This is a genomic window from Halobaculum sp. D14 (assembly GCF_051195135.1).
Classification (GTDB): domain Archaea; phylum Halobacteriota; class Halobacteria; order Halobacteriales; family Haloferacaceae; genus JBNTKA01.
This window is the reverse complement of the sequence record NZ_JBNTKA010000001.1, coordinates 389,007-444,338: the sequence shown is the minus strand read 5'-3', so window position 1 is coordinate 444,338 and position 55,332 is coordinate 389,007. Positions and strand designations below refer to the sequence as shown.

The following is a 55,332-nucleotide window of genomic DNA, read 5'->3' as shown; positions in this document are numbered from 1 at the left end:
GTCAGGACGAGCAGCCGGTCGTCGGTCCGGACGAGACAGAGCGGCCCGGACGGCGGGTCGCCGAACGACACCCGGTCGTCGTCGGTGACGAACAGCCGGTCGAACGCGCGGTCGCACGCCGGGCAGCCGAGCCCTTCGGGGTTCGCGAGCGTCATCGACCCGGCGTCCTGCCGGAGGAGCTTCAGGTTCGCGCGGTGGTCGTGGACGTCGAAGCCGTCGGAGACGTCGAGGCGGGTCACGGCGCCGGGTTCGTGACGGCGGGAAAAAGCGCTGCCGCTCCGCGCCTCACTCCTGAGAATCCGCGGTCTCGTACTCGTATCTGAGCTGTTCGGCGACGGTGCGGTCGTTGTCGGCGGCGCGCTCGCGGACCGCCTCGGCGGTCGCCGCCGGGTCGTGGCCGGTCTCAGCCATCTCGCGCTGCAGGCTCCGGCTGACGTGCGCCCGCGGGTGGTCTGCGGTGCCGGGCGGCGGCGACTCCACCGTCAGCTCCTCGACGACCGACTCCAGCGTCTCCTCGCCGGACTCGATGCGGTCGCGGAGCTCCGCGAAGAAGCCGTCGTCGCTCCCGTCGTCGCTCTCCTCGTCGCTTCCGCTCATACGTCTGTGACCGGCCGCCACGCCGAAACCGCTTGTGGCGGCGCGGGTCCCGGGACGGGGGCGGTGCGGCGGGGCCGTCGAACGATGCGGGGAGAAGAAACCGGGGTCGCCGCCTCAGACGGGGCGGGCGAACGCGAGGTTGCCGGAGATGTTGTGGACGTAGGCGTTCACGACGTCGCCTTCGCGGGCGCCGGAGACGAAGATGGTGAACTTGCCTTTCTCGGCGACGCCGTCGCCTTTCCGGCCGGTGCCGGTGATTTTGAGTTCGTACGTCTCGCCCTCCTCGATGTCGGGGGTCGCGGCCGAGCGGGACGCCGAGCCGGAGCGCTTCTCGACGGGGCGGAACGCGCCGCAGGCCTGACAGCGGAGCATGTTGACGCCGTCTTCGGTCTTGAGGACGGTGTCGGGGAGGCCGCACTCGGAGCAGGTGACGTACTCGGTGACGTACTCGTCGATGGCGGCCTCGAAGTCGGCGACCGTGAACGAGCCGTTGTAGCGGGCGACGCCGTTTTCGAACTGGCCGTTCGTCCCGAACTCGCGCTGGATGGCGCTGTGGAGGTGGTCGGCGTCGCGGGAGAGCGCGTCCGCGATGGCGTCGAGGTTGGTGAGTCGCGTGAACGCGCCGTCGGTCTGGCCTTCGGGGTCGGGGACCTGGAGGCGGTCGCCGGCTTCCGCGGGGGTCTCCGGCAGGTCGTCGTACGCCCTGTCGAGGGCGTCGTCGTAGCTGAGATTCATTACGTGTTCGAGGCGACTCCGACGTATAGGCGTTCCGAGACAGGGAGTGACGTGACCGCGGCCGCGACGCGCCGCAGTCGTGCGGTTTTCGCCGCGGCTCCGGGCGGCGCCGGTTTCGGCCGCGGCGGGCGCGGGCGCGACCCGTGCGAACGCTCGCCACGGCGCCGTCGGGTAGAAACCCTTTCGTTCGTCAGCGGCCCAGCGAGGCCAATGAGCTACAAGGTCGGCCTCGTCGGGAAGCCCTCGGTGGGGAAGTCCAGTTTCTTCAACGCGGCGACGATGAACGACGTCCCGGAGGGCGCCTACCCGTTCACGACCATCGACCCGAGCATCGGCGAGGCGTACGTCGGCATCGACTGCGCCGCCCCGGAGTTCGACGAGACGTGCGAACCGAACCACGGCTTCTGCGAGGACGGCACCCGGTTCGTCCCGGTGAAACTGGTGGACGTCGCCGGGCTCATCCCCGGCGCCCACGAGGGGAACGGCCTCGGCAACCAGTTCCTCTCCGACCTGAACGAGGCCGACGTCCTCGTGCACGTCGTCGACTTCTCCGGCGAGACCGACATCGAAGGCGAGCCGACCGAGGGCCACGACCCCCGCGACGACATCGACTTCCTCGAAGCCGAACTGGACCAGTGGTACCTCGGCATCCTCGAGAAGGGCATCGAGAAGTTCCAGTCGATGTACCAGGGGCCGAACCCGGGCGACGAAATCACGCTCGAATCCGTGCTCGCCGAGCAGCTCAGCGCGTTCAAGACCAACAAGGACGAAATCAAGCAGGTCGTGCTGTCGCTCGGACTCGAACTCGACCCGGAGCCGTGGGACGACGACGACCGGTTCGCGCTCGCACAGGAGATTCGGAAGCGGACCAAGCCGATGGTGGTCGCGGCGAACAAGATGGACACGGCGGCCGCACAGGAGAACTACGACGAGATCACGTCGGACCCGGAGTACGACCACCTCACGGTCGTGCCGACGAGCGCGCACGCCGAGAAGGCGCTGAAGAAGGCCGCCGAGGGCGGCGTCGTCGACTACACGCAGGGCGACGACGGCTTCGACATCGTCGGCGACGTCTCCGCCGAGCAGGAGCGCGGGCTCGAACAGATACGGGAGTTCGTGGAGGCGTTCGACGGCACCGGCGTCCAGCGGGTCATCGAGGCGGCGCTGTTCGACGAACTCGACGCGAAGGCCGTCTTCCCCGGCAGCGCCAACGGCGACTGGAGCAAGGGGCCGTTCCGCGACTGCTTCGTGCTGCCCGGCTACGCCACCGCCGAGGACTTCGCGTACCACCTGCACTCGGACATCGGCGACGGCTTCCTCCACGGCATCGACTGCCGGACGAACCGGCAGGTCGGCGCCGACACCGAACTGGAACACCGCGACGTCGTCGAAATCGTCACGACGGGCTGAGCCGGCCGCCGGCCGCCGCCGCTACGCTTCGAGCAGCCGTTCGAGTTCCGCGACGGTGAGCGTCTCGCCGCGCTCGTACCGCTCCGGCTCCGCACAGTCCGCCCGTCGCCGGCCGGACTCGCCGCGACGCTCGCCGCGACGCTCGCGACGGCGCTCCCCGCCCGGTCGCGGTTCGCACTCGACGCGCTCGACCGGTTCGTACTCGACCGGCTCGTACTCGACCGGCTCGTACTCGACGCGGCGTTCCGCTCGCGGTTCGACGGGCTCGCAGTCGACCCGGGTTCGCGCCGCGGGAATCCGGGTGACGGGGAGGCGGCGGAGTCGTTCGCGGCGACGCTCCGCCGTGATTTCGTCGAGCTGTTCGACCAGCGCGGTGTCACAGCGGTCGCGTCGCTCGATGAGTTCGACGAGTTCGGCGCGGCTGAGCCGGTCGACGAGCGCCTCGACGAGCAGCGTGCACACCTGTCCGCGTTCCGCCGGCTGCTCGTCCGGGGTCGGCTCGGGCTGCTCGGGCGGGTGGTGCGGCGGCCGGTTCACGACGGTGCCGGCGTTCCCGACGACGACGTCCGGGTAGCCGAGCGCCAGCGCGAGCAGGTCGCTCCCGGTCGGGGTCGGCACCGACGTCCACTCGCCGCCGCTGACGGGGCGCTCGTAGATGGCGCCGTCCGCGAGCACGACGATTCGGCCGCCGTGGACGTCGACGGACCGGAGCGCATTCTGGCCGACGCGGACCGGCGTCCACTCGCCGGAGTCGTCGTAGCGGTACAGGCGGCCGTCGCCGGCGGCGACGTAGACGCCCTCCGGGCCGGCGTAGATGTCGTTGAACGCAAGCTGCACTTCGAGGCTGCCGATGGCGCTCCAGCCGGAGCCGGCGTTCTCGTAGGCGCGACCGGAGGTGTCGACGGCGTAGGCGACCCCGCTCGGTGCGGCCTGGACGGCGCGAATCGTCGCTCCGTCGCCGGGTTTCGGGGTCGCGCCGAACGTCACGTCCGTCCCGGTGACCGAGAACTCGACGACGGCGCCGGAGCCGTTCGCGACGTAGGCGCGCTCCTCGCCGACCGGGCCGGTGACGGTGACGTCGTGCCACTCCGGGCTGGCGTCGCCGTCGTAGGTGTAGTTGTACTTTCGTCGTTCGTCGAGGTCGTACGCGCCGATGGCGCCGGAGGCGCCGACGAACCAGACACGCCGCCCGTCGTCGGTGACGGCGGCGGCCTTCAGGGTGCTGTTGTTGTCGGCGGGGCCGGTGTCGACGACGGCCTCCCAGCCGCCGCCGCGCTTCCCGGCGACGACGCCGCTGGTCCCGACCGCGTACGGGCCGTCGGCGGCGTGAACGACGTCGGTCAGGTCCGCGCTGAACGGGGTGTACACCGGCTTCCACTCGGCGTCCGTCTCGGGGGGCGTCGGCATGGACGGACCGACGGCCGGCACCCGGATAACCGGGGGTGACGTTCCGGATTTCCGGACCGTCCGCGCCGCGCGGAGTCGAGCGCGGCCGACGCATCACTTTTTATCGGTCCGGCCGTTGCCACGGCCGTGCCCTCCAATTCACCGACCGACGACGACGCAGACCCGGACGGCGCCGAAGCCGAGCCGTCGGAGGCCGAAACCGGGCTGTCGGAGGCGGAGGTCGAACGGGTCGCCCGCCGCGTCGCCCGCGAGGAACTGGACGGTCGCGGCCACCCGGTGCTGACGATTCTGGCCGGAATCGCGGTCGGCGTGCTCGTGCTGGTGCCGCTGGCCGGGGTCGTGGTGTCGACGCTGTGGTCCGCAGGCGTCCCGACGTGGGCGCTGGCAATCGCCGCGCTTCTCGCCGCGTCCGCGCTGGTGGCGTACGCGTGGCGGCTCCCGCCGTTCGAGTGACCGCGTCCGCGAGCAGCGCGAGCCGGACAAACCGCGCGAGCCGCACGCCGACCGGCCGCGGTTCGGTAGCCGCCGGTGCGTACGCTTAAGCCCGCAGCGACCCGATTCTCCGGTATGCAGGCCGACGTCCTCGGCGACACCTACGACATCGACGAGTCCGTGCTCGGCGTCTCGGCCGCGGCGCTCCGTCGCCAGCTCCGCGAGTACGAGACCGGCGACCGGCGGACGTTCGACGTCGACGTCGCGTTCCCGGACGGGCTCCTCGGCGACGTGATGCGCGCCATGGCGGCCATCCCGTACGGCGAAACCCGGACGTACGGCGAACTCGCGTCGGAGGTCGGGAGCGCCGCGCAGGCCGTCGGGCAGGCGTGCGGCGCGAACCCGGTGCCGGTGGTCGTGCCGTGTCACCGCGTCGTCGGCGCGTCGTCGCTCGGCGGCTTCTCGGCGCACGGCGGCGTCGACGCGAAGCGCGCGCTGCTCGCGTTCGAGCGCGGCGAGTCGCTCGACGCGTTCTGACGGCGGCCGGGAGAAGCGAATCAGGCAGAACAGGGCGAGGAGCGGCGCAGGAGCAGCGGCGGCAGTCTGCGGTCAGAAGTCGTCGAGTCCGGACTGTTCTGCGGCGGCGAGCACGTCGTCGCAGGTGCTCCACGACCGGCGGGCGCAGTCGGGGAGGTCGCCGTGGGCGGCGACGTAGCCGCTGAGGAACTCGCGGGTCGTCGGGTCGGACGGGTAGCCGCTGCCGACGTCGCCGTCGGCGGCGTACTCGTCGGCGATGGCGGCGACGCGGCGGTCGCGCTCCACCTTCGCGACGACGGACGCGGCGGCGACCACCGGGTACGACTCGTCGGCGCCGTGTTCGCCCGCGACGGCGACGTCGACGCCGCGGTCGGCGACGCCCTCGCGGACGCGGCGCGCGAACCGCGACTCGCTGGTGTCGCCGGCGTCGACGACCGCCTCGTCGCCGTCGGCGGCGACCGCGGCGAGCGCCTCGGCCTGCCCGTCGACGGTCAGCGTGTTCATGTCGGTGTCGGGCGCGTCGATGCGGTCGACCGGAATCACCGCGACGGCGACGTCGACGGCCGGGTCGTCGCGGAGCGCCGCGTCCAGCGCCTCGCGGCGCGCTGCGGAGAGCCGTTTCGAGTCGTCGACGCCGTCCGGGAGCGCGTCGCTCGGGGCGCGGACCGCAGCGGCGACCATCGGCCCGAGCACGGGCCCCTTTCCGGCTTCGTCGGCGCCGAGCACGACCGGCAGGTGGGCGAGCGCGGACTAAGCCGTTGTCATCTCCCGAACGCCGGGACGGGCGGTGGCGGGCTGCTACGAGTCCGGTTCCCAGCCGCCGCGGCCGCGTTCGATGCGGTGGGCCTCCCGGACGAGCGCCGTCTGGTTCCGCGCGAGGTCGGTGACGGTGACGACGCCGACGAGGTCGATGCCGTCGACGACGACCAGTTTCTTGACGTCCTCGGCGCGCATCCGGTTGGCGGCGCGTCGCGTCGTCGCCGACGGCGGAATCGTCACGGGGTCCCGCGTCATCGCCTTCGTGACTGGGATGTCGGCGAACCGGCGCTCCGCGAGGTAGCCGGCCTTCAGCGCGTCGGTCTCCGTCAGAATCCCGGCCGGGTCGTCGCCGCTGGTGACCACGACGCTCCCGATTCCCTCGCGGAGCATCCGTCCGACCGCCGTCTGCACCGACGCGTCGACGTCGACCGTCACCGGGTCGTCGCTCATCACCTCACGGACCTGCATGTCGCGGCGTTCCGTGCCAACACACTTCACGGTTCGGCCGCGCGTATCGCCGATGAGAAGGCCGCTGCGCGCAGGCGCGCTGTCCCCTGCCGGCTACCAGGCGTACGCGTCCCGCGGGTCGACGGCGTCGGCCTCGCGGTCGAAGACGTGTTCGCCGTCGACGACGACGTGCTGAGTGCGGGTGTCGAACCGGTAGAACGGGCCGTCCCAGACGGCGATGTCGGCGTCGCTCCCGGTGGCGAGCGTGCCGACGCGGTGGTCGATACCGAGAATCTCTGCGGGGTTCGTCGTCACGACGTCCAGCGCGGCGTCCTCCGGCAGCCCTTCGCGGACCGCGAGGCCGACGCAGACGTCGAGGTGCTGCTGGGGGACGACCGGCGCGTCCGTCTGGATGGCGACCTGGACGCCGGCCTCGTGGAGGATGCCGGGCGTCTCGAACGTGATGTTCCGGAGTTCGTACTTCGACGCGCTCGAAATCGACGGCCCGACGATGGCCGGCACGTCGCGGTCGACGAACTCGTCTGCGACGACGTGGCCCTCCGTCGCGTGCTCGATGGAGAGGTCGTCGATGCCGAACTCGGCGGCGACGCGGAACACCGTCATGATGTCGTCGGCGCGGTGGGCGTGCACGCGCAGCGGCAGGTCGCCCTCAAGCACCCGCGCGAGGTTCTCGTTGCCGAGGTCGCGCTCGAACGGCTCGCCCTCGTCCTCGGCGCTCCGCTTCCGGTCGAGGTAGTCTTCGGCGGCCATGAACGACTGCCGGAGCGTCGCGGCGACGCCGGGCCGCGTGGACGGCTGGCGCCCCTCGCGTTCGCCGTGGAACCGCTTCGGGTTCTCGCCCATCGCCGCCTTCATGCCGTCCTCGCGGATGAGCATCTCGTCGGCGACGCTGCCGTACGTCTTCATCGAGCAGATGACGCCGCCGATGACGTTCCCGCTCCCCATCCGCGAGGAGACCGCGGTGACGCCGTTCTGGAAGGCGTGTTTCAGTTCCTCGTCGCGCGGGTGGAAGCCGTCGAGCGCGTTCACGTGCGGCGTCGTCGCGCTCGTCCCCTCGTTGAAGTCGCCGTCCTCCGGTTCGCCCCACTCGGCCATGCCGGCGTGGCTGTGCGCGTCGATGAGCCCGGGCGTGACGTGCAGCCCGGACGCGTCGATGACCTCGGCGTCCGCGGGCGCGTCGACATCGCCGACCGCGACGATTTCGCCGCCCTCGACGTGGACGTCGCCCTCGATGGTGCCGCGGTCCGTCTGCGTGTGAACCGTCCCGTTTTCGATGACCAGCGTGGTTCCCATGGGGAGGGTGAGGCGGAAGCCGAGCCAAAGCGTTTCGGTTCGAAACAGGGTCGTCGCGGCGGCGCGGTCGCGGGTGCTGTCGCGGTCACGGTCGACGTGGGTGTCGGCGGCGCGGTCGCGGTCGACGCGGCAGGGAGCGAACGGCGGCGAAAACGGGCCGTCGCGATGGCGCGGCGCCGGCGTTACAGGGCGCCGACGTCGATGGCGCGCATCTGCTCTTTGTACCGGTTCCGCACGGTGACGACCGTCACGTCGGCGGTGTCGGCGATTTCTGACTGGGTCCGCTTCTCGTTGCTCAGCATCGACGCGAGGTAGATGGCGGCGGCGGCGAAGCCGGTCGGCGACTTCCCGGCGTGCAGCCCCTGCTCGGTCGTCTCCTCGACGATGCGGGTGGCGCGCCGCTCGACGTCGTCCGAGAGGTCGAGCTCCGAGCAGAACCGCGGGACGTGCTTCTTCGGGTCGACCGGCTTCAGCTCCAGGTCGAGTTCGCCGGAGATGTAGCGGTACGCCCGCGCGATTTCTCGGCGGCCGACCCGCGCGACGCCGACGAAGTCGTCGAGGCTGCGCGGGATGCCCTCCTGCCGGCAGGAGGCGTACAGCGACGCCGTCGCCATCGCCTCGATGCTGCGCCCGCGGATGAGGTCCTCGTCGAGCGCGCGCCGGTAGATGACCGAGGCGACCTCCCGGACCGACTTCGGGACGCCCTGCGCCGACGACATCCGCTCGATCTCGCTGAGCGCGAGCTGGAGGTTGCGCTCGCCGGAGTCCTGCGTCCGGATGCGCTCTTGCCACGTCCGCAGCCGCTCCATCTGGCTGCGCTTCTCCGAGGAGAGCTGGCGGCCGCTGGAGTCTTTGTTCCGCCAGTCGATGCTCGTCGTCAGCCCCTTGTCGTGCATCGTCTGGGTCATCGGGGAGCCGACGCGGCTCTTCTCGTCGCGCTCGGCGGCGTCGAACGCGCGCCACTCCGGGCCGTGGTCGACGTTGTCCTCGTCGACCACCAGCCCGGTGTCCTCGTGGATGAGTTCGCCGTCCTCGGTGCGGACCAGCTGGTCGTCGTCGACCTCGTCGGGGTCCACCGGTTCTGCGTCCTGTTCGTCTGCGTGCTCGCGCCCGTAGCGAGTCGTCGTCATCGTCCTCCGCGCGAACGAGACGGACGGGGCCGCGTAGCCCGGGGTTCCACAGTCGTGTCCCAGCACCCACTGGGTTCGGCGCGGGGCCCACAGCCCCCGCGCCGCGTGATGATGCATTCCGGCATTCCACGTCGTTCGTGACGGCTACACAGAAAGAGGGTTGGGCCTACAATGTTTGGGTCTCCCCTGCGACCCCGGCCGAGTCACCGGGTTCGCGGCGTCGAGCCGGACGGAGCCGCCGGGGCGCGCCCGCTGTACCGGCCACGGCGAGCCGTGTCACGTCCCCACACGCCAACCGAACGGTTAAGTGTTACCCGGTAAACAGCCCAGGTGACGCGAGTCGACCGATACCCCATGACCACCACCACCGCACTCGGCGCACGCCTCACCGGGGCGAGCGCCGCGTATGGCGGGTGGCGGCCGTGCACCCCGAACGCCGACGCGGGGATGCAGGGGAAGCGGTTCGACGTACCGTCCGTCTCCATCGCCGCGTAAGCGACGACGTGTTCGGGGTGACCCGAACGGAGGCGGACGACGTTTTCCGTGCCCGTTCAGTTCACCCCGGAGCGTCTCGCATGCGCGGCTCCCGTGGCTCCGCCACGACTCCCCGGGAGCCGGCCCGCAGGCGCGTTCGAGTCGCGCCGGGAGCCTATGTCGGTCCAACTCAGCCGACTGGCCGACGCCAGCATGACAGTCGCAGTGTCCCGCGCAGCCCCCGGCGACCTCGCCGAGGGCGTCGAAACGAAACTCGGTCGCCTCGACGGCGTCGACGCCGTCGAGTCGGTCGACCTCCGCGGCATCGAACCCGGTCTGAACGACCTGACGGTGCAGGCGGACGCGACGCTCGCGCTCGCCGGCGACGCCGACGGCGACGCCGACGCGCTCGCCGAGGCGTTCGAGGCGACGTTCGGCGTCAACGACGTCCGCGTCGACGGCGTCAGGCAGCGCCCGCCCGACCCGGGGGACGGCGCCGCCGCCGACGCCGCGTAGCCGCAGCGCCGCAGACACGCCGCCGGCGACGGTTCGGCGAACCGGAACGTCGCCCCCGCTTTTCCGCCGGTGCGGCGTACGGCGAGCCGTGACCCGAACGATTCGCGCACTGGCGCTGTTCCTGCTCGGCACGCTCCTGCTCGCCGCGCTCGCCGGCGTCGCCGCGGTCCGTCGACGGCTCGGCCGCGGCGGCGACGAGTCCACGTCGTACGCGGCGGCGGTGCGTCGGCGACACCGACGACGCCGGCTGCGCGCGAGGAGCCGCGACAGGGCGGCGTCCGGCGCCGACGCGAACGAAAGAGTGTAACGGCGGCCGCGACGATGAACGCGGTATGGACGACATCGACGTGCTCGCCGCGGCCCGGCGGCTGCTCCGCACCGGGCCGCTCTGTGACAACTGCCTCGGCCGCCCGTTCGCCGAGCGCTCGTTCGGCCTCGGGAACGCCGAGCGCGGCCGCGGCCTCCGGGTCGCCGTCGCGCTCGCCGACGACGAGGACTTCTCGGCGGGCGCCCCCGAGGACTGCTGGGTGTGCGAGGGGCGCTGCGCCGAGTTCGACCGGTGGGCCGAACGCGCCGCCGACGCCGCCGACGGCTACGAGACCCGGACGTACCAGGTCGGGACGCGCGTCCCGGCGCTCGCCGAGGAGAACGACGTGCTGCTTCGCGAGGACGCCGGGCTCGACCCGGACGCCGGCGAGCCGCTCCGCAAGGAGTTCAACCGCGAGGTCGGCAAGCGCGTCGGCCGGCTGCTCGACGCCGAGGTCGACTTCGACCGGCCCGAGGTCCAGTTCCTGCTCGACCTCGACGACGACCGCGTCGACGCCACCGTCAACTCCGCGTTCGTCTACGGCCGCTACCGGAAGCTGGAGCGCGACATCCCGCAGACCGAGTGGCCGTGCTCGGACTGCCACGGCACCGGCCGCGCCGGCAGCGAGACCTGCGACACCTGCGACGGCACCGGCTACCTGTACCCCGAGAGCGTCCAGCAGCTCACGGCGCCGGTCGTCGAGGACGTCATGGAGGGCGTCGACTCGGTGTTCCACGGCGCGGGCCGCGAGGACGTCGACGCGCTGATGCTCGGCACCGGCCGGCCGTTCGTCATCGAGGTGGAGGAGCCGCGGCGCCGCAGCGTCGACGCCGAGCGGCTCGAAGCCGACATCAACGCCTTCGCCGACGGGAAGGTCGAAGTCGAGGGGCTGCGCCGCTGCACCCACGACATGGTGGAGCGCGTGAAGCGGCTCGACGCCAGCAAGCGCTACCGCGCGCAGGTCGAGTTCGACGGCGACGTCGACGCGGACGCGCTCGCCGACGCCGCGGAGACCCTGGAGGGCGCGACGGTCGAGCAGTTCACGCCGAACCGCGTCGACCACCGCCGCGCCGCGAAGACGCGGACCCGCGACGTGTACGACGTCGACGCCGAACTCGACGACGACCGGCACGCCACCGTCGAAATCCACGGCGAGGGCGGCCTCTACATCAAGGAGCTGATTTCGGGCGACGAGGGCCGGACGGAGCCGAGCCTCGCGGGCCTGCTCGGCGTCGGCGCCGTCGTCACCGCCCTCGACGTCCTCGCCGTCGAAGGAGAGGACGAGCCGTTCGAGGACGAGGACTTCTTCCTGGACTGACCGCGGACGGAGCGGCGCCCGCAGGAGTCGGCGCGGGCCGGAGCGGTGCCGGCCGAAGTCGGTACCGATCGGAGCGGTGTCGGCAGACGCCCGCGTTCCGGTCGGGGCGCCGCGTCACTCGACGAGAATCGTCGTCGTCGCGGCCGGCTTCTCGGCGGCGGTCGCGACGTAGACGCGGAGGTCGTGTTCGCCGGGGGCGAGCGGCTCCCAGCGTTCGGTGCCGTCGCCGTCGACGTGTTTGACGAGGCCGTCCCACGTCCACGTCACCGTCTTCGGCTCGCGGGCGCGGAACGAGAAGGCGCCGGTGCCGCCGGGGTCGCGGCGCGGTTCGTCGCTCGCCTCCAGGAGGCCGTCGACGGTCCAGCCCCAGCGGCGGCGGGACGCGGTTTCGACCTCGACCGGGACCGGGTAGCGGTTCCGGATGGTGGCGCGGATTTCGACCGGGTCGCCGGGGGCGTAGCTGTCGCGGTCGGTGTCGACGGAGACGGCGAGCGCGCCGCGGACGAGTCGGCGCGGGAGGAGCCGCGAGACGGCGGCGCCGAGGTAGTCGCGGGTGTCGTCGAAGCCGAACCGGTCGGCCTCGTCGGGGGCGTGACGCGGCTGTGGCACGGCGACGGGTAGGCGACGCGCCGCCATTCATCTGTCGCTTGCGCCGGGAGCGGCACGAGGGACGGTCCGAGGCGCTCCCTGCGGTAGAACTAAGTGCGAGTGTAAAGTACACTTTCCTGTAAAGCGCTCTTTACGGAACGGGGCTTTACGTCCACACCATGAACTCGACTGAACACTCCGCGACGAATCGGCCCTCCAGGCGCCGGCGGTACCGCCGGCTGATGTACGGCAGCGTCGGCGTCGGCACGCTCGGCTTCGTCGCCGGGTCGTCCGCCGGCTACCCGGTGGTCGGCGTCGGCGTCTACTGGCTCGGCTTCATCGCGTTCCTCGCGCTCTGTTTCCTGTCGCCCGTCACCGTCTTCGACGAGCGCGACACGCAACTGGAGCGGCGCGCCAGCACCGCGACGCTCACCGCCTCCGCGCTCGTCATGATATTCGCCGGGCCCGGGCTGGTCGTCGCCGACGAAATCGGGCTGTACGCGCTCTCGCCGGTGTTCGAGGGCGCGCTGTACACGGTGTCGCTGCAGGGGCTGCTGTTCGGCGCCGTCTACCTCTGGCTCCGCCACCGGCCATGAACAACGACCTCCGCGAGCGGCGCGACGAGGCCGGCCTGAGCCAGGCGGACCTCGCCGCCGCCGTCGACGTCACGAGACAGACCATCAACGCCATCGAGCGGGAGCGGTACGACCCGTCGCTCGAACTGGCGTTCAAGCTCGCGGCGTACTTCGACTGCCCCGTCGAAGCGCTGTTCGACCCCGACCTCGGCGACGTCGAACGCGGCGGCGGCGTCCCCGACGAACAGACCGAAAACTAGGTCCTCGGCGGCGCCGCCGGCTCAGTAGCCCTGCGCGTTGCCGTCCTTCCGCGGCTCGGTCGCCCCGGACAGCGTGCCGTCCTCGTTTCTGACGATCTGCGCGCCGCCGAACAGCGCCGCCGGCAGCGTCTCCACGTCGTGGCCCTTCCGGACCAGTTTCGCCGCGGCGTGCGAGTCGAAGTGCGGTTCGAGCGCGAGCGCGCCGTCCTCGCGGTAGCGCCACCGCGGCCGGTCGAGCGCCGCCTGCAGCGGCAGGTCGTAGTCGACGACGTTCGAAATTACCTGCAGGTGCCCCTGCGGCTGCATGTAGCCGCCCATGACGCCGAACGCCGCCCAGTCGTCCCGCTCGTCGTCGTCGGGCGCGAAGTCCGCGAGCGCCGGGATGAGCGTGTGGAACGGGCGCTTGCCGGGCGCCAGCGAGTTCGGGTGCTCCGGGTCGAGCGAGAAGCTGGAGCCGCGGTTCTGCAGCGCGATGCCGGTGTCGCCGGCGACCAGCCCGGAGCCGAAACCGGCGAACCGGGAGTTGATGTACGAGACGACGTTCCCCTCGTCGTCGGCGACGCACAGCAGCACCGTGTCGGCGTCCTCGGCGTTCGCGTCGGGGACGCCGAAGGAGACGTCGTGGTTGGCGGTGTCGCCGACCTGCTCGGCGCGCCGCTTCGCCCACCGCTTGCTGCCGAGCGGCGGGTGGTCTTCGAACTCGGGGTCGGTGATGTAGCGGTGGCCGTCGTGGAACGCGAGCTTCATCGCCTCCGCGAAGTAGTGGACGCGCTCGGGCGAGTCCAGGTCGTAGTCGCCGGCGCCGACCTCCTCGGCGACGTTCAGCGCTTCGAGCGCGATGAGCCCCTGGTTGTTCGGCGGGAGTTCGTACACCTCAGCGCCGTTGTACGTCGTCGACACCGGGTCGAGGAACTCCGGTTCGAACGACGCGAGGTCGTCGACGGTGAGGAAGCCGCCGTGCCGCTGCACCTCGTCGGCGATCTGTTCGGCGACGTCGCCCTCGTAGACGACGTCCGCGCCCTCCTCGGCGATGCGCTCCATCGTGTCCGCGAGCCGCGGCAGCGTCACGGTCTGGCCGGTCGACGGCGCCTCGCCGTCGAACAGGAACGCCTCGCGGGCGTTGTCGTCCTCGAACAGCTCCTCGCCGTGCTGCCACTGCGCGGAGACGACCTCGGACACCGGGTAGCCGTCGCGGGCGTACTGAATCGCCGGGCGGAGCAGCTCCGACAGCGACTTCTCGCCGAAGGTCTTCGCCGTCGTCTCCCAGCCGCGGGCGGTGCCGGGGACCGTGACGGCGTGCGCGCCGGTGTCCGGCATCTCCGCGTCGCTCGGGTCGACGCCCTGCTCGTCGGCGACGGCGTCCCGGACGTTCTCGATGGTGGCGTCCTGCGGCGCGGGGCCGCACGACCGCATCGCGCCGACCTCGCCGTCGGCGGTGCGGTACAGCGCGAACACGTCGCCGCCCAGCCCGGTCGACGTCGGCTCGACGACGTTCAGCGCCGCGGCGGTCGCGACGGCGGCGTCGAAGGCGTTTCCGCCGTCCTCCAGCACCGAGATGCCGGCCTGTGAGGCGAGCGGCTGGCTCGTGGCGACGACGCCGCGCTGCCCGTAGACGGTCGAGCGGCGCGACGAGAACTCGTCGAGGTCGGGTTCGGTCATGGCTCCGGGTACGGGCGGCAGCCGTAAAGTCACCACCGAAGACGGCGGGTGCGGCCGACTTCGCGCCGTGTCAGATGTCGGCGGACACCTGTTCGGCGCTCACGACCTCCGGAATGACGACTTCGTCGGCGCCGACGCGGCGCGCGACGGCCTCGATGACCCAGCTCGGCCTACTCACGGCCCCCCTCGCCGGCCCTCGAATCGTGAATCGGACAGACGCCAGGAATAGTTGTTCGTGAGCCAGGTATCGTACAGTTCATGAGCCAACTACGCCATATGTGCGGAGTTAAATATAGATTCGTACGTGATAAACAATCCTGATGGTATGGAGGTGCGGGAGAGCGACGCCGGACGCGGAGCCGGGCGAGCGATCCGAACGAAGGAGCATCGACCCGAACGCGGGGCAGCGGGCCGTCGCTCGGAAGGCGGCTACTCCAGGTCGTCGTACGGCCAGCGGCCGCCGAGTTTGAGTTCCTGTTCGTAGCCGGGGTCGATGGCGTCGCGCATCGCTTCGCGGCTGCGGTGGGGCGTGTCGGCGTCGTCGGCGGCGAGGCGGGCGACGGCTTCGGCGACGAGCGTGGCGACGTCGCGGAGGTCGCGGGAGTCGAGTTTGTCGAGCGTGTCGGCGTGGGTGTGTCCCCAGCCGCGGCCGGACTGCTCGGAGACGGTGGACGCCATCACCGCCGGGACGCCCTCCTGGACGAACGCCCACTGGTCGCCGTGCGGCGAGATGGTGTCGTCGGTGACGAGCGGCGCGTCGAAGTCGGCGGTGACGCCGGCGAACACGCGCTTCACGCTGTCGAAGCCGTTCGTGTGGACGCGGAGGCTGCGCGAGGAGCCGGCGCCGTCGAGGTTGACGACGCAGCGCACGTCGTCGAGGTCGAGCGCGTCGGCGGCGTGGTAGGCGCCCCACAGCCCGATTTCCTCGGAGCCGAACGTGATGAGTCGGACGCGGGTGTCGAGGTCGACGTCGGTGAGCAGCCGGCCGACCTCGGCGACGATGGCGGAGCCGGCGCCGTTGTCGTTGGCGCCTTCGCTGACGTCGTGGGCGTCGACGTGCGCGGTGAGCAGCACCGCCTCGTCGGTGTCCGGGCCGACGTCGGCGACGACGTTCCGCGAGGTCGTCGGCTCGTTCCGGCAGTCGACGGAGACCGTGACTTCACAGCCGGCGTCGGCGTACCGGGCGAGCCGCATGCCGACCTCGCAGGAGACGCCGACAGCGGGGATGTCGCCGGGGCGTTCGTGGTAGCCGACTTCGCCGGTCGGCGGCAGCGACCCGTCGAGGTGGTTCCGGAAGACGAAGGCGTCGGCGCCGCGCGCCGCGGCGTTGACGTACTTCTCCATGCGGTGAATCCAGCGGTCCGCCGACTCCGGGGTGTCGGAGGACGCGAGCACGACGGCGCCGTCGAGGTCGCCGGCGGCGTCGAACTCGGCTTCGGTGCCGTCGCCGACGTCGACGACGCGGCCGGTCGCCTCGCCGGCGGTGCAGCCCGGCAGCGCCAGGACGTCCTGCTGGCCGTCGTGGACGCGGCGGTGCGGCTCGTGGACTTCGAGCGACGAGGAGCCGCGCCACCACCCCGGAATCTCGAACTCCTCGACGTGCGGGTCGCGGCAGCCGGCGTCGTCGAAGGCGTCGCGGACGACGGTTGCGCCGCGCCGTTCGCCCTCCTGGCCCGCCATCCGGTTCCCGACGTCGACCAGTTCGGTGAGCGTCCGCCAGGCGAACCCGCTCGTCTGTGCGTCCCCGACGACCGCGGAGGGTAGTCGCATGCGATGTGCGTCCGCCGCGTCGCTCTTGAGTGTCCGGGTCCCGGCGGAGCAGGGCGCCTACTTCCGGCAGCCACCGCGGGACGCGGCAGAAACGCGGCGTCGCCGCGGGGCGGGCGGCGGACGAGTGGCGGCGCCGCGGCCAGGCGGCGACCCGCCGCCAACGTTTTGTTCCGTGCCAACTAGTACCACACTATGCCGCCTTCAGCCACGCTCACCGACGCCGACCGCCGCGTCCTCGCCTACCTGGCCGCCGACGGCCCGGACTACCCCGCGCTCGTCGCCGGGAACACCGGCCTGCACGTCCCGCTCGTCGAGCGCCGAATCGAGTCGCTCACCGCGCTCGGCTACCTCGAAGCCGTCAGCGGCGAGAGCATCTACCGGACCACCGCCGCCGGCCGCGACGCGCTCGACGGAGAGCGGACCGTCGCGTCGACCGACGAGGGCGGCGGAGCGGACGCGGCCGCGGTCGCTGACGGCGGCAACGTCGACGGCAGCGTTGACGACGCCGTGGACGACGCCGACGGCGGAGACGCCGCGCGGCCGGAGGAGTCGGCGTAGCGACTCAGGCGTCGAGCGCGGTTTCGAAGGCGATTCGGACGGCGTCGGTCTGCAGGTCCAGCGGGAGGCTCGGCGTGACGCTTCCGCCGCGGGCCGCGGCGTCGTCGCCCGCTTTTCTCGCTGCCTGTTCGGGCGTCGCCGGCAGGTGAACGAACCCGGCAGGGACGCCGGTGCCGTCCAGCGCGGCCAGCGTCTCGTACAGCACGTCGTTACAGAGGTGCGTCCCGGCGGTGTTGGAGACGCGCGCCGGGACGCCGGCGTCGAGGCACGCCTCGACGGTTCGGCGCACGGGCAGCGTGGCGAGGTAGCCGTCGCGGCCGTCCGGGTCGATTCGGTCGTCGACCGGGTCGTTGCCGTCGTTGTCCGGCGTTCCCGCCGTGTCCGCGACGTTGACCGCGACGCGCTCGACGGACACCGCCGAGCGGCCCGCGGCGAGGCCCGTCGCGACGACCGCGGACGGGTCGTGTTCGTCGATGAGCGCCCGGACCCGGCCGCCGGCGTCACCGAGAACGACCGGCAGGACGTCGCCGACGACGTCGTTGCCCGAAACCGTCGCGCCGTCGAGTTCGCGGGCGACCGCGCCCGACGGGTTCGTTTCGTGGTCGCCGAACGGCTCGTATCCGGTGCAGAGAATGGTCATACCAGTGCGCAGCGGCCCGGCAGGAAAAGGGTTCGTTCGGCGGAGGTTCGGCGCATCAGTCGTCGGCGGGCGCGGAGTCAGAGTCCGCGCCGACGCCGTCGCCGAGGTTCACGGCGCCGTGTTCGTCGCGGTGGAGGTGGCAGGCGGCGCGGTGTTCGGCGGTCCCGAACTCCGAGTCGACGGTGTACGCCGGCGTCTCCTCCGCGCAGATGCTCTGCTCTGCGAACGACTCCTGCAGCAGGTCCGCGGCGTCCTCCCAGTCGCCCGCGAGCACGTCGTCGACCGCGTCGGCGACGACGCTGCCGGCGTCGCCGTCCGGGTAGCCGTCCGGGAAGAACGCCTCGTCGACGTCGTCGCGGCCCTCGGCCTCGAACGTCCGGCGCTTCACGGCGCGGGTGAACTCGCGGACCGCCGCCCACTCGTCGTCGCTCATGCCGTACTGGTCGGGCTGGATGAGCTTCGGGCAGCGCGTCCGGAACCGGCAGCCGCTCGGCGGCTCGATGGGCGACGGGACGTCGCCTTCGAGGACGCCGCGCGTCCCGGTCGACCGCGGATCCGGCACCGGAATCGAGTCGAGCAGCGCCTCCGTGTACGGGTGCTGCGGGTTCTCGTACAGCTCCTCCGTCTCCGCGAGTTCGACGACGTTGCCGAGGTACATCACGGCGACGCGGTCGGCGATGTGCCGAATCACGGAGAGGTCGTGCGCGATGAACAGGTACGTCAGCCCGAACTCCTCTTGGAGGTCCTGCATCGTGTTCAGCACCTGCGCCTGAATCGACACGTCGAGCGCCGACACCGGCTCGTCACAGACGATGAAGTCCGGGTTGACCGCGAGCGCCCGCGCGAGGTTGATGCGCTGGCGCTGCCCGCCGCTGAACTGGTGCGGGTAGCGGTTGTAGTGCTGCGGGTCGAGCCCGACCTTCTCGAGCAGGTCGCGGGCGCGCTCCTCGCGTTCGCCCTCGTACAGCCCGTGCGCCTTCATCGGCTCCTCGACGATGGGGCCGACTTTCATCCGCGGGTCCAGGCTCGACTGCGGATCCTGGAAGATCATCTGCATGTTCCGGCGCTGCTCGCGGAGGTCAGAGCCGGACAGCTCCGCGAGGTTCTCGCCGTTCACGTAGACGGCGCCGTCGGTCGGGTCGACCAGCCGGAGCACGGTCCGCGCGAGCGTCGACTTCCCGCAGCCCGACTCGCCGACCAGCCCCAGCGTCTCGCCCTCCATGATGTCGAAGGTGACGCCGTCGACGGCTTTCACCGGCGACTTCGGCCACAGCGCGTCGAGCAGGCCGCTCGACTGGCTGAAGTGCTTCGTGAGGTTCTCGATTCTGACGAGCGGTTCGCGGTCCTCGTGTGTCTCACTCATCGGTCTCACCTCCGTCTCCGCCGGCGCGCATCTCGGTCAGCCCGCCGGCGAACGCGCCGGTCGCCTCGGTTTCGAGCGGCTCGCTGTCGTCGTAGCCGACGTCCTCGAACTTGATGCAGGAGACGCGGTGCGGCTCGGCGTCCTCGTCGCTCACGTCGCCGTACGCCGGATGCACCTCGCGGCACATCTCCCGGGCCTCCGGGCACCGCGTGTGGAACCGGCAGCCGCTCGGCGGATTGATGGCCTCCGGCATCACGCCCGTGATCGGGTCGAGCTCCTCGACCGTCTGGTCGGGGCGCGGAATCGACCGGAGCAACGCCTCCGTGTACGGGTGTTTCGTGTCGTAAAACAGGTCGTCGACGTCGGCCTGCTCGATGACCTCGCCCAGGTACATGACGTTGACGCGGTCGCAGATTTCGGCGACGACGCCCATGTCGTGGGTGACCCAGATGAACGACGTGTCGTACTTGTCCTGGAGGTCGTCGACGAGGTCCAGAATCTGGCCCTCGACGGTGACGTCGAGCGCCGTCGTCGGCTCGTCGGCGATGATGAGGCTCGGCTCGCAGGCGAGCGCCATCGCGATGAGGACGCGCTGGCGCATCCCGCCGGAGAACTGGTGTGGGTACTCGTCGTACCGGACCTCCGGCTCCGGGATGCCGACTTCGCGCAGCATGTCGACGGCGATTTCGCGCGCATCCGCCGTCGTGACGTCCCGGTTCAGTTCGATGAACTCGCGGAGCTGATTGCCGACCTTGAACACCGGGTTCAGCGACTCCATCGGGTCCTGGAAGATGATGGCGATCTCCTTGCCGCGGATGTCCTGCCGCATCTCCCGCTGGGTCAGCATCTCGTCGGACGGCTCCAGTTTCCCGTCCGGCGTCTCCTCGATGTCGACGAGCTTCCGGCCCTTGAACGTCACCGTGCCGTCGACGATCTGGCCGGGCTCTTCGACGAGCCGCATGATGGACTGAGCGGCGACGGACTTGCCGGCGCCGGACTCGCCGACGAGCCCGACGAGTTCGCCTTCGTTCACTTCGAAGCTCACGCCGTCGACGGCGCGGACGGTGCCTTCCTCGGTGAAGAACTGCGTCTTCAGGTTCTCGACTTTCAGGAGTGGTTCTTCGGTACTCATCAGTTGTTGATGCGGGGGTCGAGTGCGTCTCTGAGGCCGTCACCGAGGAGGTTGAATCCGACCACGGTCACCAGGATGGCGAGGCCGGGCCAGATACTGAACCACGGGTTCGGCAGCATGTAGTCACGGGAGTTCGACAGCATCTGCCCCCACGACGGCGTCGGCGGCTGCGCACCGTAGCCCAAGAACGACAGGCCGGCGACGATGAGGATGGAGACGCCGACCTGCAGCGTCGCCTGCACCAGCACCGGTGCGAAACTGTTCGGGATGACGTGCCGCATGATGATGTTGCGGTCGCGGACGCCGGCGGCGCGCGCCGCCTCGACGTAGTCCTCCTCGCGGACGGACAGCACGCGCGACCGGATGAGCCGCGCGAACGTCGGGATGTTGGCGACGCCGACGCCGATCATCGCGAACGTCAGGTTGCGGCCGAACGCCACCATGAACACGATGACGAGCACGAGGAACGGGATGGCGTACAGCGTCTCGACGCCGCGCATCAGCGCGTCGTCGAGCAGGCCGCCGTAGTAGCCGGCGATAGACCCGATGAGCATCCCTGCGAGCAGCGCGACGCCGGTGGAGACGACGCCGACCGTGATGGCGATTCGGGTGCCGTAAAACAGCCGGACGAGCACGTCGCGGCCGCGGTGGTCGGTGCCGAGCGGGTGGGCGAACGTCCCCGGGTCGTTCGGGTACAGCTGGTTCGTGACGAACATCGGCGGCCGCAGGATGGGCGCGCCGGTTTCGGCGATTGGGCTCACCCACACCGCCTTCGCGATGGCGTACTGCTCGATGCCGAGGTTCGCGAAGAAGGCGTACTGTGCGAGGAACTCGAAGAGGATGCCGTCGATGAACGCGATGACGGCGACGACGATGGCGACGCCGATGATTGCGAGCCCGGCGAGCGCCGTCGGGTCGCGCCGCACCTGCGTCAGCGTGTAGCGCCACCCGACGCGCGCCTCGGGCTGCTCGTCGGCGGCGTCGTCGTGGTCGTCCGTGTTGGTTGTCGTAGCCATGTGTTACTCTGCCTCGTCGAACGTGACTCGCGGGTCGACGTACGCGTACGAGAGGTCGGTGACGATGACACCGACCACGAACACGAGGCCGAACACCAGCGTCGTCCCGACGACCAGCGCGAAGTCCTGGTTGTTGATCGCGGTAATGATGAGCCGCCCCATCCCGTTGATGGAGAAGACGGTCTCGGTCAGCACCGCGCCGCCGATGGCGCTCGTGAGCTGCAGCCCGAGCAGCGTGATCAGCGGGAGCTGTGCGTTCCGGAACGCGTGTTTCCGGAGGATGGTGGTCTCTTTGACGCCGTACGCCCGTGCCAGCTTCACGTACTCCTCGCCGAGCACCTCCAGCATCGACGAGCGCTCGATGCGGGTGAGCGCCGCCATCTGCAGCGTGCCGAGCGACAGCGTCGGCAACAGCAGGTGCTGTGCGGTTTTGATGAGTACGTCGATGCGGCCGGTGGCGCCCTCGACGGAGGCGACCGGTGCCCACGGCATCACGAGGTTCGTCGCCGGCAGCACGCCGAGCCGGTACGAGAAGATGATGATGAGCATCAGGCCGATCCAGAACGACGGCGTGGACACGCCGAGCAGCGCGACGACGCGCGCGACGTGGTCGGTCGGCTTGTTGCGGCGCTTCGCCGAGATGATGCCGAGCGGGATCGACGTGACGATGGCGAACCCGAAGCTCGACGCCAGCAGCAGCAGCGTGACGGGGAGCCGTTCGGCGATCTTCTGGGTCACGGGGACCTTGTAGTAGAGGCTGCGACCCAGGTCGAGCTGCACTGCGTCGATGAGGTAGTTCAGGAACCGCACCCACACCGGCTTGTCGAGCCCGTACTTGGCGCGGATGGCGGCGGCTTGCGATGCGCTCGGCGACGGCCCGAGCATGATGCTCACCGGGTCACCAGGCATCGCTTCCATCAGGAAGTACGTGATGGCGGCGACGCCGATGAGCACCGGTACCGCCTGGAGTATGCGTCGAATCGTGTACTGTGCGCGTCCCATTGTCTAGGTGTGTTCTCGTTGCGGTCGTAACACCGACTTCGGTATAAGTGAACGGAAAGCGGCCCGTGCGGGCCGTGCGCGTTACTTGTCGACCGACACGTTGTTGTGGCCGGTCGTGATGTGGAACGAGTCCACCGGGTGTGACATGAAGTCGTTGACGTAGTTCTTCACGCCGAAGCTGTTCTTCAGGTTGTACGCCGGGAGGTGCGCGCGGTCTTCGAGGATGGTCGTCACCGCCTCGGTGTACAGCTGCTTCCGCTCCGCGCGGTCGGCGGACTCGCGGGCCTGCACGATCTTCTTGGCAGCCTGCTTGCCGCGCTCGCTGTTGGCGCCGTAGTAGGAGCCGTTGGTGACGCCGAGCGTGTCCTTCGTCCGGCCGAACATGTAGTAGGTGAACGCGTCCGGGTCCGGCGTGCCGGACCAGCCGAGCGTGTACATGTTGTAGTCGGACTCATTACCCGTCTTGTACTTCTCCAAGAACGCGCCCCAGTCCAGCCGCTGGACGGAGACGTTCCGGAAGCCGGCCTCTTTCAGACCGTTCCCAACCGAGATACCGATCTGTTCGCGCTTGTCGTCCGGCGGCACGATGATCTTCCACGAGTAGTCCGTCGGGACGCCGGCCTCGTCGAACAGCGCCTTCGCCTCCTCGATGTTCTTGTCGTGCGGAATCTGCTTCCACTCGTCGATGGGGAAGCCCCACTCCTTCGTGATAGACGCCGGGAACGGGCTGTACTGCCGAATCCCGGTCGGCTCGACGTAGTTCGAAACCGCTTCGTCCATGTTGACGCAGTAGTCGATGGCTTCGCGGACCTTCGGGTCCGACGTCGGGCCTTCCTTGCAGTTGAACGCGAGGTAGAAGTAGCCGATTCCGGGCACTTCGTCGATGCTCGCGTCCTCGATGTTGCGGACCGTCGAGTAGAGCTTCGGCGGAATCTGCTCGATGACGTCGTTCTCGCCGTTCCGGAGCGTCGTGACGCGCGTCGTCGCCTCGGTGACCGGCGTGAAGTGGATCTTCTCGAGGTTCGCCATCGGCTCGCCCCAGTAGTCCTCGTACCGGAGCAGGTCGACGTAGCTCCCCTCCTGCCAGCTGTCGAACTTGAACGGGCCGGAGCCGATCGGCGCGGACGTGTTGAACGCCTTCTTGTTGTTCTCGCGGTACTCCTTCGGGACGATGCGCCCCGCCGCGAGCGTGTTCATGAACGGCCCGTACGGGTATTTCAGGTTGAACGTCAGCGTGTCCTCACCTGAAATCTCGATGGTGTCGATCATGTTGAACGTCGAGGCGTTCTCGGTGTCCTCGGCGACCGGCGCCTCGAAGCTGTACTTGACGTCCTCGGGAGTGACGGGCTCGCCGTTGTGGAACGTGGCGTCCGTCGTCATCGTCACCTCGTAGGTGGTGCCGTCCTCGGAGACGGTCGGCTCACCGGTCGCGAGCTCCGGCACGATGCCGGTGCCAGAGTCGTAGGTGTAGAGGCCTTCGAACATCTGGATCGCGACCTGATCGGACGGCACGTCGTTCAGGATGATCGGGTCGAACTCGATGGGGCTCTTGACCTGCGCGAGGTTGAGCGTGTTGCTGGGGGACGCCCCGGGCTGAGAGGTCGGCGTCGAATCGGTGTTACCGTCACCGGAGCTGTCCGTCGGCGTGCTGTCGCCGCCGCTGGAACAGCCAGCCAGGGCCGTTGCGCCTGCTGCACCCGCCCCTGCAAGGAAGGAGCGGCGGTTCATGCGGTCGAAAACGCGGTTGACGTCGTCGTTTGTCATGGGTGTGTCCCTCTATACTGGGATACCCTGACATGGAAACCTGCTGTATATAAAGGTGCCGTTCGGTGAGACAGGGATTTCATCTTTTCCCCCCGGAATACACAATAGTTTGCCAGCCTACAGGAGAACCGTACAGTTACGACCCTCAATTGACAGGACTGTCCGCTGGTGAACCCGAACGAACAGGGGCGTCCGGGTTCGAAGAAGGGTATGAGACAGTTCGTCGTCTGCGGCCACGACGCGCCGACGACCCCCGACTTCCCGCTCGACGACCTCCCCGGCGCCGCCGGGCGACTCGACCTGCTGTGCCGCTGCGTGAACGCCGGCCTGTTCCTCTCGCACGGCATCCGCGAGGACGCCCGCGTCCACCTCGTGCTCGGCGACGAGTACACGGTCCGGTTCGACGGCGAAACAGCCCGCGGACTCCACCCCGACGAGCGCTCCACCGCGGCGCGGGTCCGCGAGGCGCTCGAACAGCGCGAGGACGCCATCGGCCACATGCCGGCCGACGTCAGCCCCGGCGTCGAACTGTACCGAATGGGGCTCGCCGACACGCTCGACGCGCTCTCCGGAACCGTGGTCCAGCTGCACGAGGACGGCGCCGCCGTCGCCGACGCCGACCCGCCGACGGACCCGGTGTTCGTGCTCTCGGACCACAGCGACTTCACCGACGCCGAGGCGGACCTGCTCGCGGACGCCGCCGACCGCCGCGTCCGGCTCGGCCCCGACGCCATCCACGCCGACCACGCCATCTCGGTCGCGCACAACTACCTCGACACCGACGGCTACACCGACTACGGCGGCCCGACGAACTGACCGCGGCGGCGACCCGTCCGGCCGTGCTCCGCGGACCCCGCGCCGCGAGTCCGTGACCGGCTCGCCGGTGAACTATCGACTTCTCGCCGCTGAACCGCGAAATCCACAGAAACCCGGGAGCGACCTGAACGGAAGACGAAACCGAGAAAATTCGAGGCGGTGTCGGGTCGAGGTCGTCGCACGTCGGCGGCGCGGCCGCGGCCGGCCCGGCGTCAGGCGCGTGCCGTCGAAGCGATGCGGCCGCGTGGCCGGCGGCTCGGCCGGCTTATTCGAGGTCGAACCGGTCGAGCTGCATCACTTTGCTCCACGTGTCGACGAAGTCCTCGACGAGCTTCTCCTCGCCGTCCTCGGCCGCGTAGACGTCGGCGTGGGCGCGGAGGCGAGCGTTCGAGCTGAAGATGAGGTCGAAGCGGGTGGCTTCCCACTCCTGCTCGCCGCTGTCGCGGTCGTAGCCCTCGAAGACCTCCTCGTCCTCGTCGACCGGCTCCCACTCGTACTCCATGTCGAGCAGGTTCACGAAGAAGTCGTTCGTGAGCGTCCCCGGCTGGTCGGTGAGGACGCCGCGGTCGGTGTCCTGGTAGGTCGCGCCGAGCGCGCGCATCCCGCCGACGAGCGCGGTCAGCTCCGTCACCGAGAGGTTCAGGAGCTCCGCCTTGTCGACCAGGCGCTCCTCGAGGGAGTCGTAGAGGTCGTCGAAGTCGCCGTCGCCGAGGTAGTTGCGGAAGCCGTCGGTCTTCGGTTCGAGCACCTCGAACGACTCGACGTCGGTCTGCTCCTGCGTGGCGTCCGTGCGGCCCGGTTCGAACGGCACCTCGACGTCGTAGCCGGCGTCGGCCGCCGCCTGCTCGACGGCCGCGTTGCCGCCGAGCACGACGAGGTCCGCGATGGAGACGCGGACGTCGTCCTCACGCGAACTGTTGAAGTCGTCCTGGATCTCCTCGTAGGTCTCGAGGATGGACGCGAGTTCCACGGGCTCGTTGACGTCCCAGCTCTGCTGTGGCTGGAGGCGGATGCGGGCGCCGTTCGCGCCGCCGCGCTTGTCGCTGTCGCGGTACGTCGACGCCGACGCCCACGCGGTCTTTACGAGCTGGGAGCGAGTGAGCTCCGAGTCGAGGATCGTCTCTTTGAGCTCGTCGACCTCCTCGTCGCCGATGATCTCGTAGTCAGCGTCCGGAATCGGGTCCTGCCAGACGAACGTCTCGTCGGGGACCTCCGGGCCGAGCAGGCGCTCGGGCGGACCCATGTCGCGGTGGATGAGCTTGTACCAGGCTTTCGCGAACGCCGCCTGGAACTCGTCGGGGTTCTCCTGGAAGCGCTCCAGGATCTCCCGGTAGTCGTCGTCGCGCTTGAGGGCGACGTCCGTCGTCAGCATCATCGGCTCCTCGGACTCGTCGAAGTCCTGGGCGTCCGGGGCCTTCTCGATGGTCTCGCGGTCCTCCTCGCTGGCGGGCCGCCACTGCCAGGCGCCGCCGGGGCCTTTGTGCGGCTCCCACTCGTAGTCGAGCAGGTTGTCGAGGTAGCCGGTGTCCCACATCGTCGGCGTTGCGTTCCACGGTCCCTCTATTCCGCTCGTGATCATTCCGGCCTTCTCGAACTCGTGATCCCAGCCGAGGCCCTGCTCCTCGATCGGTGCGGCCTCGGGTTCGGGGCCGACTTCCGTCTCGTCGTCCGCGCCGTGGACCTTCCCGAAGGTGTGGCCGCCGGCGATGAGCGCGACGGTCTCCTCGTCGTCCATCGCCATTCTGTCGAACTCCTCGCGGATGTTCGCCGCGGAGCCCTCGACGTCGGGTTCGCCGTACGGGCCCTCGGGGTTCACGTAGATGAGGCCCATCACGGTGTTCGCGAGCGGGTCCTTGAGGTTGCCCACCTCGCCGTCCTCGAAGCGCTCGGGCGAAGTCGTCTCCCACTCGGTCTCGGGGCCCCACTCGGTGGCCTCGTTGGACTTGTACTCGTCCACGCGGCCGCCGGCGAAGCCGAACGTCTCGAAGCCCATCGACTCCAGCGCGACGTTCCCGGCGAGGACGATGAGGTCGCCCCACGAGAGCTTCCGGCCGTACTTGTGCTTGACCGGCTGGAGCAGGCGGCGGGCCTTGTCGAGGTTGACGTTGTCCGGCCAGCTACTCTCCGGCGGGAGGCGCTGCAGGCCGCCGGACGCGCCGGCGCGGCCGTCGCTGGTGCGGTACGTCCCGGCGCTGTGCCACGCCATCCGGATGAAGAACGGGCCGTAGTGGCCGTAGTCGGCCGGCCACCAGTCCTTCGAGTCCGTCATGACGTCCTCGATGTCGGATTTCACCTCGTCGAGGTCGAGCTTCTGGAACTCCTCGGCGTAGTCGAAGTCCTCGCCGTACGGGTCGAGTTCCGCGGCGTTGTCGTCGAGGATGTCGACGTCCAGCAGGTCCGGCCACCAGTCGGCGGTCCCTCGCGCCATTACCGGGCACCTCCCGAGCCGCCGTCGCTCGCGCCGGTGGACGATACCGCGTCCACCGCGTCCGTCACCGTTCCGTCGTTGGATTCGTCGGCTTGCATTCTGTGACTCCCTGTTTCGTTTTGGCGGACCAAATATCATAAAGGTGCCGATGCAGTTGTGGATTCCGCCCCTTTCATTCCCAGGTAGAAACTCTTTGTTTGTCTTTCGGCAGAATATCTTTTCCTTCTCTCGTGTTCGGTTGTTGGAGCCGACACCGCTCGGACCGCCGTCAGGATTTTCGCCCGATACCGACTCCGCAATCTGCACGCCTCAGTAGCCCCCGGAGGATGTCGGTTCAGCCCGAAGGCGGCCGAATCAGTTCGCGCGCCGCTCGTGAAGAATCTTTATCAGGAGTGACGTTGAATCCCGGACGAAATGTCCCCGACAGTTGACATCGGCGACGCGCTGACCTCCGGCGTCGAACGGCTCGCGACCCGCGGCGGCGCGATACTCGCCGTGCTGTACGTAGCGTACCAGCTCGTGTTCCAGGTGTTCTACCAGTCCGCAGTGGTAGAAGTGTACAGGCGGTACCTCCCCGCGGACGTCGTAGAGCAGTCAGCCGAGTCGCTCCCGTTCGCCCTGGACATCCCGCTCGTCGTCTCCATCGTCGTCGTCCTGCTGGCCATGGTTGGCGGCGTCGCGCTCTCGCTCGTCGCCCTCCGCGCGCTCCACGAGGACATCAACCAGTTCCCGACCGCGACGCACACCCGCCGGCTCGCAGCAGCGACCGGCGTCGGCATCGTCGTCAACATCCTCACTTTCATCGCCGTCTTCGTCGGGCTGATCTTCCTCTTCGTCCCGGGGCTGTACATCGCCATCAGCCTCATGTTCGCGCTGCCGTTCGTCGCCCTCGAAGACGCCGGCATCACCGACTCGCTCAGCCGGAGCTGGGAGCTCGCCACCGGCCACCGCTGGCGGCTGTTCTTCCTCGGCATCATCCTCGCCGTCATCGGCTTCGTCATCGGGCTCGTCCCCGGCATCCTCTCCGTCCTCGCGCCGGCCGTCGGACAGGCGCTCAGCAGCGTCATCTCGGGCGTCACGACGGTGTTCTCGCTCGCCGTCCTCGTCACGGTCTACGAGCAGCTCACCGGCGGCAACGCCGCGACCGCCGACGAGCCCGGAACCGACGCTCCCGGCGCGCTCGGCCCCGACGACCTCGACGCCTGAACCCCCTTTCGGAAGCGTTAAAGGAACGGCTGACCTTCGAACAGGTGCGGGCCGGTGGGGTAGCTTGGTATCCTTCGGCCTTCGGGTGGCCGTAACCGCGATTCAAATTCGCGCCGGCCCACTAACTATCCCAGCCATTTTGGAGTCGAGGAAAATCGCCATATAGCTTGGGGTTCACCGGGTCTCAGTACCGCCAGACGAGTTACAGCACACTAACGCTCCCGGCCACACACCGCGCCGTCACGCGGTTTTCTAGAGCCGAAATTCGCGCTGCGCGTCCGAACAGCTACCACGCTTCTCGCGCCGCGCGCCGCTGACTGGAGAGGCGTCGACGCGCCTCGGAAGTGACCTGGGGCGCCTCCGCGCGCGGAGAAACCTACAGGAAGTATGATAAAGATGTGGAAAATCAGGTCTTCGAGTTACCTGAAGGCATTTACATAATGAAAGTATATTGGGTACTAGATGGTACCGAACGCCTCGCACGGCGAACTTATCTATCTCCCTATCTTCAGGGATGGCCGGAACGAGCGGGAGGTAATGGAGGAGTTCTCAGGTCTGAATCGGTTCGGGGAACTCCGGGAGGGGAAACTCCTCTATCCCCTCCTTGAGCTTACGGACACCGAGGACTTGCAGAACCTCAATACGTACCGACAGGCAGGCGATAAGTTGTTGATCGAACTCCCGGAATACCTCGCCGAACAGGAAAACCACGCCCTCAAGGAGGAAATCGACGCCCTTCTGGAACGCTACGGCGGACAGAACGAGTTCTACCGGGAACATGCTGACGAGATCGACGTTCCCGTGATCTCTGGCCGACCGAACGACGAACTCCTCGACTCCTACGACCAAGCAAAAGAGCGATTCGATGAGGTCGCAGTCCGACTTCTCCTTTCGAAGGGCGGTGAGAACGGAGAACTCGCGGGGGCAAACGAACTCGGTCTCGAAATCGATTCATCCGATTTCGTCATTCTCGACCTCCTCGATACGGCTAATCTGGAGGAAGGTGGGTACAGCTACCTTGACGCACTCTCGGACATCTTTGCGGAGAACCGTGCTGTCGTAGCAAATGCGCTGAACGTGTACGAGGGCGAAGCGTACAACTGGGGCCCGGAGATTGCTGGTGAGTATGGTTTTGACGGTTTCGGTGACTTCGCTGTCGGGGGGCGATACCCACCGATTATTCCGAGCCTCCACGAAGCACAGAAGAAATACCGCCAGTACGGTGTCAGTGATTTCGAAATCAGGGAGTTCGAGGGTGAGACGTACGAGGAGGCCGTACAAGAGCTTGAAGCGTGGGGGCGGTGGCGCCAGAATCACTGTCCCTTCTGTCAGCAACTCGGCTCGCGCGAGCGTGAATGTACCTCACATATGGCGAAGCAGGCTCGCGTGGGCCACTACATCCACTCCGTCTTCGAGAATGACCTCGAGTGGCTGACTGAACAGCGGACATAACTCCTATTGTGAGCCATCCGAGTCATCATCAATCATATCTCCAAATACACTATCTATCTTATTCATAACATATTTCGATTCTTCCTCGGGACTCATTTCCTCGTCGTCATAACGACTTCTATAAATTCCAGAAGAGTTCAGTTTCTCTATCTGCTCGATATCAATATGTCGTTCGATTCGCCACGCAGATGACGGCTCGAAGGATTCACGCCGTAATCCTCAATTCCGACGCTTCCCCTCGATTTCCATAGATACCGGAAAACGATGAAAGGCTAGCGTTTATACCGCTGACAGACTTACTTTTTGATACGATAGGGATGTTAGCAATCGACATTGAGACAGTGCCGGCCGATCCTGATGCAGACGGTACTGATCCCGACTTTCTCGATAGCCTGGAGTTTAGGCTCTTGGGGGTCGGCCTCGGTGTCCGGTCACGCGAAACGGACGGCCGCGAGGTCGAAGTGCTCTTCCGCGAAGACATCGATCCGCACTCGGAAGTCCGCCTCCTCAAGCGTATCTGCGACTGGATTCAACAGTACGACGACGTCGATACCATCATCACGTTCAACGGGACGAGCTTCGACTTCCGGCATCTCCTCGGTCGCGCTGAAATCCTCGCGCAAGAAACCAACGCCGAGCAGCTACCCGCGACAGTCGCCAAGTCCTTGTCGCTGCCGTCGCATCGTGACCTCTTTCACGAGTACCAGCGCCGGCACAGTTCGTGGGCTTCGCTCGAAGACGCGCTCGACGAGTACGGACTCAACGTGCCAGACCCGGTCTACTGGGACGACGAGAAAGTCACGAACGCGCGGATCCCTCAACTCGGCACCGACTACCTCTGTGGCCGAGCCGGCCTATCCTCCGACGTCCCGGTTGACGCGCTCGAGGAAACCCTCCGAGAGTACACACGACGAGATGTCGAGCCCCTGTTCGACCTCGCCGGCGAGATGGAGATCGGACGGCTACAACGAAGGTGGCAACAGAAGGCGCTCAGCGGCGCCGACTGGTAACAGCTCGGATCCCAATAATCTCTGAACGTCGAAAAACCTCGAGGAGCGGTGATGGCCAGTCCGGCCGTTTCCTCGCCTCGAAACCCAACTACACGCACTCTCACCACCGGACAATGATTGAGCTCATCGATCACGCCGGCGTCATCATCGTGCACACGGTCGATCGCGCCGGCCGGGAAGCATGGTACACAGCGAAGCGACATCCAGCTCCACCCAATGGTGGCCGAGTTGAGGACATCCTCATCGACGTCGACGGGACGATGTCGAGGTATACGAAAGACTGCCTCCGGGAGCGCGGTATCGGCGTCGTCGGCCCGCGAGCCGCCCGGCCACAGCGATATGCGCCAGAATACCAGAACCAGGCGACAGCTGACGGGTAAGGTGACTGGCGAGGCGAGCACGCGCGCCCTGTGTTCCGACGGGTCGCGACCTCGGTGCGACCGTAGCGCCGAAGGGACACTCCGAGTGCCATCGTTTCACTCGGCGTGACGCTATTACTCTGAGGTAGCGGACATAGCGAAGTCGGTAAAGGAAAGAGGACGAAACAATATCGCAGTCATTTACGATAGCTGGGGAGCACGGGGTGCAGATATCATATTTTGAAGGTCCCCGTCCTCAGGCAACCTGTGTCCGGAGTACTCGCGCTTCAGCTTTACGTAGGTGTTCAGCGATTGTACTCGGCGCACTGTCCAATTCGACGGCAATGTCTTCCTGACTGGCAGTCCGCGGAATGTCGTAGTATCCCAAGTCCACTGCCGTTTCGACGACTTCGCGCTGGCGATCGGTAAGAAGGGTCTCGACAGCAGCAGTCGTTCCGGGGAGACCGCCCACCGCTTCGATAGTCACGTCAACCGGGACGGAGATGCGTTCAATCGCATCCTGTAGCTCGTCATCAGGACCGAATATCGAGAGCACCACGGTCCCATCAGGGTCGTATTTGATCGGGGGAACGACGACCAGGCCGCCAGAGGTTATTGGCTTGAACATTTCTTGAAGTGAGTCGGTTGTCGCGTCCCGGACGTACACGTAACAGGACCGCTCGTCGATTCGTTCAATGTCGTATCCGACGACCTCAGGGATCTCTTGCATCGCGCTCTCGAGCGCGTCGGCGTCGCCCACGACGTAATGGAGGATTCCCAGTGCGTCACCAGTGTAGTTCCACTGGATTGCCGTCGCTCGCTCGATGAACGGTGCTTCGGTCATCACGCCGTACATCGGGTGGATATCACCCGCCTGTCCATGGGCCGTGATCCGTACCCGAATGTGTTTCATAACCGATGGTACGCGATTTATGTCTTAAACCTACCGAGCCCACTCGGCAGTAACCACTCGGCTCGACGGGACGAATTACCTCCTATGGTTCGAACACTAGTGACCGGTGCAACAGGGACGCTCGGGATGGCACTCCGGTCGCGGCTCAGAGCCGCGGGTCATACTGTCCGGGCGGCGAGTCGTTCGCCTCCCGACGAGACCGACGGTGACCTCGACTGGGTGGAGTTCGACGTAACCGAGGACACTGGTATCGAGACAGCGCTCGAAAGCGTCGAGGTCGTCATTCACGCTGCGACAGCCCCGCAGGGCGACACAGCGGCGGTTGACGTCCAGGGTACAAAACGCCTGCTCGAAGCAGCCGAGGAGGCCGACGTGGAGCATTTCCTCTACCCGTCTATCGTCGGGATCGACGACATCCCTTTCTCTTACTACAATCACAAGCGTACCGCCGAGACGGCAGTCGAGGAAAGTGATGTCCCGGCGACGATCGTCCGTGCGACGCAGTTCCATTCGTTCGTCGCGGAGATGCTCGGCTATGTGGCGAAACTTCCGGTGTGGCCGCTGCCGACAAACATGCAGATTCAGCCCATTGCTGCCGGCGAGGTCGCAGATGTTATCGTGGATCACACGACGCTGTCAGCGAGCGGTCGAGTCGGTCCCATCGGTGGTCCGGAAATTCACTCAGTAGGCGAGCTCGCACGGGCATACCGCGATGCGCGTAGCCTCTGCCGTCCTGTCATCAGGTTTCCCATCCCCGACAAGACTGTGAGAGCGTTTCGAGCTGGTCACGCAACCTGTCCAGATCACTTGGTGGGGACAGTTACGTGGGCCGAGTGGCTCGCCGAACGGCACGCGAACGGAGTCGGCGGAACCGACTCTCGCGCGCAGTCACCAATGTAATCGCCGATGGTACGACAGACACTCCCTCTCGTCGCGGTGGCTGGCCATCTGGTGCTGACAGCGTTACACGGACTGGTTCACGTAGCAATTCCGATCCTCCCGACTGGATGGATAGCGGCCTTCGCCGCGGTCTCGTTATACGGTCTCCCTCTCGTGGGTGCAGCGCTCATTGTGACTGGTCACCACCGGGTCGGAGCAATAGGTTTATTCGGTGCTGGCGTCGCCAGTTTTGTTTTCGAAGGGGCGTTCCACTTCCTGATCAGCAATCCCGACCATATTGCATATGTCGCAGATCATCACGCGTTGTTCAGCTTGACAGCAATTCTGACAACCGTCGGCAATCTCCTCTTGGTTGGAGCAGCCTGGTTTTCAGTCCAGGATACGGGGCAACCTGAGAACGGAATCAGTCCCCTCTCAAGCACAGAGTAGTCGAGGAGAGAGGCGTTGCGCATTCTCGGAAAGAGTGGGTATCGTGCGCTTCTCCTCTGTCAGGCCTATTTCGTTGATCTCAGTTTGAATGGTCAGTCACGCAGACATCCAACCCTTGGACTTCGACTGGACGGACGTCTGGGGCGTCAACTACCGCTTGGCCCTTGTCGAAGGTGACAATCTGGTCTTCGTAGTCAGCCGGAATGCGGATACGCTCGACAACCTCAGGTTGGAGACCGAGGTAGATGCGCGTGTTCGTCTGTTTGAGGATTTCGTCGTCGATATCCTGCGGATTCTGCGTGACCATGTACAGACCGAACTTGTCTTTCCGACCGCGTTTCGCTGCTTGGCGGAAGTTCTGGACGAGGTATTGCTCGCGGGGGCGGTTCGTACTGGAGAGGTACTCGTGGGCCTCGTCGACGCAGAGGAGCAGCGGCGTTCCTTTGATTTGAGGATGATCGACGCCAGTGTCGATTTTGTTCTCGACGATGTGCGTCATCAGCGCTAACAGAACCAACTGTTCCGTTTCGCCGCGAAGGTGGCCAGTCGGAACCACGGTCACTTGCCCGCGGTTGAATATGTCGTTCGTATAATCTTCAAGGCTGGTCGTTCCGTGGTCGAAAACCCGGTCGTAGATCGGGCCAGTCACCCGGCGTTCGACTGCGGAGAGGATGTTGTCGTTCTGAACGAACTGGTCTCCGTGCTGGTAGAACCAGGATTTGAAGTCCTCGTATGTTGGTTCATCGTCACCATCCTCGTCGAATTTGTCGAAGTAGGCGTTCAGGATGTCCCGGAGCGCGTTGAACGTCGGATCTTCAGCTCGTGACGAGAGCAGGAGTTGTGGGCGATCTTCGACGATGGAGAAGGGAATACTGAAGGTTCGAATATTGTCGAGTGTCGGCTGACTGTTCGACGTGACTGGAGCAAACACCTGAAGGTCATCGCCGAGGCCACCAACGGCGATGTCTTTATTCTCGAGTTCTTCGATTTTCTCTTGCGACAGCTCCGGGTTGTCATCGCGCATTTCGACGTACTCGTTTTCGGGGTCGATCACGAACAGGTTCAAATACCGGCTGCGGACGTCATCTTCGATACCGAACTTTTCCTGTTCTTCCGGCGGGATCTCGATTGGGTACTGTTTCGAGACGGCGCATTGGCGGAGGATGTTCTTTGAGAAGTGGGTTTTCCCTTTGCCAGTACTCCCTGCCACGAGGAGATGACGGAAGATAGCGGGCTCTCCTTCATCTTCGGTCCCATCGGTTACGTTTGGATTCGACAGCAGGTACGTTAGAGGCTCGTCGTCATTCGGGATGAGGTCGCCGCTGACGGCCATGTCGCCGATGTAGATGCCGTCACTGGGGATATTGAGGCCGATTCGGAGGACTTCTTCGTCCTCGATCAGATGGACATCTTCCCCGGGTTTCGGCGGTCGATCGACGGTCTGTCTGGTTAGAGCATCTTCGAGGCGATCGTGTTCGACGATGGCGATCGGGTCGAGATGGGAGACGTAGGCGAGGTTCTGCTCGCCGAAGTCACTGTAGCCGCCACCATCCACCCAGTCATTGATTTCGGTGATTGGCCGGTATTCGAGGCGGTCGATCGCGGCGAGCAGGACTTCGTCTTCATTCGGCGCAGTTGTCGCGTCAGGATACGGGATGCAGACGTAGTTGCCGACGCGGAGCCCATCGCGTTCGCGCTGGTCGATATACGCGACGATCTGCATCTCGCTCCGCCCGACGAACAACTGGGAGTCTTTGAGCGCAACGTGTCCGAGACTTTCGTCGACGAGAACAGGGTCTGCCATCGCTTCGTCTCCGGGTTCATCCTCGGTACTGTCTTGGTCACCGTACTTTGCTGCCATATCGTCTGTTGAATCAGTCATCGTGAATCACTCCTGGTCGTTCAGGTCGTTATAGCCGCGGAGCTGGTTGTAGGTGCGAACCGATGTCGCGTGTTGGAGTTCCCGCCGGAGCCGCTGTCGGTTCTCCCGGCTAATTGTGGCGGCTTCATCCGCGGCTTCGATCGCAAAGGGAATACTTCGAGTCGCGGCGATTTCAGCAAGGACTTTCCGTTGAAGTCGCTCGCGGTCGGTTTCGTCTCGAACCATCATCAGCGGGGCTTCGACGCGGACGACGGTGTTTTGAAGCGGGATGCGAGCGTAGAAGAACGCCGTCTGGTATTCGGCGGCATCGCCGCGACGAAATTCGACGCCGTCGAGACCTTCCAAGGGGACGAACGCGCTGTCCGCTTGCGCGGGCGTCATCTGACGTTGGACGAGCCACGTCGTGTAGCTGATGACGGCGCCGTCGTCACCGTACCAGTCGTCGGGATTGTACAGGGCTTCGCTGAAGAACAGGTTATCGTTCCCCCAGCGTAGCGGCGTGTCTACCTCGTCTGGCGCTTTTGCCTCAATCGCGGAGACGACCTGGGTGCTGGTCGGAGATTTGACGACCCCGGCGACGGGGAGGTCGGCTTGGTCCTGGCCTTCGACGACCCGGAGGTAGTTAGTGACGATGTCGTCGATCATGTCCGGCCAGAAGTCCAGCGGTGTCTCTCTGGAGTCCGGGGTTTGTGCGAACATCGTCCAGAGCAGTACCCGACTCGGGTACAGCGGGCCGTCGATGAACAGGGGCCCGTTGATGTCGTCTAGGTGGCGGCGGGCGTGCCGTCCCTCCGCGTACGTTCGTGCAATCCCGGTCACCCAGTCGGCGAGGTCACGCTGGCGAGACGAGATGGTTGGGAACCGGAACACGTCGGCGTCAACGTTGTCGTACTCCGGGCGAAGGTCATCGATATCGAACTCCTCATTGTCGAAGTAGACGACGGTTGTCAGGGTGCTTTCCTTGGCGAGGTCAGCGCGATCTGTCTGGCCACCGATCCCGAGTTTGGCGTTGGCAGCCCCGAGGAGGAGGCCATTGCTGAATTGGAGCGGCTGCGTGGTGCTCGCGTCAACGCCGTAGGTCACCGGCCACGGGTCATCCCAATCTTGGACGTCGTCAACGAGCTCGTGGTTGATCGCTGGCTGTTCAAGCGTTTCAATGTCACCGCCGGGGCGGGCAACGTATTCGAACAGCTCAGTAGCGGGGCGGTCCTCTTCGTCAGCAGCGTCGTCAACACGGCCGTCGATGGAGCTGAAGACATCCCGGAGCGCTCCGAGTGTATTTGGATCAGTCATCGTCCCCGGCGACGCCTCCTGTTCCTGGCCCCCCATGCGTCGGTGTGACCGTACTCGCATCCTCAGCGGGGTCTTTCTCGACGTGGAGCGCGGCGTCGGCGTTCTGGATGAGGCGGTCGTTGTGGCTCACGACGAGAATCTGCGGGACGTTCCATTCGGAGATTGCTTGGATGACGGAGTGGAGCTCGTCGACGTGGTCGTCGTCGAGGAAGCTCGTCGGTTCATCGAGGATGAACGGTGGGAGACGGTCACCTCCGGAGCTGTCGCGCTTAGCCACAAGGCGGTAGACGCCGGCACGCAGCGCGAGGTTGACGACCGTGCTCTCGCCCCCGCTCGTGACTTCGGGCTTCATGTGGGCGCCATCGCTGGTCACGAGGCTGATTGTGTAATCTTGGTCGATGTGAACGCCGGCGTAGCTCTGGTTCTGGTACAGGTCGTTGAAGACCTCGTTCGTGTAGGCGTTCAGCAGTTCGACGTTCTCCTTGCGTAGCTGGGTTTTGACGTCCTCATAGCCCGCGATGATGTCGTTGATATCCTCCACGACGGTGTCGCCCCACTCTTTCTGCTCGGTGAGGGTCTCGACGCGCTCCTCCTGCTGTTCAACCGTGTTGAGCGCCGCCTTCTTGTCCGCGCGTTCCTGCACGAGCCGTTCGTGTTCCTCTTCCGCGGCTTCCTTCTCCTCGACCGCGGTTTCCCGGTAGCCTTCGTACTCGTCAATCTTCGCCTCCAACTCTTCGACATCGATATCCGCGAGCTCGTCGTCTATCTCGTCGATCTCGTCTTCGAGGTCGTCGATGTCCTCGAGAAGCGCGCGCCGCATTTCGCGGGCGTGTTCGATAGTCTGCTCGTACTGGTCGATGTCTCCCGCGAGATCATCGATTGCCTCGTATTTCTCGCAGGCTTCCTCGACGGGCTCTTTGACGTCCTCAAGTTCGTCGATCCGATTCTCGACAGCCTCCAGGTCGTCCTCGAGCTCTTCGACGCGGTCCTGCGCGTCTGCTAGTTCTTCTTGGGCCGCTTCGAATTCCTCTTCAGCCTCCTCTATCGCTGCCTCCTGGTCTTCGAGCTCGCCTTCCAAGCGCTCGATTTCCTCTTGGACATCCTCTAAGTCACTCTCCAGGTCCTGAACGGTTTCCTGCTTTGCCAGCGCGTCGTTGACATCCTCTCGGAGGTCTGAGAGGGTGTCCCGCTGCTCACTCAGCCGCTCGCGTTCCTCGTGTAAGTCCTCGATGTCCGCCTGTGTGTCAGCGAGCGCTTGATCGACGCTTCGGCCGTCGGCTGTGTGGCCGCCCTCATGTTCAGCGCCACAAACCGGGCAGACACCATCGTCGCCGAGGTCGCTCAGTTGTTCTTCTTTCGTCTGGAGGCGCCCAATCTTGTTCCCGAGTTCTTCGCGCTCGTCGGCCAACTCGTCACGGGCGTCTGGAATTTCGTCGTCACGAAGCGTTTCCAACGCGGCATCCTCCGGGACTGGGAGGTCCGCGGCTCGCGCTCGAACCTCGTCAACCGCGGCTTCAGCTTCGGAGTCGGCCTCTGCAAGCTCCACCTCCAACCGTTCTTCTTCCTCGCGCTCTGCTTCCAGATTCTCTTCGAGTCGTTCGTATTCGCGCTCGGCTTCTTCCAAGTCCTCCGCGCGCTCGTCTTTCTCACCCTCCAGTCGTTCGACTTCCTGCTTCGCGTTCCGGAGGTCGGCAGTGATACCTGCTTTTTCCTCCTGCTCGTCGCTCAGCTCTGCTTCGATATCGTCGAGTGCCGCTTCGGCGGCCTCACCCGAGGACAAGTCGTACGCATCAACAGAGTCATCGAGTTCTGAGATCCGCTCGCGCGCCTCCGACTGCTTCCGTTCGGCCGCCTCTTTGTTCTCCTTCGCTCCTTCCAGGTCCTCACCGTGGGACTCGTATTCCCCGCGTTTCTCTTCCAACTCGGCTGCCAGCTCCTCGCGGTCGCCCTTCAGGTCGTCAACCGTCTCGAGTTGCTCGCGCCAGCCCTCTAACTGCTCATCGATATCCTCAATGTCGTCGTCGTACTCTTCGATCTCGGCTGCCTTCTCGTCGATTTGCTCGCTCAGGTCAGCAATCTCCGCTTGGAGGGTGTCTTTCTCCGGGGGGTCGTCGAGCTGGTCACGTGCCTCGGCAAGGCGGTTCTTCGCCTCGTCCCGCGTGTTTTTCGCCTCCCTGCGCGCCTTCACTGCGCGGTCGATCAAATCATCGACGCGACTCAGGCCAAGGAGGCCATCAAGAATCCCTTTCCGGGTGTCTTCGTCAGCGTGAACGAGACGCGCAATATCCCCCTGCTGGACGTAGACGCTGCTGACGAACGATGACGCGTCCATCCCGAGCAGATCCTGGCTAACTGTGTTCTCGACCTTTCGAACACCGGACACCGGTTCGGTTAGTGCGTCCGACCGGAGTTCGCAGGAGTCCGTGCTACCGTCAGCATCGATGACCCACTCGACAGTGTAGTCCCGTCCACCGGCTTCGAATGTGAGTTCGATGCGGCCTGGCTCTTCGTCGTGGCGCACGAAGTCAGCGAGATTGAAATCCGCGCCAATCTCGTGCTTGCCGCTCTGGGGGAAGAGCGCGCCGAATACACTCCGGAATATCGTCGATTTCCCGGCGCCGTTCTTCCCGTAGATGAGCGTCTCGCCGTCCCCGAAGTCGATCGTTTCGTGCGTGTAACTCTGGATGTTCTCGATGGTGAGTTCGCGCAGAAGCATTACGCATCACCCGCCGTTTGCTGGTCCTCCTCGATGTCGTCGAACCGCGCTTCACGCTCCTCTTCGAGGATCTCCTCGACGTCGTTCCGGATGTGCGAATCCTTGGTCGCGTCCGTTGCCCGAACGACCTCCTCGATGCGTGAACTCGTTGGTTGGATGTCTAACTCGCTGATCGTCTCGTCGATGAGTGACTGGATATCCGCGACATCCGTTTCCCCACCTTCGAAGTCGAGATCGACGCTCGCGCGGCGTTTGTCTTGAACGTGGACGACGCCTGCACCCCGGGAGGCAACCAGCTCGTAGACATCGCGCTGGGAAACCGTCGTGTCATCCCCGTGTAGTTCGACGACCACGAGCTGTTCGTCGAGGGTCTCATCGGGGCCGAGTGCTTCCTCAAGGCGCTGCTCGACGAATCCGAGCCCGTCTTGTTCGCCGAATTGCACCGGGACTTGGAGGAAGTCACGTGGTGCTTCGCCCGCCGGAGTGTCGAGTGTGCGTCGACGGATTTCGAGGTCACCGGCTTCGGCCTCGAGCAGCAGGACGCCTCGAGGCGCTGATTCCTTGGTGGAACAGCGCTCAGTCGAACCGGGATAGAACGCCTGCACGCCGTCCACCGTTTCCTCTGTGTAGCCGTGGTAGTCGCCGAGCGCAATCGCCGTCGGAGTGATATTCAGCTGGTCGATGACCTCCTGGAGTTCGTAGTTCGCCTGCTGCGGCGGGACGAGTTCCTCGAAGAGGTGGTGCATACAGACGATAGTCACGTCCGCCGAGGCCGGAGGGTCCTCCAGGTCGAATTCGTAGGTATTCCAGGATGGCGCTCGGATGGCGTCGATACCGTAGAGGGCGACATCGTCGTTCATTAGGGTTGGTGTTTCGTCGAGATGGTGGACGAGGTCGAATCGATCGATGAGGTCGAGCCACTGCTCGTCTAATTTGCGTTCGTGATTTCCGACGATTCCGTAGAAGGGGATGCCGGCGTCGTTCAGTTTGGCGAGCGTGTCGAGACACCGGTTCACATCTGGGACGCCTGGCTGTGGGTCGTCGAATAAGTCGCCGGTGTGGATGACAGCGTCTACTTGTTCGTCGATGGCGAGGTCGATTGCTGCGTCGAAGGCGTCAGCGAAGTCCTCACGACGGGTGTCATCGCCGTATTGGCGTTTCCCGAGGTGAGTGTCGCTAACATGGAGGATACGAGTCATGAATCTTGGTTGGAATAACAAGTAGAAGGGTCATAATGTTGGCTCTATCGGGGTGAAAGTAGTTAGTATCGTCAGTTAGCTTCATATCCGATTTGTAAGCCTAGTCCGAAATCCGGTGGAAGACGCCTACGGAGTGATACCGAGCCACTCCTGGAACCGATCAGGGTTCCGATAGCGGTTGAACGCCCGCGGGGCAAAGCGCAGATGTTGTCTTTCCTCTAATACTGGCATCTGGCTATCATCCGTCAAACGGTGACATATGGAAATTCAAATGCGGAAAACTACGCTGATGAACGCCGTTCCCAGTGAAGTCCCTGTCCAGCTACGTGGTCATGCTACCTGAGAACTGCTAGTAGTTCACCACGCTGAGAAAGTAGATACGAACCGGGTATCTGTCAGGAACTGCGTGCGAGATGTAGGGAGTGTATTCATCACAAGAAGTATACTGACAAACGAGACAGACAGAAGATATACACAATGCTTTAACTTATCGAAAGTCAGTCAGATCATTCTCGTTGAGTTCCCACATCGTAATCTCAGCATTTCGGATCTTCGCGGATCGGGCGTGCTCGTCACTCGTAAGGTCCGTCCAATCAAGCAGCCCGGGAAAAATAAGCGGGATCGAATACGTCGAAATATCACTCCAATTCGGCTCATCGCCAGTGAACTCCTCGGCGACGAGTTCCGCAGTTCCTTGTGCAGAGTGTTCTCCCCGGTAGTTCGGTTCGACGCCGAGTCCGAGTTTATACGGATACGCGACCCAGTGCCAGCGCTGGCCAGCCCCGTGGTGGACCGCAGGTGTCCAAGTGTACACGCCCCCAGGCTCCAATTGCTTCGTATCCAGCGGATGATCCGTCTCCAGATCGCGCCACATCTCGACGGTCCACTCACCGCTCTCCCAGACGCCGCTGCCCCGCCAGTCAGCAGCGCTCCCGAATGGTTCCTGAAGCGGACGACGGGGAATCATCGCCCCCTCCCACTCCGCTACCTCTGGGTCGAACGTGACGGCGTCCTCCAACTCTAGCGCGTATGTGCCTGTTTGCTGGTCCGGGAAGTTTCCCTTCTGGATCTCGTGATAGTCAAGTGCCCCGCCAGTGACGACCTCGGGATCCCACATAAGCTCGGGTCCATCGTCCGGGTCCCAGTCCTGTGTCGTGTAGGTATTCTGCCCCTGATCACTATGTCGGTAGTCGAGAACGTGATGGTCGGTTCCGTATCCTTTCGGGTTGCTGCGGTGGGCCCGCCACATTGGGAGGTCCAGGAACACGCCGTCTCGCTTGAGCTGATCAAGCTCGTGTTGCGATCTGATCTCCCGCCAGTCGTTCTCCCACCACTCACCCTCGCACGCTTGCGGGATGTACTTTCGAATGTCAGTCTTATCGAGCCCCGCCGAGCCGAAATGGTCGTGGGCCTGTACTTCGGATTCCGGTACTTCGCTGGGCATCGACCGCATCCCGGTGTGGACGGTCAACCAGCCGCCGAATTCCTCGAAACCCGTGACTGACCCGTCGTCGAGGAGGAAGCTCACCCGATCCTCGTAGAACCCAGTGTGGTCTGGGTTATCGCCCTCTGCTACCCACGGCGATGGGTTCGCAAATCGCGTCCACTCGCCATCACGGTACACGAGCATGTCGTGGATCCAGCCGCCGGGGTTCGGCTGCTCCCATCGAAAGCGGAAGTAGATCCGGTCCGAGTTGAACGCAATCTGCGTCCGAAGCTGCTTCACGTTCTCCGCGGGCCGCCACTCCCCGTTCATCCCGAATCGCTCCGTCGCCGTTCGACGATGGCTTCCATGTTGGTGAGTGCGGCCTTCGCCTCTTGCCGATTCGCCGCCAGTTCCGTCGTGATTTCATCGGACAGCTCCAGTTCGGTCGCCAACAGCAATAGCCGGTCGAGGACCGTGATCTCGAACCGTTCGTTCAGCATCCCGGTACTCAGAACGTCCAGGTCTCGAAGCGGTGCTGCTGCATCCGTCGAGACGATCTCGTCTTTCTCGGCGAGGATCCCCTCCATGACCGGACTGCCCGCTGCCTCCGGTTCTTCGCCAAGCTCCTCGAAGATCCCCTCGATCCGGTGGATCTGTTCGACGGTGTCCGATTCGTGATCGGTAAACAGCGCCTCAACCTCGTCGCTGACGGCGGCCTCTGCGAGGTCGGCATGGAGGTCGAGAATTTCGAGTTCTGCGTGATAGAGCTTCCGTAGCTCCCGTTCGAACATGTCGGCGCGAGTTGTCGTCGTCATGAGTTAGTCCTCACTAGTGGCGATGGACGCATTCGGTGTTGTCGAGTCTACTCGATGCGAGGGGCCGGGGGTTCGGAGTCTACCGTTACTCATCGTCGAACACCTGTCTGCGGACGTGTTCCTGTACGTCCTGGATATCCACGTGTTCGCTTTCGAGGAGTGCCCGAAGTTCCCGGGGCGACAGCTCTTCTCCTGCTTTCAGGTCCTCCAGAAGCGACGCTTGGGGAAGGTCTACAGCGTCGATGTCGAGTTCGACGTTCTCGACGAGGATTCCGTCTTTCTGCCCCGCCCGATCGAGTGCTTCGGTGAGTACCCACTCTGCGACGGGTTCTGAACTGCCATCGGCACCCATCAGCGAGGTGATTCCCGTGTTGTACAGGAGGAACGCGAGCGCGTCACGGATTCCGTGCGTCAACTCTCGGTCGTCAGTAAGCGATTTCTGCTTCGTCCCGGGCGTCCCGAACAACTTCTCCCGTTCGTCGGCTTCCAGATGTTCGAAGAGAATGGTGAAATCGAGCAGCGAATTGTAGACCCGGTCCCGGATATCTCGGCGGCGCTGGTAGCGCTGTTGTTTGGCGTGTTCCCCTTCATAGTGCTTCTCACCTGTCAGCCACCGTCGGTCTTCGGTCGTGAGCATCGCATTCTTCCGGTCGGTCATAGCTTGATTTGTACGCCTTGACCGCGAGATATGACCTGCTGTGGTAAATCAATAGTGGTTAGTAATATGTGGAAATTTATTTACCTCGGAAGCATGAACTGCGCATATGACCACGGTCGCGTTCGTTTGCCTCGGTAACGCCGGCCGCAGTCAGATGGCGACTGCGTTTGCCGAACGGGAGCGCGAGCAGCGTGGACTTGACGACACGCTCGAGATCGTTACTGGAGGTACCGACCCACACGATCATGTCCACGCCGACGTGATCGAAGTACTACGCGAGAAGGGAATCGATATCAGCGACCGCACTCCCAGCCAGATAACGGCCGCCGAAGTGACAGATGCCGCGTACATCGTGACGATGGGTTGTTCGGTCGATGAGTTCGTGCCGGACGACTGGGACGGAACGGCCGAACGGTGGGAGCTTGAACATCCGGGAGGTAATGATTTAGATGCCGTTCGGGATCAGCGCGACGAGATCCGGCGTCGCGTCGAAGAGTTCTTTGATCGCATCGGGCTCTCGAACGAGTAACCACTGTACCAGTCCCATGAGTCAGGAACAAGTCTCGGTTGAAGCGGACGAAACGACGCCATTGGATACGTTTCGTCAGTTCTTCGCGCTCGAGCGGGACGTGCTCGTGCTGTCGCTGGCGATGTTCGCGTTCAGCCTCGGCTTCCAGATGACCAGCCGATACATCCCCGAGTACATCGTCGCCCTCGGCGCGTCCGGATTCGTCGTCGGCCTCTTCGGGACAGTCAGCAACATCGTCTCGGCGGTGTTCCCGTATCCTGGCGGCGCGATCTCGGACCGACTCGGGTCACGGTATGCGCTCACGCTGTTCGGGTTGATTTCGACGCTCGGATTCGGGGTCTGGCTCGTCGCGCCGCATCTCGGTGTGATTACCGTCGCCGGCGTTACGATACAGCCTTGGATCTGGATTTTCGTCGGCCTGCTGCTCGCACAGGGCTGGAAGTCGTTCGGGTTGGGTGCAACGTTTGCGGTCGTCAAGCAGGCGACCGATCCCTCGCAGTTGGCCGCTGGCTTCGCCAGCACTGAGACGTTCCGGCGAACGGCCTTCCTCATTGGGCCGGTACTCGCGGCCGTCCTCATCAGTTTCCATCCGGACTTTACGGTGAGTTTCCAGTACGTCCTCGCCGTCGCCGTCGTCTTCGGAATCATCGGGACAGTCGCTCAGCACATCCTCTACGACGCCAGCGAGGACTCCATCGGTGACTCGTTCGAGGGGCTGGCACAGGTTCGGACGGACCTCCGGGAGATGCCGTCGGCGCTCCGGCCACTGCTCGTCGGTGACACGCTCGTCCGGTTCGCCAACGGAATGGTGTACGTCTTCTTCGTTCTCGTGATCACTCGGGTCTATCAGGTTGGCTTCGAGACGACCGTCTCACTGGCTGGCTTCTCATACGCAATTGATCTCTCCCCGGAGGCGTTCTTCGGGTTCCTGCTCGGCGTCGAGATGTTGATTGCGCTCATCTCGATGGCACCTGCTGCGAAAGTCGCCGAGCGAGTCGGACTCAAACCCGTCGTCGCGTTGGGGTTCGCTGTCTACGCCCTGTTCCCTCTCGTACTCATCAGTGGGCCAGAGGTTCTCACGGCGGTACTGCCGCTTCAGTGGGCGATGGTACTCATCTTCGCGTTCTCCGGGCTTCGGTTCGCTGGTCTACCCTCGCACAAGGCGTTGATCGTCGGTCCCGCCGAGCAAGGTTCGAGCGGCCGTGTGACTGGTACGTACTATTTGCTGCGGAACACGGTCGTTATCCCGAGCGCCGCGTTGGGGGGCTATCTCTGGGAGTTCGTGAGTCCGGAAATCGCGTTCACAATCGCAGCGGTGATCGGCGTCATCGGGACTGGCTACTTCCTCGCATTTGGAGAGGAATTCGAAGCCTACATCTGAATCGATCCGGAACGTAACGCAGTTCTTGGGCTGACTACCCCCTGTCCCCCAGCTGAATTCCTGACAAGAATCAGCAAATTTGCGTCGGCATGTGGGGGTCGCTGTATCGACTGATTACGACGCCTGCTAATATGGGTTCACTCAGTGGGAGATATGCGCCTCCCTATCTTGCACGCAAGTCTTGACAAGGCCTAGACAATCGGAGCGTGCAGAGTATTCTATGACACGTTCTTGAATGGCCGCCTAAGCCGAACTGCTTGATGAAGGCGAAGTTGGAGCGTCTGATGAGATGTGTTCGTACCCAGACTGACCTAACATCGCAACGTATGCGTGATCAATATCCCGCCCCGAGAGGTGGACGTAGCGTCCGGGAACACGTGACCCGCGCGCCCAGCCGAACCACTCACACATCTGCGCTTCTGTGAGATAGTTTGCGAGGTACGTCGCGCGACTGTGCCTGAAATGGTGCGGATTCACCGGCTTCTCGATACCAGCGCGTTCACGCGCACGGTCAAGGATGCGTAATCGGATATACTGGTAGCTGATTTGTTCGTCAGGGGATCCCTGGTTGAGATCCACTTTACTCCATAGAGGGGCGTCCAACTTTGGATCGGGATGCGTTGCGAGCCAGGCGTCGAGATAGGCGCCGGATTCGAGCAGCAGGAGCCGACGTGATCCAGTCTTGCCAGAGACGACAGCGTGCTTGCCGATGAGTGAGTCTTCGATATCACCCACTTGGAGGTCAATTAGTTCGCCGATTCGAGCGCCGGTTTCCCACAGGACAGCGATGAATGCGCGATCGCGGTCATTCTGACACTCCGCAATCAGTCGTTGAACATCGCGGGGCGTGAGGAGACTGTGGGGCAGCAATGTCGTGTAGGCGTTCTTGGACCGACGGATCCACTTTGTCTCCTCGGGGTCCTCCCCGTCGTTCATCCACTTCCAGAGCTGCTTGATCGCCTGTTTGTAATCGGTGATCGTGGATTCCTTTGTCCCACGGGTGTAGAGCCAGGCGACCAGGTCCACGAGGTCTTCTTTCTCCATATCCTCGAACCGGGTTTGACCGATGTGTTCGGCGAGTACCTTGTAGTGGGACGTCAGCTTCTGCTGTTGGGCGGCGCTAATGTCGGAGAGGATCATGTCCCGGTGGTAGTCGTGGATAACCTGCTTGTTGTCCGGGTGGATGATCGGCGAGGCATCAATGTGCGCGAGCGTCCGAGCGACTGCGCCTTCGAAATCCATCGTCGGCATAAGAGATTCTACTAGGTCGGCAGGCGAGATAATCTGAGCGTCCCAGGCAATCGATTATAATGAAGGGTATTCGTCTCTTCGACAGAACTCGGTGGTTTCGAGTGGAAACCACCGGGTTCGCAGTGCCACTCAGCTAGTCGAAATCTGGGAGATAATCCCGCCGCTGCTGCATCTTCTGCTGAAGCGACCGCTTGTCGTAGCTGCGGTCGAGCACCTCCTGCGACACGTCCATCCTATCCGACACTACGCCGTCTGGCGTATCCTCACTCAGGAAGTGGGTAATCGCGCCACTTCGCACAGCGTGCGGACTCACTGAGTCCGGACACTTGCTGGCCGCATGCCGGATTTCTGTCGCCTCACATTCGTCGGGGTCGCGGCCGTGCGGGCACTCCCGGCCCGCCATACAGGGACGCGACAGTTGGTACACGTGGTACCGGAACGTGTTGACGGTCATTCTGCCGAATTTCGTGGTTAGGAGTGGTTCCCGGCCGTGGTCATCGGTGACGTCGTGCCGGTACGTCTCCACGTAGTCGTCGATCGTCGCGCACGCCGCGGCGGACAGCGCTATATCACGTTCCCCGCCCTCGCCGTTCTTCAACGGCGTGTCGGTCTCTGGGCGGTGGCGGATGCTCGCATACCCGGCCTGCGTGTGGACGTCATCCAGGTCGAGCGCGCGGATTGAGCCGGTTCGCGCCCCGCTCTCCCAGAGTAATCTGAGGATCGTATGCTGCGGGGTCGCGTACTCGTACTTGTCCAGGAATTCGAGGATGTGCTGGGCTCTATCTGGATGCAGGATCGCGTCACTGGACCGCTCGTCGGGTTCCAGGCGGGGGATGATGACGCTCTCAGCGAGTCCATCCCGAACGGCGTCGATGGATTCGCAGAACCGCAGGAATACGCGGAGCGTGTCCAGCTGGCTCTTCAGCGTCGTCTTCTTGACCTCCGACTTGCGGCTCATCTTGTACCGTTGAAGGGCCCGCCCGCTCAGCTCGTTCAGATTCTCGATGTCGTTCGCGTCGCACCATTCGACGAATCGTTCGACGCGATAGCCGTGCGACCGCAAGGTTGCATCGGAGACTTCCCCCCGTCGATTCTCTTGGAACAGCGCTTTGCCTTCCGCCGGAGTCAGTGGTTCGAGGTCGTCCATGGGTTCTTACTCGCTCCGGCTGGTACGAGTTAGTGCGCGCGGCGGCGCGGTCCGTGCCACACGGTCGGACGGCGCGGCACCGTGGTGGCCCGACCGCTCGGAAGCCCGGCACGACGCGCGACCGCAGGGAGCGCGCCGCGCCCGGAACGTGGCAACCGGCACGGTTAGCGCCGGTGCCCCGTGGAAGCGGAAGCCCGCCCGAGCGGCCCGTCAGGGCCGCTCCGGCAGGAACCGACACCCGCGAAACCGAGTGGAGCGTGCCGGACAGAGCGCCGGCCCACTTCTCCCGCATTCTCCGCCGCACAGTCACGGTAGCGGCGACGCCGGCGGTTCCGTCGGTCACTGTCGTCGCGGGTTCGGCGACTGATTCGCCAACAAGACACTTACCGCAGGCGTTCGGGGTGCCGACCGATGCGTCACCGTGCCCTCCACGCGGTCCTGTTCGCTGCGCTCGTCGTCTCGGCCGGCTGTCTCGGGACGTCCGGCGGGTCGCCGACACCGACTGCGTCGCCGACGACTCCGCACGGGTCCCCGTCGGAGTCGCCGACCGGCGGACCGTTGACGCCGCTGCCGGATTCGACGCCGGCGTTCCCGGACGGTCCGAAGGAGCGCCCGGCGATTCCGGACGAACTGTCGACGGCGACGGCGGCGTCGTTCGCGAAGACGCACGAGCGGCGCTGGGTGTATAACACGCTGTACGGCGGCCCGAGCAGCGACGTCTCCATCGAGTGCAGCGTCGATTCGGCGGCGCGCGTCTCGGTCGGCTACCGGGTCGTGGTGAGCTGCACCGCGTCGGCGACGACCGGCGGCGAGCCGCTTCCGAACAGCACCGCGACGTCGACGGTCGTCCACGCGGACTGGTTCACGCAGACGTTCGTCTACCTCGTCGACGAGGACTCCGTGGTCCGTCAGCGCCCCGCCGGCGACCGGTGAGTCCGGGGAGCGGTAAACCCGACGAGCGATGAGTCGGGCAAGCGACAAGCCCGGCTATCGGTGGGTCCGGAGCGCGGTGCGGTGTGTGGCCACGCCGCAGGTGAGTCGGCGGAGCGGAACGGATTTGGGGCCGCCGGTGCTCCGTCGACCTGAGACAATGGCGGACACAACGCGGCTCTTCGTCGTCTGCGGGTTGCCGGGCGCGGGCAAGACGACGGTGTCGGCGGCCGTCGCAGAGCGCGTCGACGCGCCCCTGCTGCGCACCGACGTCGTCCGGAAAGAGGAGTTCCCCGAGCCCGACTACACGGACGAGGAAACCGCGGCGGTGTACGACGAACTGCTCGACCGGGCCGGCGACGCGCTCGGCCGCGACGGCGTCGCCGTGCTCGACGGGACGTTCAGGCGAGCCGACCTGCGCGACCGCGCCCGCGACGTCGCCGACGCCCACGGCGCCTCGGTCGTCCTCGTGAAAGTGGAGTGCGACGAGGCGGTCGCCCGGGACCGAATCGCGGCCCGCGAAGGCGACGAGAGCGACGCCGACGCCGGCGTGTACGAACTGCTCCGCGCGGAGTTCGAGCCGGTCGCCGGCGACCACGCCGTCGTCGACAACTCCGGGTCGCTCGCGGAGACGCGCGGCCAAATCGACGAACTGCTCCGCCGCGTCGACGCCGCGGCCCCGGTCGACGAGCCGGCCTGACGGCGACGACCGCCCGTCCGGCCGCCAACCACGACCGCCCGTCCGACCGCCAACGACAACTCCCTTTCCAGCCGCCAGCGACGACTCCCCGTCCGGGCCCCGGGCGGGACTGAAAGGGGCCGGCGGTGGCGAGGACGGCGGCCGACGCAAGCACCGCAGCGCGAGCGCAGCGAGCGCGAGGCGCGCAGCGAGGCCCCCGACTCGCCACCGCCGGGGGCTTTCGCGGTCAGCGGCGCGGTCCCGCAGTCAGCGGTGACGGCGTTCGCAGACACCGACGCGGCCGCCACCGAGCCAACCGGAATCTCGGCGTGCCCGTCTCGTCCGTCCGGCGATGACAGAAGGCTTTTGCTCCGATGCCGACTTCGCTCGGTCGATGAGGGTGGACCGCGGGGCGCAGTTGTTGCTCGCCGGCGTGGTGCTGTTCGGTCTGACTATCGCGGTGAGCGCGGCGGTCGCGCCGGACCGCGGCCACGTCGGCGGGACGGCCGCCGGGGAGTCGCCGCAGACGCTGGTCGGGTCGCAGGGCGGCGGCGCCGGGTGGCACGAGTACGGCAGCGTCTACCTGCTGAACGGGACGGACGTGGCGTGGCGCGAGGGCTCCGCGGACAGCTACTTCGACGTGCAGCGGCTCAACAACGGGAACGTCCTCGCCGGGTTCATGCACAACGGCTACGAGCGGTGCGGCCCGTACGACTCGCCGTGCGCCCGCACCGGCTACCGCATCATCGACCCGGACGCGTCGGGCGGCCCGACGGTCGTCGACGAGTACAGCTTCCCGGTGCGGACCCAGAAGAACAGCGAGGTTCACGACGCCGAGCCGCTGCCGGGCGGCGGGTTCGTGATGACCGACATGGACCGCGAACGCATCGTGGTGGTGCGCGACGAACAGGTGGTGTGGCAGTGGAACGCCTCCAGCGTCTACGACGCGCCGGCGGACCCGACGACGACCGACTGGCTGCACGTCAACGACGTCGACCGCATCGGCGACGGCCGGTTCCTCGTGTCGGTGCGGAACGCGAACCAGCTGGTCGTCGTTCAGCGCACCGCCGACGGCGGCAGCGAGGTCGTCGAAATCATCAACGCCGACGCCGCGGGCAGCAGCGACGCGTCGTGCCGCGGCGGCGGCCAGCTCCGCGACACGGACGGCGACGGCGACGTGCGCTGTGGCGACCCGGACGTGTTGAACCACCAGCACAATCCGCAGTGGCTCGGCGCGGGCGCCGTGCTGGTCGCCGACTCCGACAACGACCGCGTCGTCGAACTCCACCGCGGCGACGACGGGAACTGGTCGGTCGCGTGGACGCTCACCGAGGCCGCCGGGCTGGAGCTTCGCTGGCCGCGCGACGCCGACCGGCTGCCGAACGGCAACACGCTCATCACGGACACGCTGAACAAGCGCATCGTCGAGGTCGACGAGAACGGCACCGTCGTCTGGCGGTACGCGACCGAGCGCATCCCGTACGAGGCGGACCGCGTGCCGCGCGAGCTCCGCGGCGACGGGCTCCCGCGGATGAACGCCGACGGCGACGCGGCGGACACGCCCGAAGCCGGTGACGACACCGCGCCGGAGGGCGGCGTCCCGGTGCTCTCGTCGCTCGTCGTGCTGGTGCGCGCCGCGGCGCCGTGGGCGCCGGTGTGGTTCGCGGAGCCGCAGGTCGCCGCGACGCTCGTCTCGCTCGCGCTCGTCATCGCCGGCGCGGTCGTCAGCGTCCGCGACTGACCCGACCCGGCCGAGTCGGCGGACTTCAGCGGCTTTTTCGGCGGACGACGCGACGCTCCGGTATGACCGGCAGCGACGCTGCGGGCGACCGCCCCGACGACCCAGACGACGCCGACGGCCCGGACGACGGTTTGGCGTGGGAGACGCTGGACTCCGGCGTCGACTACGCCTGCCCCGGGTTCGACGTCCGCGTGGACGACGTACGGCTTCCGGACGGCACCGAAGGCGAGTACCACTACGTCGACGAGCCGGGAGCCGTCGTGGTGCTCCCGTTCACCGCCGACGGAGCGGCCGACGAATCCGGCGACGGGCGGAGCGACGAGGTCGTACTCATCGAGGAGTGGCGGCAGGCGGTCGGCCGCGTGAACCGCGGGCTGCCCGCCGGGTCGCTCGAAGGCGACGAGGAGCCGGCGGCGGCGGCGCGCCGCGAACTCCGCGAAGAGACCGGCTACGAGGCCGGCGCGGTCGAGCACCTCGCGTCGGTGGAGCCGAGCAACGGCGTCTCGAACTCGGTCCACCACCACTTCGTCGCGTCCGGCTGCACCCCGACCGCGTCGACCGACTTCGACGACGACGAGAGCATCCGGCCAGTCGCCGCCGACTACGACGACTTCCGCGACGCAGTCTTCGCCGGCGACGTCCGCGACGGCCGCGCCGTCATCGCCGTCTCGCAGTACGAGGCCGGCGCGCACCGCGACGACTGACCGGCCGAGCCACCACGTCCGGGCGACAGTCGGACGACGACGAACAGGCTAGAACCAGCCGAAGAACCGACGCCGACCGAGAGTCCGGGATTCGGGCACTGCGAGAGTCGGCAGTGGCAAGCGTCTTTGCGTCCGCCCGCAAGCCCCCTGCATGGTCACGCTCTCCCCCCGCGTCCGGTCGCTCGGCGTGGGGTACGGTCTCGGCGTCGCCGGCGCGGTGCTGGCGATCGTGTTGGCGTTCCCCGCGGTTCTGGCGCTGGACGCGCTCGGCGTCGCGTCCGTGTCGGTCCGGCTGGCGGCGCTGTTCGTGTTCGGCCAGTATCTCCCGTTCATGGCGTTCCCGCTGCTGTACCTCCGGTGGCGCGGCTTCGACTGGGCGGGGGTCCGCGAGTACCTCGGCGTCCGGGTGCCGTCGCTGAAGGAGGTCGGCGTCGTCGGCGCCGGGTTCCTCGCCGTGTTCGCGTTGACGCTCGGGATGACGCTGCTCATCACGGAGGTGCTCGGGCTGCCGACGGCGGAGAACTCCACGGCCCAGCTCGCACAGCAGCTCCCGCGCATCATCCCGCTGCTCGTCGTCGCCTCCATCGTCGTCATCGGGCCGTGCGAGGAGACGCTGTTCCGCGGCGCCGTCCACAACCGTCTCCGGGAGGCGTTCGACGCGCCGGCCGCGGTCGTGCTGTCGTCTGCGCTGTTCGCCGCCATCCACGTGACGGCGCTCACCGGGTCGCTCGGCGCGCGACTCACCACCATCGTCATCCTGTTCGTGCCGAGCCTCGTGTTCGGCACCGTCTACGAGTACACCGACAACCTCGTCGTCCCGGCGCTCATCCACGGGCTCTGGGACGCGTTCCTCTTCACGGCCATCTACGTCACCGTCGTCTACGGCCCCGGCATGAGTCAGGCGGTGCTGCCGCTGTAAGCCGCTGCCGCCGAACTCGACGGCTGCGCGACGACGCGGCGACGCCCGCCCGTCCGTTGGTCAGTCGGCTCGGTCAGCCGCGTCTCGGTCAGTCGTCGCGGACGGTGAGGCCGGCCGCTTCGAACGCCGCTCGTCCGCGGAGGAACGCCTCGTCGCCGTTCGGCGTGTACCGCGACGGCATGTTCACGTAGCGCCGGCGCTCGCGGCCGCCGGACTCGTAGCGGACGACGAACCGCGGCCGCGTCAACCCCTTCGTCCCCTCGACGGCGACGACCTCGGTGACCGCAGCCAGCGGAATCCGGTCGGCGGTCGTGACGCCGCGCACGACGCGCTGATAGGCGGCGACAGCCAGCAGCACACCGGCGAGCGCGCCGACGACGAGCAGTTCGTGGCCGCCGTCGGAGGCAGCCAGCGACGCCACCCCCGTCGGGAGCGCGAGAACGAACCCGACGAACACCGCCTTCCGCCACCACTCGTCGCTCCGCCAGTAGCTCCGGTACAGATTCCGGAGGTAGCCGCGGACGCTTCCAGACACCCGGATTTCGTCGTCGTCGACGACGCACTCGCCGCGCTTCGTCGGGAACCGCCGCACGTCCCCGGACGCTGCGTCGCCGCCGCGGTCGGCGGTGCTGTCGCGGTCCGCGTCGCTGCCGCGGTCCGCGTCGCTGCCGCGGTCCGCGTCGCTGGCGGCGTCGACGGTGCCGCCGCGGTCAGCGGCGTCGCTTCGCCCGGCAGCGTCGCTTCCGCGGTCCGCGTCGCCTCGGCGGTCGTCGTTCGCGTCGTCGCTGGAGGGCATCACTCGGTTCGTTCGACCGACAGAGGAAAGACCACACGGTCGCTACGGCTCCGCATGAGCGACCTGGACGCCGACGTGCAGACCGCGAGCGACTTCGGCGGGGAGGGGCCGCCGGTGGAGGAGAAGCCGTACAAGATCATCTTCGAGGCGAACGCCTGCTTCGGCGCCGGGAAGTGCGCGGAGGTCGCGGACAACTGGGAGATGGACATCGCCTCCGGGATGGCGCGGCCGAAGTCGTACTACGTCGGCGAGGACGAACTGGACGAGAACATCCGCGCCGCGGAGGTGTGTCCGGCGAAGAAGGGCGTCGGCTGCATCCACGTCGTCGACCGCCGCACCGACGAGGAGCTGGCGCCGGACCCGCACGGCGACGGCACCCTCAGCGTCGACTGGTGACGCCGCCGAGCCGCACCGCTACTTGTTGAGCGACACCGTCTCCTGCCCGGCGACCCGGGGGTTGACCTTGGCGACGGTGTGCGGCCGGAACCCCTCGACGTAGTCTTTCACGCCGAAGCTGTTCTTGAGGTTGTACACCGGCAGGTGCGCGCGGTCCTCCAGGATGGAGGTCACGGCGTCGGTGTACAGCCGTTTGCGCTCGGCGTGGTCCGCGGTCCGCCGCGCCTGCTCCAGCTGCGTCATCACTTCGTCGTTCTCGTAGTAGCAGCCGTTCGTGGAGCCCTCCTCGGACTCGTGGAACAGGTAGTAGAGGTAGCCGTCCGGGTCGACCTCGTCGACCCAGCCGAGCGTGTACATGTTGTAGTCGGACTCCTTGCCGGTCGCGTACTTGTCGAGGAACGCGCCCCAGTCGAGCCGGGTGACGCTGACGTTCGTGTAGCCGAGTTCCTGCAGGCTGTTGCCGACGGAGATGCCGATCTGTTCGCGCTTGTCGTCCGGCGGCACGATGATCTTCCACGAGTAGTCCGTCGGGACGCCGGCCTCGTCGAGGAGCCGCTGGGCCTCGTCGAGGTCTTTGTCGTGCGGAATCTGCTCCCACTCGTCGGTCGGGAAGCCCCACGGCTCGGTCACCGAGTCCGGCATCGGCGCCGTGAGGCGCTTTCCGGCCGGCTCGACGTAGTTCTTCACGGCTTCGTCCATCGAGACGGCGTAGTCGATGGCTTCGCGGACCTTCGGGTCCGCCGTCGGGCCCTCGTTGCAGTTGAACGAGAGGTAGTAGTAGCCGAGGCCTTCGCGCTCTTCGACGCTGGCGCCCTCCTGGTTCTGCACCGCGGAGTAGAGCTTCGGCGGAATGGTCTGGACGATGTCGTGCTCGCCGTTCCGGAGCGTCGTGACGCGCGTCGTCGGCTCCTCGACGGGCGCGAACGTCACGCCGTCGAGCACCGGCTGCTTCCCGTGGTAGTCCTCCCACTTCGACAGCTCGACCGACTGGCCCTCCGTGAACGACTCCAGCGTGAACGGCCCGGAGCCGACCGGGTTCTTGTTGAACGCCTTCTTGTTGTTCTCGCGGTGCTCCTTCGGCACCGGCGACCACGCCAGCTTGTGCCGGAACGGCCCGAACGGGTACTTCAGGTCGAACTGGACGGCGCGGTCGTCCACCTCGGTGATGGAGTCGACCATCGTGAACTCCGAGCCGTTCGACGTCTCCTCGCGGCCCGGCGCCAGGAACGAGTACTTCACGTCCTCGGCGGTGATCGGCGTCCCGTTCTGGAACGTGACGTCGTCGCGGAGCTCCACGACGTACCGCGTCGCGTCCTTCGACACCTCGGGCTCGCCGGCGGCGAGCTGCGGCACCAGCGCCGTCCCCTCGCTGTACGTGTACAGGCTGTCGAACAGCCGTTCGACCACCTGCAGCGACGGGACGTCGTTCGCCTGCATCGGGTCGAGGTCGAGCGGCGACTTCGTCTGCGCGAAGCTCAGCCGGCCGCCCGGCGTCGGCGTCGGTGACGCCGTGTCGGTGCCGCCGGTTCCGGTGTCGGCGCCGTCGGTCGGCGTCCCGCTGCCGTCGCCGCCGAAGCAGCCCGCGAGCCCGGCGGCGCCCGCCGCACCCGCACCGGCGAGTAGTCGGCGTCTCGTAACGCGGTCCGG

General features: G+C 66.1%; 55 protein-coding genes and 1 tRNA gene (2 of these 56 running past the window's edge). 26 read left to right on the top strand and 30 right to left on the bottom strand.

Annotated features, from left to right (window positions below):
• The 3 genes from ACQUST_RS02215 to ACQUST_RS02205 form a co-directional block, all read right to left on the bottom strand.
• Positions 1-239, bottom strand: the 5' portion of a protein-coding gene (locus ACQUST_RS02215) for a DUF7385 family protein (protein WP_435124366.1). Its footprint begins 7 nt before the window's first position; only the first 239 of its 246 coding nucleotides appear in the window; it begins with the start codon at positions 237-239; the stop codon falls past the left edge of the window.
• A 46-nt stretch (positions 240-285) separates the two neighbouring features.
• A complete protein-coding gene (locus ACQUST_RS02210) occupies positions 286-597 on the bottom strand; it encodes a hypothetical protein (RefSeq protein WP_435124364.1) in 312 nt (103 codons plus the stop codon).
• Between the two features lie 114 nt (positions 598-711).
• Positions 712-1,332, bottom strand: coding sequence for a translation initiation factor IF-2 subunit beta (locus ACQUST_RS02205; protein ID WP_435124363.1), 621 nt, complete (start codon positions 1,330-1,332; stop codon positions 712-714).
• A 210-nt stretch (positions 1,333-1,542) separates the two neighbouring features.
• On the opposite strand from ACQUST_RS02205, the gene ACQUST_RS02200 reads away from it, so the two are divergent.
• On the top strand, positions 1,543-2,742 hold the full coding sequence (locus tag ACQUST_RS02200; protein ID WP_435124362.1) for a redox-regulated ATPase YchF: 1,200 nt from the start codon (positions 1,543-1,545) through the stop codon (positions 2,740-2,742).
• A gap of 21 nt (positions 2,743-2,763) precedes the next feature.
• Here the strand turns inward: ACQUST_RS02200 and ACQUST_RS02195 are convergent, their stop codons facing one another.
• Positions 2,764-4,149 carry a WD40/YVTN/BNR-like repeat-containing protein gene (locus tag ACQUST_RS02195; RefSeq protein WP_435124360.1) on the bottom strand — a complete coding sequence of 462 codons (1,386 nt, stop codon included), beginning with the start codon at positions 4,147-4,149 and terminating at the stop codon, positions 2,764-2,766.
• Positions 4,150-4,275: 126 nt separating this feature from the next.
• Here ACQUST_RS02195 and ACQUST_RS02190 point away from each other — a divergent pair, with 126 nt between their 5' ends.
• Together ACQUST_RS02190 and ACQUST_RS02185 are read left to right on the top strand one after the other, a co-directional pair.
• Positions 4,276-4,602, top strand: a complete 327-nt coding sequence (locus ACQUST_RS02190) for a hypothetical protein (protein ID WP_435124358.1) — start codon at positions 4,276-4,278, stop codon at positions 4,600-4,602.
• A gap of 114 nt (positions 4,603-4,716) precedes the next feature.
• Positions 4,717-5,118, top strand: coding sequence for a methylated-DNA--[protein]-cysteine S-methyltransferase (locus tag ACQUST_RS02185; RefSeq protein ID WP_435124356.1), 402 nt, complete (start codon positions 4,717-4,719; stop codon positions 5,116-5,118).
• A gap of 72 nt (positions 5,119-5,190) precedes the next feature.
• Here ACQUST_RS02185 and rnhB read toward each other — a convergent pair whose 3' ends face one another.
• From rnhB to ACQUST_RS02165, 4 genes are all read right to left on the bottom strand, one after another.
• Entirely contained in the window at positions 5,191-5,844 is a 654-nt protein-coding gene (rnhB, locus tag ACQUST_RS02180; RefSeq protein WP_435124355.1) for a ribonuclease HII, read from the bottom strand.
• Between the two features lie 72 nt (positions 5,845-5,916).
• Positions 5,917-6,345 carry a CBS domain-containing protein gene (locus tag ACQUST_RS02175; protein ID WP_435124353.1) on the bottom strand — a complete coding sequence of 143 codons (429 nt, stop codon included), beginning with the start codon at positions 6,343-6,345 and terminating at the stop codon, positions 5,917-5,919.
• Between the two features lie 93 nt (positions 6,346-6,438).
• Complete coding sequence (locus tag ACQUST_RS02170; RefSeq protein WP_435124352.1) at positions 6,439-7,638, bottom strand: amidohydrolase family protein; 1,200 nt, start codon at positions 7,636-7,638, stop codon at positions 6,439-6,441.
• Positions 7,639-7,820: 182 nt separating this feature from the next.
• Positions 7,821-8,768 carry a transcription initiation factor IIB gene (locus tag ACQUST_RS02165; RefSeq protein ID WP_435124350.1) on the bottom strand — a complete coding sequence of 316 codons (948 nt, stop codon included), beginning with the start codon at positions 8,766-8,768 and terminating at the stop codon, positions 7,821-7,823.
• Between the two features lie 354 nt (positions 8,769-9,122).
• Here ACQUST_RS02165 and ACQUST_RS02160 point away from each other — a divergent pair, with 354 nt between their 5' ends.
• The 4 genes from ACQUST_RS02160 to ACQUST_RS02145 all read left to right on the top strand — a co-directional run bounded on the left by ACQUST_RS02160 (position 9,123) and on the right by ACQUST_RS02145 (position 11,383).
• The gene (locus ACQUST_RS02160) at positions 9,123-9,263 is read left to right on the top strand and encodes a hypothetical protein (RefSeq protein WP_435124349.1); all 141 of its coding nucleotides are present in this window, start codon (positions 9,123-9,125) and stop codon (positions 9,261-9,263) included.
• A gap of 192 nt (positions 9,264-9,455) precedes the next feature.
• Positions 9,456-9,758, top strand: coding sequence for a hypothetical protein (locus ACQUST_RS02155; protein ID WP_435124347.1), 303 nt, complete (start codon positions 9,456-9,458; stop codon positions 9,756-9,758).
• A gap of 88 nt (positions 9,759-9,846) precedes the next feature.
• Positions 9,847-10,065, top strand: a complete 219-nt coding sequence (locus ACQUST_RS02150) for a hypothetical protein (protein ID WP_435124346.1) — start codon at positions 9,847-9,849, stop codon at positions 10,063-10,065.
• A 34-nt stretch (positions 10,066-10,099) separates the two neighbouring features.
• Entirely contained in the window at positions 10,100-11,383 is a 1,284-nt protein-coding gene (locus tag ACQUST_RS02145; protein ID WP_435126082.1) for a tRNA pseudouridine(54/55) synthase Pus10, read from the top strand.
• Positions 11,384-11,497: 114 nt separating this feature from the next.
• Here ACQUST_RS02145 and ACQUST_RS02140 read toward each other — a convergent pair whose 3' ends face one another.
• A complete protein-coding gene (locus ACQUST_RS02140; RefSeq protein ID WP_435124344.1) occupies positions 11,498-11,992 on the bottom strand; it encodes a hypothetical protein in 495 nt (164 codons plus the stop codon).
• 158 nt (positions 11,993-12,150) lie between these two features.
• On the opposite strand from ACQUST_RS02140, the gene ACQUST_RS02135 reads away from it, so the two are divergent.
• Entirely contained in the window at positions 12,151-12,567 is a 417-nt protein-coding gene (locus ACQUST_RS02135; RefSeq protein WP_435124343.1) for a hypothetical protein, read from the top strand.
• On the top strand, positions 12,564-12,806 hold the full coding sequence (locus ACQUST_RS02130) for a helix-turn-helix transcriptional regulator (RefSeq protein ID WP_435124342.1): 243 nt from the start codon (positions 12,564-12,566) through the stop codon (positions 12,804-12,806). Before ACQUST_RS02135 ends, ACQUST_RS02130 begins: the two co-directional genes overlap by 4 nt.
• Before the next feature lie 21 nt (positions 12,807-12,827).
• On the opposite strand, the gene ggt is transcribed toward ACQUST_RS02130, so the two are convergent.
• Positions 12,828-14,465 (bottom strand): gamma-glutamyltransferase, encoded by a 1,638-nt coding sequence (gene ggt, locus ACQUST_RS02125; RefSeq protein WP_435124340.1) that lies wholly within the window; start codon positions 14,463-14,465, stop codon positions 12,828-12,830.
• Between the two features lie 429 nt (positions 14,466-14,894).
• A complete protein-coding gene (locus ACQUST_RS02120) occupies positions 14,895-16,235 on the bottom strand; it encodes a M28 family peptidase (RefSeq protein WP_435124338.1) in 1,341 nt (446 codons plus the stop codon).
• Positions 16,236-16,427: 192 nt separating this feature from the next.
• On the opposite strand from ACQUST_RS02120, the gene ACQUST_RS02115 reads away from it, so the two are divergent.
• Entirely contained in the window at positions 16,428-16,793 is a 366-nt protein-coding gene (locus ACQUST_RS02115) for a hypothetical protein (RefSeq protein WP_435124336.1), read from the top strand.
• Positions 16,794-16,797: 4 nt separating this feature from the next.
• Here the strand turns inward: ACQUST_RS02115 and ACQUST_RS02110 are convergent, their stop codons facing one another.
• The 6 genes from ACQUST_RS02110 to ACQUST_RS02085 all read right to left on the bottom strand — a co-directional run bounded on the left by ACQUST_RS02110 (position 16,798) and on the right by ACQUST_RS02085 (position 23,710).
• Positions 16,798-17,433, bottom strand: a complete 636-nt coding sequence (locus ACQUST_RS02110) for a peptidase (RefSeq protein WP_435124335.1) — start codon at positions 17,431-17,433, stop codon at positions 16,798-16,800.
• A gap of 55 nt (positions 17,434-17,488) precedes the next feature.
• Complete coding sequence (locus ACQUST_RS02105) at positions 17,489-18,796, bottom strand: ABC transporter ATP-binding protein (RefSeq protein ID WP_435124333.1); 1,308 nt, start codon at positions 18,794-18,796, stop codon at positions 17,489-17,491.
• Positions 18,789-19,928 (bottom strand): ABC transporter ATP-binding protein, encoded by a 1,140-nt coding sequence (locus tag ACQUST_RS02100; RefSeq protein WP_435124332.1) that lies wholly within the window; start codon positions 19,926-19,928, stop codon positions 18,789-18,791. Before ACQUST_RS02100 ends, ACQUST_RS02105 begins: the two co-directional genes overlap by 8 nt.
• A complete protein-coding gene (locus ACQUST_RS02095; RefSeq protein ID WP_435124331.1) occupies positions 19,928-20,944 on the bottom strand; it encodes an ABC transporter permease in 1,017 nt (338 codons plus the stop codon). Before ACQUST_RS02095 ends, ACQUST_RS02100 begins: the two co-directional genes overlap by 1 nt.
• 3 nt (positions 20,945-20,947) lie before the next feature.
• Entirely contained in the window at positions 20,948-21,946 is a 999-nt protein-coding gene (locus tag ACQUST_RS02090) for an ABC transporter permease (protein ID WP_435124330.1), read from the bottom strand.
• An 81-nt stretch (positions 21,947-22,027) separates the two neighbouring features.
• Entirely contained in the window at positions 22,028-23,710 is a 1,683-nt protein-coding gene (locus tag ACQUST_RS02085; RefSeq protein WP_435124328.1) for an ABC transporter substrate-binding protein, read from the bottom strand.
• A gap of 210 nt (positions 23,711-23,920) precedes the next feature.
• On the opposite strand from ACQUST_RS02085, the gene trmY reads away from it, so the two are divergent.
• Positions 23,921-24,526, top strand: a complete 606-nt coding sequence (gene trmY / locus ACQUST_RS02080; RefSeq protein ID WP_435124326.1) for a tRNA (pseudouridine(54)-N(1))-methyltransferase TrmY — start codon at positions 23,921-23,923, stop codon at positions 24,524-24,526.
• Between the two features lie 265 nt (positions 24,527-24,791).
• On the opposite strand, the gene katG is transcribed toward trmY, so the two are convergent.
• Positions 24,792-26,954 (bottom strand): catalase/peroxidase HPI, encoded by a 2,163-nt coding sequence (gene katG / locus ACQUST_RS02075; protein WP_435124324.1) that lies wholly within the window; start codon positions 26,952-26,954, stop codon positions 24,792-24,794.
• 414 nt (positions 26,955-27,368) lie between these two features.
• Between katG and ACQUST_RS02070 the strand changes: the two genes are divergently transcribed.
• The 5 genes from ACQUST_RS02070 (at position 27,369) to ACQUST_RS02050 (ending at position 31,002) form a co-directional block, all read left to right on the top strand.
• Positions 27,369-28,160, top strand: a complete 792-nt coding sequence (locus ACQUST_RS02070; RefSeq protein ID WP_435124322.1) for a glycerophosphoryl diester phosphodiesterase membrane domain-containing protein — start codon at positions 27,369-27,371, stop codon at positions 28,158-28,160.
• 48 nt (positions 28,161-28,208) lie between these two features.
• Positions 28,209-28,281: transfer RNA gene (locus tag ACQUST_RS02065), tRNA-Pro, on the top strand.
• A gap of 341 nt (positions 28,282-28,622) precedes the next feature.
• Entirely contained in the window at positions 28,623-29,612 is a 990-nt protein-coding gene (locus tag ACQUST_RS02060; protein WP_435124320.1) for a hypothetical protein, read from the top strand.
• A gap of 317 nt (positions 29,613-29,929) precedes the next feature.
• Complete coding sequence (locus ACQUST_RS02055; RefSeq protein WP_435124318.1) at positions 29,930-30,622, top strand: 3'-5' exonuclease; 693 nt, start codon at positions 29,930-29,932, stop codon at positions 30,620-30,622.
• A 113-nt stretch (positions 30,623-30,735) separates the two neighbouring features.
• Positions 30,736-31,002 (top strand): hypothetical protein, encoded by a 267-nt coding sequence (locus ACQUST_RS02050; protein ID WP_435124316.1) that lies wholly within the window; start codon positions 30,736-30,738, stop codon positions 31,000-31,002.
• A 235-nt stretch (positions 31,003-31,237) separates the two neighbouring features.
• Here ACQUST_RS02050 and ACQUST_RS02045 read toward each other — a convergent pair whose 3' ends face one another.
• Entirely contained in the window at positions 31,238-31,894 is a 657-nt protein-coding gene (locus tag ACQUST_RS02045; protein WP_435124314.1) for a helix-turn-helix domain-containing protein, read from the bottom strand.
• 84 nt (positions 31,895-31,978) lie between these two features.
• On the opposite strand from ACQUST_RS02045, the gene ACQUST_RS02040 reads away from it, so the two are divergent.
• Positions 31,979-32,794 carry an SDR family oxidoreductase gene (locus tag ACQUST_RS02040; protein WP_435124312.1) on the top strand — a complete coding sequence of 272 codons (816 nt, stop codon included), beginning with the start codon at positions 31,979-31,981 and terminating at the stop codon, positions 32,792-32,794.
• 6 nt (positions 32,795-32,800) lie between these two features.
• Complete coding sequence (locus ACQUST_RS02035; RefSeq protein WP_435124310.1) at positions 32,801-33,223, top strand: hypothetical protein; 423 nt, start codon at positions 32,801-32,803, stop codon at positions 33,221-33,223.
• A gap of 79 nt (positions 33,224-33,302) precedes the next feature.
• On the opposite strand, the gene ACQUST_RS02030 is transcribed toward ACQUST_RS02035, so the two are convergent.
• The 7 genes from ACQUST_RS02030 to ACQUST_RS02000 form a co-directional block, all read right to left on the bottom strand.
• Positions 33,303-35,105, bottom strand: a complete 1,803-nt coding sequence (locus ACQUST_RS02030; protein ID WP_435124308.1) for an ATP-binding protein — start codon at positions 35,103-35,105, stop codon at positions 33,303-33,305.
• A 6-nt stretch (positions 35,106-35,111) separates the two neighbouring features.
• Positions 35,112-36,398 carry a DNA double-strand break repair nuclease NurA gene (locus tag ACQUST_RS02025; protein ID WP_435124306.1) on the bottom strand — a complete coding sequence of 429 codons (1,287 nt, stop codon included), beginning with the start codon at positions 36,396-36,398 and terminating at the stop codon, positions 35,112-35,114.
• On the bottom strand, positions 36,391-39,114 hold the full coding sequence (locus ACQUST_RS02020) for an AAA family ATPase (protein ID WP_435124304.1): 2,724 nt from the start codon (positions 39,112-39,114) through the stop codon (positions 36,391-36,393). The genes ACQUST_RS02025 and ACQUST_RS02020 overlap by 8 nt, the downstream gene beginning before the upstream one ends.
• Positions 39,114-40,313, bottom strand: a complete 1,200-nt coding sequence (locus ACQUST_RS02015; protein WP_435124302.1) for a metallophosphoesterase — start codon at positions 40,311-40,313, stop codon at positions 39,114-39,116. The genes ACQUST_RS02020 and ACQUST_RS02015 overlap by 1 nt, the downstream gene beginning before the upstream one ends.
• Positions 40,314-40,800: 487 nt before the next feature.
• Complete coding sequence (locus ACQUST_RS02010) at positions 40,801-42,069, bottom strand: ethylbenzene dehydrogenase-related protein (protein WP_435124301.1); 1,269 nt, start codon at positions 42,067-42,069, stop codon at positions 40,801-40,803.
• Positions 42,066-42,554: a DUF892 family protein gene (locus ACQUST_RS02005; protein WP_435124299.1), complete on the bottom strand. Its 489-nt coding sequence runs from the start codon at positions 42,552-42,554 to the stop codon at positions 42,066-42,068. The genes ACQUST_RS02010 and ACQUST_RS02005 overlap by 4 nt, the downstream gene beginning before the upstream one ends.
• Positions 42,555-42,639: 85 nt before the next feature.
• A complete protein-coding gene (locus ACQUST_RS02000) occupies positions 42,640-43,212 on the bottom strand; it encodes a hypothetical protein (protein ID WP_435124297.1) in 573 nt (190 codons plus the stop codon).
• Positions 43,213-43,318: 106 nt separating this feature from the next.
• On the opposite strand from ACQUST_RS02000, the gene ACQUST_RS01995 reads away from it, so the two are divergent.
• Together ACQUST_RS01995 and ACQUST_RS01990 are read left to right on the top strand one after the other, a co-directional pair.
• Positions 43,319-43,741, top strand: a complete 423-nt coding sequence (locus ACQUST_RS01995; protein ID WP_435124296.1) for a low molecular weight phosphatase family protein — start codon at positions 43,319-43,321, stop codon at positions 43,739-43,741.
• A 16-nt stretch (positions 43,742-43,757) separates the two neighbouring features.
• Positions 43,758-45,122 carry an MFS transporter gene (locus ACQUST_RS01990; RefSeq protein ID WP_435124295.1) on the top strand — a complete coding sequence of 455 codons (1,365 nt, stop codon included), beginning with the start codon at positions 43,758-43,760 and terminating at the stop codon, positions 45,120-45,122.
• A 243-nt stretch (positions 45,123-45,365) separates the two neighbouring features.
• Here the strand turns inward: ACQUST_RS01990 and ACQUST_RS01985 are convergent, their stop codons facing one another.
• Both ACQUST_RS01985 and ACQUST_RS01980 read right to left on the bottom strand, forming a co-directional pair.
• Positions 45,366-46,364 carry a tyrosine-type recombinase/integrase gene (locus ACQUST_RS01985; RefSeq protein WP_435124294.1) on the bottom strand — a complete coding sequence of 333 codons (999 nt, stop codon included), beginning with the start codon at positions 46,362-46,364 and terminating at the stop codon, positions 45,366-45,368.
• 142 nt (positions 46,365-46,506) lie between these two features.
• Positions 46,507-47,520: a tyrosine-type recombinase/integrase gene (locus ACQUST_RS01980; RefSeq protein ID WP_435124293.1), complete on the bottom strand. Its 1,014-nt coding sequence runs from the start codon at positions 47,518-47,520 to the stop codon at positions 46,507-46,509.
• A 411-nt stretch (positions 47,521-47,931) separates the two neighbouring features.
• Between ACQUST_RS01980 and ACQUST_RS01975 the strand changes: the two genes are divergently transcribed.
• The 5 genes from ACQUST_RS01975 to ACQUST_RS01955 all read left to right on the top strand — a co-directional run bounded on the left by ACQUST_RS01975 (position 47,932) and on the right by ACQUST_RS01955 (position 52,493).
• A complete protein-coding gene (locus ACQUST_RS01975; RefSeq protein WP_435124292.1) occupies positions 47,932-48,453 on the top strand; it encodes a hypothetical protein in 522 nt (173 codons plus the stop codon).
• 157 nt (positions 48,454-48,610) lie between these two features.
• On the top strand, positions 48,611-49,150 hold the full coding sequence (locus ACQUST_RS01970) for an AAA family ATPase (protein WP_435124290.1): 540 nt from the start codon (positions 48,611-48,613) through the stop codon (positions 49,148-49,150).
• Between the two features lie 373 nt (positions 49,151-49,523).
• Positions 49,524-50,870 (top strand): hypothetical protein, encoded by a 1,347-nt coding sequence (locus ACQUST_RS01965; RefSeq protein ID WP_435124288.1) that lies wholly within the window; start codon positions 49,524-49,526, stop codon positions 50,868-50,870.
• A gap of 62 nt (positions 50,871-50,932) precedes the next feature.
• Entirely contained in the window at positions 50,933-51,574 is a 642-nt protein-coding gene (locus ACQUST_RS01960; protein ID WP_435124287.1) for an NUDIX hydrolase, read from the top strand.
• Positions 51,575-51,725: 151 nt separating this feature from the next.
• Complete coding sequence (locus ACQUST_RS01955) at positions 51,726-52,493, top strand: CPBP family intramembrane glutamic endopeptidase (RefSeq protein ID WP_435124285.1); 768 nt, start codon at positions 51,726-51,728, stop codon at positions 52,491-52,493.
• Between the two features lie 88 nt (positions 52,494-52,581).
• Here the strand turns inward: ACQUST_RS01955 and ACQUST_RS01950 are convergent, their stop codons facing one another.
• Positions 52,582-53,289 carry a hypothetical protein gene (locus tag ACQUST_RS01950; protein ID WP_435124283.1) on the bottom strand — a complete coding sequence of 236 codons (708 nt, stop codon included), beginning with the start codon at positions 53,287-53,289 and terminating at the stop codon, positions 52,582-52,584.
• A 54-nt stretch (positions 53,290-53,343) separates the two neighbouring features.
• On the opposite strand from ACQUST_RS01950, the gene ACQUST_RS01945 reads away from it, so the two are divergent.
• The gene (locus tag ACQUST_RS01945; RefSeq protein ID WP_435124282.1) at positions 53,344-53,685 is read left to right on the top strand and encodes a ferredoxin; all 342 of its coding nucleotides are present in this window, start codon (positions 53,344-53,346) and stop codon (positions 53,683-53,685) included.
• A gap of 18 nt (positions 53,686-53,703) precedes the next feature.
• Here the strand turns inward: ACQUST_RS01945 and ACQUST_RS01940 are convergent, their stop codons facing one another.
• A protein-coding gene (locus ACQUST_RS01940) for an ABC transporter substrate-binding protein (RefSeq protein ID WP_435124280.1) crosses the window boundary here: on the bottom strand, positions 53,704-55,332 show its 3' portion. It continues 27 nt past the right edge of the window; only the last 1,629 of its 1,656 coding nucleotides appear in the window; the start codon falls outside the window, past its right edge; the stop codon is at positions 53,704-53,706.

Bases quoted from the DNA above. Each gene is read 5' to 3' on its own strand.
- ACQUST_RS02210 (WP_435124364.1), bottom strand. From the start codon at position 597: ATGAGCGGAAGCGACGAGGAGAGCGACGACGGGAGCGACGACGGCTTC.
- ACQUST_RS02205 (WP_435124363.1), bottom strand. From the start codon at position 1,332: ATGAATCTCAGCTACGACGACGCCCTCGACAGGGCGTACGACGACCTG.
- ACQUST_RS02200 (WP_435124362.1), top strand. From the start codon at position 1,543: ATGAGCTACAAGGTCGGCCTCGTCGGGAAGCCCTCGGTGGGGAAGTCC.
- ACQUST_RS02195 (WP_435124360.1), bottom strand. From the start codon at position 4,149: ATGCCGACGCCCCCCGAGACGGACGCCGAGTGGAAGCCGGTGTACACC.
- ACQUST_RS02185 (WP_435124356.1), top strand. From the start codon at position 4,717: ATGCAGGCCGACGTCCTCGGCGACACCTACGACATCGACGAGTCCGTG.
- ACQUST_RS02175 (WP_435124353.1), bottom strand. From the start codon at position 6,345: ATGCAGGTCCGTGAGGTGATGAGCGACGACCCGGTGACGGTCGACGTC.
- ACQUST_RS02170 (WP_435124352.1), bottom strand. From the start codon at position 7,638: ATGGGAACCACGCTGGTCATCGAAAACGGGACGGTTCACACGCAGACG.
- ACQUST_RS02165 (WP_435124350.1), bottom strand. From the start codon at position 8,768: ATGACGACGACTCGCTACGGGCGCGAGCACGCAGACGAACAGGACGCA.
- ACQUST_RS02160 (WP_435124349.1), top strand. From the start codon at position 9,123: ATGACCACCACCACCGCACTCGGCGCACGCCTCACCGGGGCGAGCGCC.
- ACQUST_RS02155 (WP_435124347.1), top strand. From the start codon at position 9,456: ATGACAGTCGCAGTGTCCCGCGCAGCCCCCGGCGACCTCGCCGAGGGC.
- ACQUST_RS02135 (WP_435124343.1), top strand. From the start codon at position 12,151: ATGAACTCGACTGAACACTCCGCGACGAATCGGCCCTCCAGGCGCCGG.
- ACQUST_RS02130 (WP_435124342.1), top strand. From the start codon at position 12,564: ATGAACAACGACCTCCGCGAGCGGCGCGACGAGGCCGGCCTGAGCCAG.
- ggt (WP_435124340.1), bottom strand. From the start codon at position 14,465: ATGACCGAACCCGACCTCGACGAGTTCTCGTCGCGCCGCTCGACCGTC.
- ACQUST_RS02120 (WP_435124338.1), bottom strand. From the start codon at position 16,235: ATGCGACTACCCTCCGCGGTCGTCGGGGACGCACAGACGAGCGGGTTC.
- ACQUST_RS02115 (WP_435124336.1), top strand. From the start codon at position 16,428: ATGCCGCCTTCAGCCACGCTCACCGACGCCGACCGCCGCGTCCTCGCC.
- ACQUST_RS02110 (WP_435124335.1), bottom strand. From the start codon at position 17,433: ATGACCATTCTCTGCACCGGATACGAGCCGTTCGGCGACCACGAAACG.
- ACQUST_RS02105 (WP_435124333.1), bottom strand. From the start codon at position 18,796: ATGAGTGAGACACACGAGGACCGCGAACCGCTCGTCAGAATCGAGAAC.
- ACQUST_RS02100 (WP_435124332.1), bottom strand. From the start codon at position 19,928: ATGAGTACCGAAGAACCACTCCTGAAAGTCGAGAACCTGAAGACGCAG.
- ACQUST_RS02095 (WP_435124331.1), bottom strand. From the start codon at position 20,944: ATGGCTACGACAACCAACACGGACGACCACGACGACGCCGCCGACGAG.
- ACQUST_RS02090 (WP_435124330.1), bottom strand. From the start codon at position 21,946: ATGGGACGCGCACAGTACACGATTCGACGCATACTCCAGGCGGTACCG.
- ACQUST_RS02085 (WP_435124328.1), bottom strand. From the start codon at position 23,710: ATGACAAACGACGACGTCAACCGCGTTTTCGACCGCATGAACCGCCGC.
- trmY (WP_435124326.1), top strand. From the start codon at position 23,921: ATGAGACAGTTCGTCGTCTGCGGCCACGACGCGCCGACGACCCCCGAC.
- katG (WP_435124324.1), bottom strand. From the start codon at position 26,954: ATGGCGCGAGGGACCGCCGACTGGTGGCCGGACCTGCTGGACGTCGAC.
- ACQUST_RS02070 (WP_435124322.1), top strand. From the start codon at position 27,369: ATGTCCCCGACAGTTGACATCGGCGACGCGCTGACCTCCGGCGTCGAA.
- ACQUST_RS02060 (WP_435124320.1), top strand. From the start codon at position 28,623: ATGGTACCGAACGCCTCGCACGGCGAACTTATCTATCTCCCTATCTTC.
- ACQUST_RS02055 (WP_435124318.1), top strand. From the start codon at position 29,930: ATGTTAGCAATCGACATTGAGACAGTGCCGGCCGATCCTGATGCAGAC.
- ACQUST_RS02050 (WP_435124316.1), top strand. From the start codon at position 30,736: ATGATTGAGCTCATCGATCACGCCGGCGTCATCATCGTGCACACGGTC.
- ACQUST_RS02045 (WP_435124314.1), bottom strand. From the start codon at position 31,894: ATGAAACACATTCGGGTACGGATCACGGCCCATGGACAGGCGGGTGAT.
- ACQUST_RS02040 (WP_435124312.1), top strand. From the start codon at position 31,979: ATGGTTCGAACACTAGTGACCGGTGCAACAGGGACGCTCGGGATGGCA.
- ACQUST_RS02035 (WP_435124310.1), top strand. From the start codon at position 32,801: ATGGTACGACAGACACTCCCTCTCGTCGCGGTGGCTGGCCATCTGGTG.
- ACQUST_RS02030 (WP_435124308.1), bottom strand. From the start codon at position 35,105: ATGACTGATTCAACAGACGATATGGCAGCAAAGTACGGTGACCAAGAC.
- ACQUST_RS02025 (WP_435124306.1), bottom strand. From the start codon at position 36,398: ATGACTGATCCAAATACACTCGGAGCGCTCCGGGATGTCTTCAGCTCC.
- ACQUST_RS02020 (WP_435124304.1), bottom strand. From the start codon at position 39,114: ATGCTTCTGCGCGAACTCACCATCGAGAACATCCAGAGTTACACGCAC.
- ACQUST_RS02015 (WP_435124302.1), bottom strand. From the start codon at position 40,313: ATGACTCGTATCCTCCATGTTAGCGACACTCACCTCGGGAAACGCCAA.
- ACQUST_RS02010 (WP_435124301.1), bottom strand. From the start codon at position 42,069: ATGAACGGGGAGTGGCGGCCCGCGGAGAACGTGAAGCAGCTTCGGACG.
- ACQUST_RS02005 (WP_435124299.1), bottom strand. From the start codon at position 42,554: ATGACGACGACAACTCGCGCCGACATGTTCGAACGGGAGCTACGGAAG.
- ACQUST_RS02000 (WP_435124297.1), bottom strand. From the start codon at position 43,212: ATGACCGACCGGAAGAATGCGATGCTCACGACCGAAGACCGACGGTGG.
- ACQUST_RS01995 (WP_435124296.1), top strand. From the start codon at position 43,319: ATGACCACGGTCGCGTTCGTTTGCCTCGGTAACGCCGGCCGCAGTCAG.
- ACQUST_RS01990 (WP_435124295.1), top strand. From the start codon at position 43,758: ATGAGTCAGGAACAAGTCTCGGTTGAAGCGGACGAAACGACGCCATTG.
- ACQUST_RS01985 (WP_435124294.1), bottom strand. From the start codon at position 46,364: ATGGATTTCGAAGGCGCAGTCGCTCGGACGCTCGCGCACATTGATGCC.
- ACQUST_RS01980 (WP_435124293.1), bottom strand. From the start codon at position 47,520: ATGGACGACCTCGAACCACTGACTCCGGCGGAAGGCAAAGCGCTGTTC.
- ACQUST_RS01975 (WP_435124292.1), top strand. From the start codon at position 47,932: ATGCGTCACCGTGCCCTCCACGCGGTCCTGTTCGCTGCGCTCGTCGTC.
- ACQUST_RS01970 (WP_435124290.1), top strand. From the start codon at position 48,611: ATGGCGGACACAACGCGGCTCTTCGTCGTCTGCGGGTTGCCGGGCGCG.
- ACQUST_RS01965 (WP_435124288.1), top strand. From the start codon at position 49,524: ATGAGGGTGGACCGCGGGGCGCAGTTGTTGCTCGCCGGCGTGGTGCTG.
- ACQUST_RS01960 (WP_435124287.1), top strand. From the start codon at position 50,933: ATGACCGGCAGCGACGCTGCGGGCGACCGCCCCGACGACCCAGACGAC.
- ACQUST_RS01955 (WP_435124285.1), top strand. From the start codon at position 51,726: ATGGTCACGCTCTCCCCCCGCGTCCGGTCGCTCGGCGTGGGGTACGGT.
- ACQUST_RS01950 (WP_435124283.1), bottom strand. From the start codon at position 53,289: ATGCCCTCCAGCGACGACGCGAACGACGACCGCCGAGGCGACGCGGAC.
- ACQUST_RS01945 (WP_435124282.1), top strand. From the start codon at position 53,344: ATGAGCGACCTGGACGCCGACGTGCAGACCGCGAGCGACTTCGGCGGG.